The sequence below is a fragment of the Cellulosimicrobium sp. KWT-B genome (assembly GCF_002127155.1).
Lineage (GTDB): Bacteria > Actinomycetota > Actinomycetes > Actinomycetales > Cellulomonadaceae > Cellulosimicrobium > Cellulosimicrobium funkei.
The window spans coordinates 1-56914 of sequence record NZ_NEDO01000002.1 but is presented as its reverse complement, the minus strand read 5'-3'; the positions used below and the strand labels follow the sequence as shown (position 1 = coordinate 56914).

Here is a 56914-nt window from a genome sequence, read left to right as displayed (position 1 = left end):
TGGATCGAGCGGGCCAGGGACGGTGAGGAGGTCGTCATCACCGAGCGCGGCGTCCCCGTCGCCCGGCTGACCGGCGTCGCGACGGCGGACCTCGTCACCGAGCTCGTGCGCGACGGCGTCCTGGTGCCTCCCGCGGGGGAGCGCCCCGTGCACGCGGTGCCCGCGCCGGCGCTCGTCGCGGCGACGGACGGGGCACGTCCGGCGGGCCCCGACGGCCCGCGCCCGTCCGACGGCGCCCGGGCCGCCCGCGGCGGCGGGGTCGCGGCGCTCGTGCGCCGGATCCGGCGCTGAGGGGCCCGCGGTGGCCCTCGTCTACTTCGACGCGAGCGCGCTCGTGAAGCTGTGCGTCCCCGAGGCCGGCTCCGCGCTCGCGAGCCGCCTGTGGAACCGTGCGGACGTCGTCGTCACGAGCCGTCTCGCCGACGTCGAGGTCCGCGCCGCGCTCGCCGCGGGGGCCCGTGGCGGGGTCATCGACGGCCCGGCGCACGCCCGCGCGCTCGGCACGTGGGACACGCTGCGACCCGCGCTGCACGTGGTCGAGGTGTCCGGTGCCGTCACCGACCGCGCGTCGCGGCTCGTCGCCGCGGGGTCGCTGCGCAGCAACGACGCGGTGCACGTGGCGAGCGCGCTCGCCGTCGCGCACGACGACACGGTCGTGGCCGCGTGGGACCCGCACGTCGTGACCGCGGCGCGCGCCGCCGGGCTGCGCGTGGTGCCGTGGCCGCTCGCCAGACCGTAGGCTCGTGCCCGTGGGAATCTTCGGGTCGCTGCAGTGGATCGTCTACCTCCTCCTGTCGCTGGTCGTGTTCGGGACGCAGCTCTTCGCGCTCGTCGACGCGATCCGGCGGCCCGCGAGCGCGTTCACGGCCGAGGGCAAGCTGAGCAAGCCGATCTGGCTCGCGATCCTCGGCGTCGCCGCGGCGCTCGGCTTCCTCTCCATCCCGCTCGGCGGCGGGATCAACCTCGGCTTCATCGGGATCATCGCGGTCGTCGCGGCGATCGTGTACCTCGTCGACGTGCGTCCCCGCCTCCAGCCGTACGGGAACGGGCGCGGCAACGGGTCGTCCGGCCGGCCCGGCGGCTGGTGAGCGCCGCGGTGACCGACGGCGTCCGCACCGGGGTCGCGCGCGCCGCCGTCCCGCTGGCGGAGGTCGTGCGCGGCGACCTCGTGGAGTCCGTCCACACGGGGCACCTCGTGCTGCTGGAGCCCGACGGCGGCACGCTCCTCGAGCGCGGCGACGCCGGTACGGTCGTCTGGCCGCGCTCGAGCGTCAAGCCGTTCCAGGCCGTCGCGATGCTGCGGCACGGCCTGCGCCTGCCGCCGCGCCTCCTGGCCCTCGCGGCCGCGAGCCACAACGGCGAGCCCGAGCACCTCGCGGGGGTGCGCGAGATCCTCGCGGGCGCCGGGCTCGACGAGTCCGCGCTGCGCAACACCCCGGACCTCCCGCTGCACCCGCCGGCCGCGCTCGCGTGGCAGGAGGCGGGGAACGGCCCGTCGTCGATCACCCAGAACTGCTCCGGCAAGCACGCGGCGATGCTCGCGACGTGCGTCGTCGCGGGCTGGGACCCGCGCACGTACCTGGAGCACGACCATCCGCTGCAGGTCGCGGTGCGCGAGACCGTCGCGGAGGCGACGGGCGTCGCCGTCGAGCACGTGACGGTCGACGGCTGCGGGGCGCCGCTCTTCTCGACGACCGTGCGCGGGCTCGCGCGCGCGTTCGGGCGCCTCGCCGCGGCCCCGCAGCACGACCCGGGTTCGGCCGAGGCGGAGGTCGCGCGCGCCATGGCGGCGTTCCCCGAGATGGTGGGCGGCACGGGACGCGACGCGACCCTCGCGATGCGCGCCGTCCCGGGCCTGGTCGCCAAGGACGGGGCCGACGGGGTGTACGGGGCCGGGCTGCCCGACGGCCGTGCCCTCGCCCTCAAGGTGCTCGACGGCGCATCCCGGCCCCGCCCGGCGGTGCTCGCCGCGGCGCTGCGCCGTCTCGGGGCGCTCGACGTCGCGGGCGCGGACGCGTCGGCGCTCGACGCGCTCGGCGACGTGCCCGTGCTCGGCGCCGGGCAGCCGGTGGGCACCGTGCGCGCGGTGCTCGACGAGCCTGGGACGGACGCGGCGCACGACGCCTCGCAGGGCCTCTCGTCCGCCGCCGCGCGGCACGTCGACGGGGGACGGCCGTGAGGGCCGTCGTGCAGCGCGTGACGCGCGCGAGCGTGCGCGTCGTGGCCGAGGACGGGACGGCGAAGGTCGTCGGCGCGATCGACCGACCGGGCCTGCTCGCGCTCGTCGGCGTCACGCACGACGACGGCGACGCGCAGGTGGAGACGATCGCGCGCAAGATCGCCGAGCTGCGGATCCTCGCGGGGGAGCGGTCCGTGCTCGACGAGGGCGCGCCCGTGCTCGTCGTCTCCCAGTTCACGCTCTACGCGGACACGCGCAAGGGCCGTCGGCCGTCGTGGAACGGCGCGGCGCCCGGTCCCGTCGCGGAGCCGCTCGTCGACGCGGTCGTCGAGGCGCTGCGCGCCCGCGGGGTCGAGGTCGCGACCGGGCGGTTCGGCGCGCACATGGCGGTCGACCTCGTCAACGACGGCCCGGTCACGCTGATCCTCGAGGCCTGACGCGTCGTCGTACGGGCTGTCCCGTACGGGGCCTGCGTACGGAGGACCGCGTATCCCGCGCGGCGCGCGTGACGCGAAGAGTGTGGGAAGCACGTAGCCCCGCGGGCCCCGCCCACGGCTACGGTCGCTCACGTCAGCCGGTCGCTCAGGCCCCGCAGGAGGCCGCACCGCCGCGCGTCCGCGCGGGTCGGCGACCGACCTCGTCGACGAGAGGTCCTCTCGATGCACCGTCCTCGCCCGTCCGCCCCGCGCCGCGCCCGCGCCACGCGCGCGGCCGCCGGCCTCACCGCCCTCGCGCTCGCCGCGAGCGGGGCCGTCGCCGCCGCGACGACCGCCGCCGCCGCGCCGACCGCCCACCTGACCGCCACGACGGCGGCCACCGCCCCGACGCCCGACTCCCCGAACGGCGACGCCGCCCTCAACGGGTACCGCAACGTCGGCTACTTCATGTCCTGGGCCCCGGAGAACTACGGCTACACCGTGCGCGACTTCGTCGAGTCGGGCCAGGCCGAGCAGATCACCCACGTGAACTACGCGTTCGGCAACATCCACCCGACCGACCTCACGTGCTTCCTCGCGGACGCCCCGGGCACGCCCGAGCCGGGCGGCAACGACGGCGCCGGCGACGCGCAGGCCGACTTCGTGCGGGCCGTCTCCGCCGAGGACTCGGTGGACGGGGTCGCCGACACGCCGGGCCAGGCGCTCGCGGGGAACTTCAACCAGCTCCGCAAGCTCAAGGAGGAGCACCCCGACACCAAGGTCCTCATGTCGCTCGGCGGCTGGACCTGGTCCAAGTTCTTCTCGAAGGCCGCGGCGACGCCCGAGAGCCGCGAGAAGTTCGTCGCGTCGTGCATCGACCTCTACATCGACGGCAACCTGCCCGTGATCGACGGCCGCGGCGGCCCCGGCGCGGCCGCGGGCCTGTTCGACGGCATCGACGTCGACTGGGAGTGGCCCGGGGCCCCCGACTGGTCGCAGCACCCCGAGAACCACGTCGACCCGGTCAACGACAAGGCGAACTTCACCGCCCTGCTCGCCGAGTTCCGCAAGCAGCTCGACGAGCGCGGCGCCGCGCAGGGCAAGGACTACCTGCTCTCCGCCTACATCCCGGTGAGCCCCACCGTGGTGAACGCCGGCTGGGACGCCCCGACGATCTTCGACTACCTCGACTACGGCAACATGCAGGGCTACGACCTGCACGGGGGCTGGTCGCCGAACCTCGCCGGGCACCAGGCGAACCTGCACGACACCACGCAGCCCGGCACGATCTCGCTCGAGGACGGCATCGACCTCTACCTGTCGCGCGGCGTCGACCCCGCCCAGCTCACGCTCGGCATCCCGGCGTTCGGCCGCGGCTGGTCCGGCGTCGAGGCCGGCGACTCGAACGGCGCCTGGCAGCCCGCCGCGGGCGTCGCCCCCGGCACCTACGAGGCCGGGAACAAGCAGTACTTCGAGCTGCGCGACCACGGGATCGAGTACTTCGACGAGGTCAGCGGGGCCTCGTGGCGCTACGACGGCGACCAGTGGTGGAGCGTCGACACGCCGCGCGCCGTCGCGTTCAAGGCGTCGTGGATCACGGAGAAGGGCCTCGGCGGCTCGATGTTCTGGGACCTCGCGGGCGACTACGAGGACGAGCTCGTCGGCACGGCGGCCGACGTCTACCGCGCGGCCCCGGCCGGTCCGGTCGACCCGACCGCGCCCGGCTCGTGCTTCCCGGGCTGGGACCGCAGCACCTCGTACGTCGGGGGGCGCGTCGTCTCGCACGAGGGCGTGAACTACCGCGCCGCGTGGTGGGTCCGCACGAACGTCCCGGGCACGGAGAAGTGGTACCCGGCCTGGCGCGTCGTCGGCACCTGCGCCTGACCTGACGGTGCGGTGCGCGGCCTCGGCCGCGCACCGCACCGTCCGTCGCTCAGCGCAGCCAGCCGCGGCGCTTGATGTACGCGAGCGGGATGACGGCGGCGACGAGCGTCACGAGGACCGTGAGCGTGAACCCGTACGGCCGGTCGAGCTCGGGCATGTGCGTGAAGTTCATGCCGTAGAACGACGCGATGAGCGTCGGGGGCAGGAACACCGCCGTGATGATGGTGAAGACCTTGACGATCTGCGCCTGCTTGACGTCGAGCGACGTCATGATCGCCTGCTGCAGGTAGCGCACCTTGTCGTGCTCGAACCCGGCGTGCTGCTTCACGCCGTCGACGTCCGCGACGAGCGTCTCGACGAGCCCCGCGAGCACGGGGTCCGAGTCCGCGATCTCGCTGCGCAGGTGCCGCGCGGCGCGCGCGAGCGAGAGCTGGGACTCCTGGGCGCGCGACACGATCTCCTCGGCGCGGTTCATGCGCGTGATCGTGTCCTGCATGTCGCTCACCCCGATCTCCCGGCCGCGCGAGTCGACTCCGCGCGTGGCCTCGTCGATCTCGTCGGACATGTCCTCGAGCAGGTCGCTCGCGTAGGACACGACGCGGTCGGCCGCCTCGTTGAGCGCGTAGAGCAGCGCGTACGCGACGCCGTACGACGAGCCGATGAGCCACGGCGTGCGGCGCATGCGGGCGATCGCCTTGTCGAAGACGGCGTAGTGCCGCTGCGGCTGGGCCGTCACCACGACGTCGGCGGACAGGGCGAGCACGATGCGCTCGTCCACCACCCGGTCGCCGTCGCGCCGGGTCGCCGTCACCGGCAGGTAGACGTGCGCGTCCGTCTCCCAGACGCGCCCTCCGGCGGCCGCGAAGTCGACGCCGTGCTCGGCCGCGCGGGCCGCGGAGTCCGGGTCACCGACCGCGACCTGCACCCAGCGCGAGCGCAGGACGCGCGGGTCGAACCGGGGCGAGCCGTCGCCGTGCGCGCGGGCGTGCAGGTCGAGCCCGCCGCGCGCCGGGGCGGGCAGGCGGGTCTCCGCCCCGGGGGCGAGGCCCGGGGTCTCGGGCAGCATCGTCGTCATCACGCACCGCCGGCCGTGAAGTGCGCGGTGAGGAGCGCGGCGCAGATGAACAGGTAGAGCCCCACGGTGAAGGAGATCGACTGCCGTTCGAGGTTCGGCCGGCGCGTGCGGCGCCGCTCCTCGCGCGGGGCGCGCAGGGGCGTCCGGGCGGGGCGGGTCCGCACCGGGGTGGCAGGGGTGGTGGTCGGCGTGGTCGCAGGGGAACGCTGCGTCATGGTGGTCGTCCTTTCCGGCGGGCGGACGGCACGGGCGCGGCCACGGGTGGGCGGCGCGGGTGCGTCGGCGGGGGAGGTCCGGCGGCGCGCGCGGGGCGCGCGCGGAGCGCACTGGCGACCTCCCCGCGCGGGACGGACGACGGCCGGGGACGCAGGGACCTGCGTCGGCCGGGTTCAGGCGTCGGGTCGCGAGCCACGGGGGGTGAGCGCGCAGTGCACGGATCTATGACTGCTGCCGTCAGGCATGGGGCTCACCTCGCTCTCGTGGCGGCGGCGCCGGGGGCGCCGCACCCGGGTCGGGGCGCACGAGGGTCGTGGCCGCGACGGGGATCGAGGCCAGGCTAGCCCTCCGGGCAGCAGGCAGCAACCGTCGAGGTGCGGGCGTCGGCCCAGGTGGCGGCCGTGTGACGAGCGGGAAACGATGAGGTGATCCCTTGTTTACGGAGGGTTGTTAACATTTCATCCGGTCGACGGGCGACGAAGCCCCCGGACGGAGGGTCCCGACATGTCAGAACAGCAGGACTACATGGTTCCCGAGCCGGTCCGTCGCGCGGACTCGCGGTTCGCGCGACGGCTCGAGCGGCTCTCGTCCCGCGCGCAGGAGGTCGACCGCGCGCTCGCCGCCGTGAGCGAGGGCAAGGGCGGTCTCGTGTGGACCGCCGAGCACGGCATGGGCGCGAGCGCGACGCTCGAGCTCGTGTGCGAGGCCGTCGCGACGCACGAGTTCGCGCAGCCGACCGTCACGCTCCGCTGTCGCCCGCCCGCGGGCGTCCCCGCTCCCGGGTCGGCCGTCGTCTCCGTCGTGTCGCAGGTGTCGCAGCTCGCGGGCGGCGTGGTCCCCGAGCGGCTCACGCGGGTCCTCGAGCCGGTCGACCCGGGCTTCGGCTACCTCCCCGAGGTGGCGGCGGTCGCGCTCGCCGAGCTCCTCGTCGCGACGTTCGACGGCGCGACCGTCGTCCTCGTCGCCGACGACCTGCACCTCCAGGACGAGCTGAGCCGGTCGGTCCTCGCGAGCCTCGTGGCGCAGCGGCACGCGCCCGTCGTCCTGCTGGGGACGGCGCCCGCGGGCGCGCTCGACCCGTCCGCCGGCCCGTTCGAGCTGCGCGCCGTCCCGCCGCTCGCGCCGGCCGACGCGCTCCACCTCCTGCTCGTCGAGCGGCGGCTCGCCGTCGCCCCGCACGTCGCGGCGCGGCTCGCGCACCTCCTCGGCGGCAACGCCGCGGCCATCACGCAGACGGCGGCGCTCCTCACCCCCGAGCAGCTCTCGGGCGGGTCGATCCTGCCCGACCCGCTGCCCGCCGTCCCCGCCGTCCGGTCGCTCTTCGCCGGCCGGCTCGCCGCGCTCAGCGAGGCGGAGCGCCAGGCGCTGCTCGTCGCGGCGGTCGCCGTCGTCGACCGCACGGAGCTCGTGCTGTCCGCGACGGGGCTCGCGATGGAGCAGGTCCTCGACGGCCCGCTCGCGGAGCACCTCGTCCTCGCGGGCGGCCGCTTCGCGTTCGTCGACCCGCGCATGCGCTCGCTCGTCCACGCCGACGCGCGCCTCGCCGAGCGCACGGCGGCGCACGTCGCGCTCGCCGAGGCGCACCGGCGGGCGGGGGAGGAGGACGTCGCGGTGTGGCACTCGGCGCTCGCGACCCTCGTGGGCGACCCGGCGCTCGTCCCGGGCCTCCTGCGCATCGCGCGCCGGCACCTCGACCGCGGCGACGTCGTCTGGGCGCACGAGGTCGCGCGCGAGGCGGCGAGCCAGGCGGGTGCCGAGCACCGCGCCGAGGCGTTCGCGATCGCCGGGGTCGCGGCCCTGCGCTCGGGCCACGTGCAGGACGCCGCCGACTGGCTGCGCAAGGCCTCGCGGAGCGGGGACGACGCGCTGCGCGCGTGCACGCTCGGCCCGCTCGTCGCGGCGCTCACGCTCGCCGAGGGCCAGGTGCCCGACGACGTCCTGTCGCCCTACCTGCGCGGGGGCCGGCCGGACGGCCTCCCCCCGGACGCCGTCGCCGGAGTCGTGACGGGCGTGCTCACGGCGGCGCGGCTGCACGCCGAGCGGGGCGACGGCGTGAGCACCTCCCAGCTCCTCGACACCGCGACGTTCCTCGCGTCGTGGTGCGAGGACGACGCGACCCCGGCCCGTCTCGCGCTCGCCCGCTCCTGGGCCGCGGTGTTCGGGGTGGGGGAGCGCGGCGTCGTGCCCGACGTCGACCTGGGCCCGGACCACGAGGCCGCGCTCCAGGTGAGCCGGGCGCTCGGGCTCGCCGCCGACGACCGGCTGGACGACGCCGCGCAGACGCTCGCGAGCGTCGTCGCCTCCCTGGCCCCGGTGCGCGACGGCGGCCGGTGGTTCGACGGCCCGGACGCCGCCCTCACGCCGCTCGCCGAGGCGCACGTCCGGCTCGCGCAGGCGCTCGTGCACCTGTGGCGCGGCACCCTCACGCGCGCCGCGGACGAGCTCGCGGAGGCCGCGTTCCGGCTGCCGCTCGGCCTGCCGTTCGCGGGGATGGGCGTGGCCGCCGCGCGCCGCCTCGACATGATGACCCGGGGCGTCGTCGGGCCCGTCGCGACGGCGCTCGAGGAGACGTGCGCGAGCCCGACGTCGCGGCCCGTGCGCCTCGGCCTGCTCGTGGACCGCGCCATGGGCGCCGCGTTCGCCCACCACGTGACCCAGGCCGCGACGCTGCTCGAGCTCGCCGCGGAGCGCGAGCGTCCCGACAGCGCACGCATGCTGCCGCTGCCCGGGCTGGACGACGTCGAGGCGTGGGTCGTCGCCGGGCGGCACGACGCGGCGCAGCGCGCGCTCGCACGGCGCCGGGTCGACGCCAAGGAGCTCCCGCCGTCGCTGCGGTCGGCGACCCTTGTGCGGGCCGACGTCTCGCTCGCCGCGCCCGAGGACCTCACGGCGCCGCTCGAGCGGGCCACGCGCGTGAACCGCACGACCGCGTCGCCCTACGAGCACGCGCGGACGGACCTGTGCGCCGCGCGCGCCCTCGTGCGCGCGGGCGAGCTGCAGCGCGCCCACGGCCTGTTCCTGTCCGCGATCGAGCTGTTCGACGACGCGGGCGCGGACGCCTGGACGACGATCGCGCTCGACGAGCACGCCGAGGTGGTCCGCCTCCTCGGGGGCCCGGTGCCCGAGGACCTGACCGCGGCCGTGCCGGGGGTGCCCGGCGTCCTCGGCGGCGGGGCCGTCGTCCCGGGCGGCACGTGGCCCGCGGCCCCGCGGGCCGGGAGCATGCACGCCGCCCTCGGGGTCGCGCGCGCCGGCGTCGAGGCGCAGGCTGCGCTGCGGCCCGCCCCGCCGGACGCGTGCCGGCTCGCGGTGCGCGAGAGCGACGTGACGGACGAGGCGCTCGCGGAGCTGCGGGGACGGTGGGCGGACGAGCTCACGGAGCGCGAGCTCGACGTCGCGCTCCTCGTGGTCCAGGGGGCCTCGAACCGGGAGGCGGCGGACCAGCTCTACCTGTCGGTCCGCACCGTGGAGGTCCACCTCGGGCGCGTGTTCCGCAAGCTCGGGGTGCGCTCGCGCGTCGAGCTCACGGTCCTGGCGCACCGCGTGGGCCGCTGAGGCGGGGTCGATTCGGGGTCTCTCGTCGTCTTATGTCCCCTTTTGTCCTACGGGTCTTCCCCTACGCCGACCGCGCGGAGGAGCCGCGAACACTGCGGGAAGCGCGGATCACGCGCGGGTCCCCGCGTGGCTACGTTCGGGGTGACCTGAGGGCAGGGCGGCCCGGAGCACGGAGCCGCCGCAGCTCCCCGCACGAGCACGAGGCAGGACCCATGGACGTGTCCCTCTCCACCCGACCACCGCGCCCGGCCCGGCGGCGCGGCGCGCGCCTCGCGGCGCTCGCGACGGCGGCCGCCCTCGTCGGCGGCCTCCTCGCGGGCGTCGCGCCGGCGCAGGCGGCGCCGACCGCCACGGCGGCGGTCGGCAACCCCGGCGACAGCGACGTCAACGGCTACCGCAACGTCGGCTACTTCACCCAGTGGGGCGTGTACGGCCGCGCCTTCCCGCTGAAGACGGTGCAGGACTCCGGCGCCGCCGCCGACCTCACCCACATCAACTACTCGTTCGGCAACATCCACCACCAGAACCTCACGTGCTTCATCGCGAACAAGGCGCAGGGCACCGGGCCCAACGGCTCCGACGGCGCGGGCGACGCGTGGGCCGACTTCGGCATGGGCTACACGGCCGCGAACTCCGTCGGCGGCGTCGCCGACGCGTGGGACCAGCCGCTCGCGGGCTCGTTCAACCAGCTCAAGCAGCTCAAGGCGAAGAACCCGCAGCTGCGCGCCCTCATCTCGATCGGCGGCTGGACCTGGTCGAAGAACTTCTCCCGCGCGGCGGCGACGCAGGCGTCCCGCGAGAAGCTCGTGTCGTCGTGCATCGACCTCTACATCAAGGGCAACCTGCCCGTGATCGACGGCCGCGGCGGGCCGGGTGCGGCCGCCGGCGTGTTCGACGGCATCGACATCGACTGGGAGTGGCCGGGCTCGAACAACGGCGAGGTCGGCAACTCCGTCGACCCCGTGAACGACCGCGAGAACTTCCGGCTCCTGCTCGCCGAGTTTCGCAAGCAGCTCGACGCGTACGGCGCGCAGACCGGCAAGCACTACCTGCTCTCGGCGTTCCTGCCCGCCAACCCGGCCGACATCGCGGCCGGTGGCTGGAACGACCCGCGCATCTTCCAGTCGCTCGACTACGGCAACGTGCAGGGCTACGACCTCCACGGCGCCTGGGACCCGGCGCTGGCCGGCCACCAGGGCAACCTGTACGACGACCCGGCCGACCCGCGGGCCGCGAGCCGCCAGTTCAGCGCGGACAAGGCCGTCCAGGAGTACCTCCGCGCCGGCGTCGCCCCGAGCCAGCTCGGCCTCGGCCTCGCCATGTACGGCCGCGGCTGGAAGGGCGTCACGTCGTCGCAGCCGTGGTCGGCCGCGAACGGGGCGGCCCCCGGCACGTGGGAGGCGGGCAACGAGGACTACGACAAGCTCCGCACGCGGGGCCAGGACTACTACGACCCGACGACCGTCTCCGCCTGGCGGTACGACGGCGACCAGTGGTGGAGCTACGACAACGCCCGGTCGGTGGCGGCCAAGGCCGAGTACATCGACCGGCTGAACCTGGGAGGCGCCATGTGGTGGGACCTGTCCGGCAACCACGACGGCACGCTGCTCGGCGGCTTCACGGACAAGGTCCGCACGCTGCCGGCCGGTCCCGTCGACGGCACGAGCGGCCCGACGAACCCGCCCACCAACCCGCCCACCAACCCGCCGACGAACCCCCCGACCACCCCGCCGACGGACCCGACGGCCTGCGTGGCCGCGTGGTCGGCCGCGACGGTCTACACGGGCGGGGCGACGGCGTCGTTCGAGGGCAAGAACTACCGCGCGAAGTGGTGGACCCAGGGCGACCGGCCGAGCGCGGGCGGCCCCTGGGAGGCGACGGGCGCGTGCGGCGGGACCACCCCGACGACCCCGCCGACGACGCCGCCCACGAACCCCCCGACCACGCCGCCCACGACGCCGGGCACGTGCACCGCGCCGGCGTGGTCCGCGACGGTCGCCTACACCGGGGGTGCGACGGTCTCCTACCAGGGCCAGTCGTACCGCGCGAAGTGGTGGACGCAGAACAACGTCCCGGGTGCGGAGCAGTACGGCCCGTGGCAGGCCCTCGGCGCGTGCTGACGCCCTGCCGCCCCTCCTGACGGGGCATCACCGGGGCGGCCCGCGGGTACGGGGAATCCCGTACCCGCGGGCCGCCATCGTGTGGTTCTCCCGCATCTCGACCAGCCCTCGCGCTCGTTAGCGTGAAGGGGCCGACGAGGACCTCCGCAGCCCTCCCCAGTGGGTTGCGGGGCTCCTCCGACCGTGAAAGGCGGTCAGCGTGCCCGTGCGTCACCGAACGACCCGACCCCGCACCTCCCGTCCCCTCCCGCCCTCCGCCCTGCCCGTGGCCCTGACGGCCGTGCTCGGCGCCGCGCTCCTCGCGGGCTGCACGAGCGGCTCCGACGACGCCGGGGCGGCCGTCGACGGCGGGTCGGGACCCGCCCAGGCCGAGGACCACGGCTCGCACGGCGACCACGCCGACGCGGGCAAGGTGCCCGTCGGCCCCCTCCAGCTCCCCGGCGCCGACTACTGGTCGGTGCTCCAGCCGGCCGACGGCGTCACGCAGGTCCGGGCGGGCGGGTGCCCCGAGGACGCCGCGTGCCCCAGCTTCGAGGTGCTGACCGGTGCGGCGCTCGACGGCGTCGACCCCGCGACGGCGCTCCTGCCCGACGGCGCCACGTGCCCCGGGACGGACGCGCTCGCGGCCCGCGCGGTCGGCGACCCCGCCGAGTCGGACGTCGAGGTCGCCGGCACGCCCGCGACGCTCGCGCGCTGGACGCTCTCGTGCGTCGACGAGGCCGGGGCCGAGGTGCGGACCGTCGAGCAGCTCCAGTGGTACGTGCCCGACGCCCCCGGCGGTGCCGTGCTCGTCGTCGACCGCTGGGCGTTCGAGGGGCTCGAGTCGCGCCTCGCCGCGGGAGGCTGGGCGTCCGCCTGACGGACCCCGGCCCGCACCGACGACGGCCTCGCACCCGGGAGGGTGCGAGGCCGTCGTCGTGCACCCGGCCGTGCCGGCGGCCGGGTCAGCCCTTGCGCGTGCGGCGCGTCAGCAGCACGACCGCGGCGCCCACGGCGGCGAGCCCCGCGGCGACGGCGGCGTACAGGCCCACGGTCGCGCCCGTCGTCGCGAGCGACGAGGACGACGAGCCGGTCGCGACGGTGCGCGAGACCTGGGAGGCCGTCGTGGTCGTCGTGGGGTTCCCCTGTCCCGGCGGGTTCGTCGCGCAGTTCGGCGACGACGGCGGGTAGTCCACGCTGACGACCGTCTCGGGGTTGACCTGGAAGAGCACCTGGACGCTGGGGCGCACCCAGTCGAACTCGTCGCCCTCGACCCACTGCCCGTCGACGAGGCTCCAGCCGGGCCAGTCGGCGCCGCGGCCGTCCGCCCCGACGACGGCGCCGGGCCACAGGACGCGGCCCTGCAGGGGGAGACCGGACTGGACGACGTCCGCGCCGCCCGGGTTGAGCCACGTGATGGTCGCGGTGTCGTTGTCCGTGCCGGTGACGGCGATGGCGTACTCGAGGTACGGGACGTCCCCGTCGCAGACGGGGGACAGGGTGGTGAGCTCGATCGTCGGCTCCGGCACGTACGTGTCGTCCTCGGCGGCTCCCGCGACCGGTGCGGTGAGCAGCACCGCCGTCGCGGCTGTAGCGGTGACGGCCAGCGCGCGGCTCCCGGCGCGGCGTCCTCCCGACGTCTTCATGGTGATTCCTGTCCGTGGGCGGGAAAGGCTGTTCGTGGAGAGGGAGCCGTGCCCCGAGGTCCCTGATACGTGCAGGTGCCACACGTGCGCGAGGTGTTTCCGTCCTGCCAGGCTAGCGAGGCGGGCGCCCGAGTTGGACGCTTGTCCAGGGTGAAAAAAGGGCGGTGCGCGGAATCGTGACCGCGCCGTGACGCGACCCGCCGCGGCTCAGCCGCAGGGCGCGACGTCGACCGTGCGCAGGCCCGGCTGGGTGGTCGTGGGCGTGCTCCACACGTCGAGCGAGGTCGCGGCGGCGGTCCCTGCGTCCCGCGGCGTCGTCGTCGTGAACGACAGGGTCGTCGACTGCCCGGGCGCGAGGTCGAACATCGCGGAGAGCGCGCCGCGGCCCGCGACGTCGCCGGGCTGCGCCGGGAGCGGGGCGTCGTCGCGGCGCAGGCCCGACACCTGCCCGTCGCGCGGCGGGTAGAGCACGACGAACGTGCGCGTGACGCCCGGCTCGACGCCCGCCGTGCCGCCGGCGGTGACGTACCAGGGCAGGCTCGTCGCGGCGTCGGCCGGGGCGGACGACGCGAGGTCGACCTCGAACGTGTCCACGCGGCCCGCGGCCGTGCACGTGCTGCCCGCGAGCCGCACGTCGCTGCCGAGGTAGACGCCCATCTTGCCGCCGGTGCCGTCGTTGAGGAACACGCCGACCGAGCCCGCGGCCTGGTCGGCGGTGTCGATGTCGCCCGCCACGACCGTGCCCGCGAGACGCTCCTGCTCCGCCTCGTGCGCCGACCACAGCAGCACGCGGTGCTCGTCCGCGCCGCGCACGAGCGCGTCCCGCGCGACGGCCGGGTCGGCCCCGCCCGCGAGGAACTCCTCCAGGACCCGGGCCGCGACCGCCGCGAAGAACGTGTCCGTCTGCTCGCCGGGCTCGAGGCCGGCGTACGCGTCGGAGAGGAGGGTCTGCACGACGTTGCCCGCGTCGAGGTGGACCGCGCCGCCGTCGACGTCGACGGTCACCGGGCCCGTGGCCTCGAGCAGGTAGGAGAGCGCGACGGGGTCGGTCGCGACCACGCCGTCGACCTGCTCGCCCTGCGCGCGCTCCCACATCGTCGACGCGAGCGCCGCGGTCGTGGGGAAGTCCGGCGTCAGCGGGGTGTCCTGGAGGTAGCGGCCCACGCGGTCCGTGAAGAGCTCCTCGACCCCGGGGTCGAGGGGCAGCACCGGCTCGTCGAAGGACGGGAAGCCGACCGTCGAGGCCTGCTGCTCCAGCGTCACCCTGCCCTGGTCCGCCGAGATCACCGCGAGCGCGCCGGGGATCCCGCCGGCGGCGCGCAGCTCGGCGTTGTTCAGCGCGAGGACGAGGTAGCGGCGCGGGCCGTCGGCGCCGAGCATCGCGGGCGCGAGCGCCGTGAGCCGGTCGGCGGTGCGGACCACCGGGCGCAGGTCGTCGGTGCGCGCGACGAGCGCGGCGTAGGGGCCGGCGACCTCCGCGTGCAGCGCGTCGCGGTCGACGGTGGCGAGGCGCGCGTCGATCGCGTCGAACGCGTCGGCGGCGCGCGCCACGGTCGGCGCCGCGGCGACGAGCGGTGCGAGGTCGACGCCGTCGCCCGTGAGCGCGAGCCCGTCGCCCTCGACGCTGCCGAGGGTCTGCGTGAGGGACGGCAGCACGACGGCCGCGAGGTCGTCGGCCGTCGCGGCGGCCACGGAGAAGGCCCGCACGTCCTGCCCGTAGACCGGCAGGTGCGCGGCCAGGGACCACAGGGGGCCGTCGGTGTGCGCCCGTGCGGACGCGGTGAGGGGCTGGACCCGCTCGAGCGCGGCGTCGGCGGCCGCGACGTCGCCGTCCCGGAGCGCCTCCTCGGCGGCGGGGACCTCGTCCAGCGCGCGCGTCAGGGCGTCCCGCGCGGCGAGCGCGTCCCGGGCGAGGAGCCCGGCGCACACGACGAGCGCGACCGCGAGCAGGATGAGAACCCAGCCCAGCCAGGCCGCCCGGCTCCGCCGACGGCGGGGGTGGCGCGGCGGGGCGGCCCGCTCCGTCGTCGTCATGCCTCTCAGCGTAGGGGCCGGGGATGGCAGGATCGGGGCCGTCGCGGGTGAGGTTCGGGTGAACCGCGGGGCGTGCAAGGAACGCGCGTCCCGGGACACAGAGCGGTTGACAGCCCGCCCCGCCGACGAGGAGCCGCCGTGACGACCGACGAGGGCAGTGACGAGACCACCGAGGCCGCCGTCCACGACGAGGCCTGGTTCGCCGCGCTCTTCGCCGCGCACGCGACACCGCTGTACCGCTACTTCCGCCGGCGCCTGCCGAGCGCCGTCGGGGGCGTCGCCCCCGACGCCGACGACCTGACGGCCGAGGTCCTCGCGACCGCGTGGCGGCGTCGCGACGACGTGCCCGACGGCGCCGAGCTGCCCTGGCTGTACCGCACGGCGGGGTTCCTCCTCGCCAACCACCGCCGCAAGGCACGGGCCCTGCCCGTGGCCGAGGTGCCCGAGCGCCCGGACGACGGCGCCGACGTCGAGCACGTCGTCGTGCAGGACGACGAGGTGCGCCGCGCGCTCTCCGCGCTGTCCGACCGCGACCGGCGCATCCTGCTCCTGCACGCGTGGGAGGGGCTCGGCGGGGCGGACCTGGCCGCCGTCCTCGGCACGTCGCGCGGGGGCGCGGACGCTGCGCTGTCGCGGGCCCGCGCGCGCCTGCGCACGGCGTGGGCGGAGCAGTCGGCGCTCGCGCAAGAGACCGGCGCCTGAGGACACATCACGGGTAGACCCGACCGGCCGCACCTGCGCGGTACGGCCCCTGCGGCACCTGGAGGGCGACATGACCACCCGAACCCCCGAGCAGCCCGACGAAGCGGACCTGGAGCGCCTGCGCGCGGCCGACCCGGCCGCGGACGCGACCCCGGACGCCACGGCCCTGGAGGCCGCGGTGCGCGACCGCGTCCCCGAGGCGTTCGCCCGCCCCGCGACGACCGGCCCGGGCGCCGCTCCCGCGGAGCTCCCGGCCGCGGCCGGCCTCGCCGGGGCGGACGGCCCGACGGCCGCGCTCGTCGACGAGCTCGCCGAGCGCCGCGCGCGCCGGCTGCGCCGTCGGGCGCCGCTCCAGGTGGCGGCGGCCGTGGTGGGCGCGCTCGTCATCGGGACGGGCGGCTACGCGCTCGGCGCCGGCGAGTGGGGGACCGCGGCGGGCGACTCCGCCGCGGAGAGCACGGCGCTCGCGCCGATCCGGCTCAGCAGCGCGGACGCGCCCGCGTCGGCCGACGCGCCGGCGGGGGCGGACGCCTTCGCGGGCGGTGCCGCCACCGAGGAGGGCCTCGCCGCGAGCTCCCGCGCGACCGCCGACATGGCCTATCCCGGGGGCTGGGGCGGGCGCACCGTCTTCCACGCCGAGGGGCTGTCGTCGGACGGTGCGCGCGCGGACGCGTGGGCCTACGACGCGGCGGGCGTGTTCTCGCAGGAGACGGCGCGCCGCGTCGCCGACGTCCTCGGGGTCACGGGCGAGGTGCGCGAGGAGTACGGGTCGTACGCGGTCGGCTCGGCCGACTGGACGGGGCCCACGGTCTCGCTCCAGCCGGACGGCCTCGCGAGCGTGAGCTTCAACGACCCGGCCAAGGACCCGTGGGGCTGCGTCGTCGTGACGCCGATGCCCGCCGAGGAGGGTGACGCGGTCAGTCCGTCCGCCGAGCCGGGCACGTGCGAGGAGGCCGACCACGGCGCCCCGCCGAGCGGCGCCGAGGCCGGCGACCGGCTGCGCGAGGTCCTGGGGTCCCTCGGCCTCGACGCCGACGGCTACGAGATCGCCGCGGAGGAGCAGCCCGTGGACCAGGGCGTCCCGCGCGCGACGACGGTGACGGCGGCCGAGGTGGTCGACGGGCAGCGCACCGGGACGCAGTGGAGCGCGACGTACTCGGGTGCGGGGCTCGCGTCGCTGTACGGGAGCCTCGCGCCGCGCGTCGCGATCGGCGCGTACGACGTCGTCAGCCCGGCCGAGGCGGTCGAGCGGCTCGGCGACCCGCGGTTCGGCGGGGGCGGGATGATCGCGTGGGCCCGCGAGGACGTGCAGTCCCTCCCGGAGGCCGCGTCCGAGCCCGAGGCCCCGACGGTCCCGCCCACCGTGGGGGAGGGGGCGCGGTTCGCCTGGCCCGTCACGGACGTGACGATCACCGACGCGCGCCTGGGCCTGGCGGTGCAGTACCAGCCGGACGGCGCGGCCGTGCTGCTGCCCGCGTACGAGCTGTCCGACGCGGACGGGAACGTCTGGTCGGTCGTGGCCGTGGTGGACGACCAGCTCGACTTCGCGCCCGCTGCCGGGTGACGGAGCACGACCCGGCGGTCGGTATCGTGATACCGACCGCCAGGTCGGCTTCGCCTGCGCGCTTTTGCACGTTGCAAGCATCCGAGGTCGCGAAAGTGGCCACGCTTTTGATTGACCACCGACAAAAGTGTGGTTAGGGTCGCAGCAGACCGAGCGCCACCGGGTCGGAGAGCGAGCAGAGCGACCCTCTCCCGGGGTGTGCGGTCCGACGGTGGCAGGGAGGCCATCGTCGTCGTGATCGGCGGCGCCGCGGCGTCCGCCGTCGGAACGGGAGCAACGATGCACCACTTCGCCCCTGACGGATCGTCGGACCGCCCCGCCCCGGACGCGCGCACCGGGCTGTGGCTCGTCGGCGCCCGCGGCTCGGTCGCCACCACCGCCGCCCTCGGCCTCGCGGTGATCGCCGACGGGCGCGCGGAGCCGACCGGGTGCGTCACCGCGGGCGAGCCCTTCGCCTCCGCCCCGCTGCCTGCGTTCGGCGACCTCGTCGTGGGCGGCCACGACATCTCCGACGTGTCGATGGTCAAGCGCGCCGAGCTGCTCGTCGAGGCCGGGATGATCGCGCCGCGCCTGCTCACCGCCGCGCACGCCGCGCTCGAGCGGGCCGACGCCGAGGTGCGTCCCGGCTACTCGGCCCACCCCGCCGAGGGCGCCGCGCGCGAGTCCCAGCAGGCCGCCGCGGAGCGCCTCGCCGCGGACATCGTGGACTTTCGCGAGCGCCACGGCCTCGCGCGCGTCGTCGTCGTCGACCTCGTGTCGACCGAGCCGCTGCCCGAGCCCGCGCCCGAGCTCTCCGACCGCGACCTGCTGCGCGCGGCGCTCGCGGACCCGGAGCGCGCGGTGCTGCCGCCGAGCTCGGTCACCGCGTACGCCGCGCTGCTCGCGGGCGCCCCGTTCGCCGAGTTCACGCCGTCGGCGAGCATGCACCTGCCGGTGCTGCTCGAGCTCGCGGAGGAGCGCGGCGTGCCCGTCGCGGGCCAGGACGGCAAGACCGGCCAGACGTGGCTGCGCACGATCCTCGCCCCCGCGTTCGGGGCCCGCGGGCTGCGCGTCCTGTCGTGGGCGGGGGCCAACCTGCTCGGCGGCGGGGACGGCGCCACGCTCGCCGACCCGCAGGCGGTGCAGAGCAAGCTCGTGTCCAAGTCGCGCGGGCTCCAGGACCTTACGGGCAGCGACGTCACGCCGCTGCACATCGACAACGTGCCCGACCTCGGGGACATCAAGGTCGCGTGGGACCACGTGCACGTCGAGGGCTTCCTCGGCTCGCGGCTCACGCTGCAGACCACGTGGTCGGCGTACGACTCGATGCTCGCTGCGCCGCTCGTGCTCGACCTGGCGCGCCTGCTCGCGCTCGCGGACGCGGCCGGGTACGCGGGCCCCGTCCCGGAGCTCGGGTTCTTCTTCAAGGACCCCTGGGGCAGCGGCATGCACGACTTCGCCGCGCAGACCGTCGCGCTGTCCGACTGGGTCCGCGAGGCGACCGCCCGGGTGGGCGGCGACGCGACCGCCGCGGCCGACCGGTCGTGACGGGCTCCCTCCACGACCACCTGGACCTCGTCCGCGCCCCCGCGGTCCTCTCGGTGGTCGGTGACACGCTCGCGGGCGCGGCGGCGGCCGGGCACGCGCTCACGCCGCGCCGCGCGCTCCTGCCCCTCGCCTCGGCGTGCCTGTACGCGGGCGGCATGGCGCTCAACGACTACGCGGACCGGCACCTCGACGCGGTTGAGCGGCCCGAGCGGCCGATCCCGTCGGGCCGTGTGACGGAGCGCCGCGCCCTCCAGGTCGCCGTCGGCCTCACGGCCGCGGGCGTCGGTCTCGCCGCCGCGGGCGGGGGAGCGCGCGCGCTCGCCGTCGCCGTCCCGCTCGCCGCGAGCGTGTGGACGTACGACACGGTCGCCAAGGAGCGCGCGGCCGGTCCGCTCGTCATGGCCGCGTGCCGCGGGCTCGACGTGCTGCTCGGGGCCGGTGTCGGGCACCTGCGCGCCGCGCTGCCGACCGCCGCGGGGATGGCCGTGCACACCGCGGGCGTCACGTACCTGTCGCGCGGCGAGGTGCACGGCACGACGTCGTCCCTCGCCGCGGGCGTGGCCGCCGCCACCGCGGTGGGCGGGGCGGTCGTCGGCGCCGGCGCGGTGCGCCGCGCACGGCCGGCCGACGGCGGCGCGAGCGGCCGGGCGCGCGTCGCGACGGCGGTCGCCGGGGTCGTGGCCGCGGGCGCCTACCTCGCGACGTGCCTGCCCCGGCAGGTCGACGCCGCGATCACGCCGTCCGCGCAGAACGCGTTCGCCGCGACCAAGGCCGGGATCCGCGCGATGCTGCCGCTGCAGGCGGCGTGGTCCGCGCGCGGGGGGAGCCTGGCGTCGGTGGGGGTGCTCGCGGGCGTCGAGGTCGCGGGCCGGCTGCTGCGCCGCGCGGGGCGGGCCCCGGGCCGTGCCGAGATGAGCGAGACGTGAGCGCGCCCGGCACCGCCGGGGGCGCGATGCCCTTCACGCTCGGGTACGGCACCAACGGCTTCACCGACCACCCGCTCGACGTCGCGCTCGACGTCCTCGCCCACGAGGGGTACGGCGCCGTCGCGCTCACGCTCGGCTTCCCGCACCTCGACCCTTTCGCGGACGGCTGGGAGGACGAGGCCGCGGCGCTGCGCGCACGGCTCGCCGCGGCGCGCGACGGTGCGGGGATGCGCGCCGTCGTCGAGACGGGCACGCGCTTCCTCCTGGACCCGTTCCGCAAGCACCGCCCCACGCTCGTGGACGTCGAGGCCGACGCGCGGCTGCGGTTCCTGCGCCGCGCGGTGGAGATCGCCGCCGTCCTGGACGCGGAGTGCGTGTCCTTCTTCTCGGGGGTCCTGCCCGACGACGTGACCCCCGCCGAGGGCTGGACGCTCCTGCGCGAGCGCCTGCCCGCGCTCGTCGACCACGCGCGCGACCACGGCGTGCGGCTCTCGCTCGAGCCCGAGCCCGGGATGCTCGTGGAGACGGTGGGCGACGCGCTGCGGCTGCGCGACGAGCTGGGCGGCGACGGCGGCGACCTCGCGGACCTCGGGGTCACGGTCGACGTCGGGCACTGCCTCGTCGTCGAGCCCGACGGCGTGGTGGGCGCGCTGCGCGCGGCCGCTCCCTATCTCGCGAACGTGCAGCTCGACGACATGCCGCGCACCCACCACGAGCACCGCCCGTTCGGCGAGGGCGAGATCGACCTCCCGCTCGTGCTCGGCACGCTCGCCGACGTCGGGTACGCGGGCGTCGCGGCGGTCGAGCTGCCCCGCCACTCGTACGACGCCCCCGGCCTCGCGCACCGCAGCATGACAGCGCTGCACCGCGCGTGGGACGACCGCCCCCACCACCCCCAGGAGGTGCCATGACCGAGACCACCCGCCCCGACGCCCGCACGGCGGACGGGACCGCCCCGGGCGAGCGCTGGCTCGCCGAGGCGCGCGCCGCCGTCGTGCAGGACCCCGCGGCCGCGACGCGCGCGTTCGCGCTCGCGGGCCGCCAGGTCGGCCGCGCGCCCGTCCGCCCGGACACCGACCCCGCGGGGGTCGTGCACGGGACGGTCGACGACGCCGCCCGCGCCGACCTCGTGGTCGCGCTCGCCGAGGGGGCGGGTCGTGGCGGGGCCGACGGCGAGGCCGCCCTCGCGGCGCGGCTCGCGGACCTCTACCAGCACGGCGACACCGCCGAGCGGCGGGGCGTCCTGCGCGGTCTCGACGCCCTCACGGAGCGCGGTGCGCTCGCGGAGGACGCCGCGCCGTCGGTCGTCGCGGTGGGCCGGGACCTCGCCGCGGACGCGCTCCGCACGAACGACCAGAGCCTCGTCGCGGCGGCCGTCGGGCCGTTCGCGGCCGCGCACCTCGACCCGCACGCGTGGCGCCACGCCGTGCTCAAGCTCGTGTTCATGGGCGTGAGCCTCGACGCCGTCGCCGGTCTCGACGACCGCGCGGACGACGAGCTCGCCCGCATGGCCCGCGACTTCGCCGCCGAGCGTCGCGCCGCGGGCCGCGTCGTGCCCGACGACGTCGCCCGCCTCGCCCCTGACGTCACCACCGGGAGGACCGCCTGATGCGCATCTTCGACCCCCACATCCACATGACCAGCCGCACGACCGACGACTACGAGGCCCTGTACGCCGCGGGCGTGCGCGCGCTCGTCGAGCCGGCGTTCTGGCTGGGCCAGCCGCGCACGAACGTGGGGTCGTTCCTCGACTACTTCGACGCGCTCCTGGGCTGGGAGCGGTTCCGGGCCGCGCAGTTCGGCATCCGCCACCACGCGACGATCGCCCTCAACCCCAAGGAGGCGAACGACGCGCGGTGCCGCGAGGTGCTCGACGAGATCCCGCGCTACCTGCTCAAGGACGGCGTCGTCGCCGTCGGCGAGGTCGGGTACGACTCGATGACGCCCGAGGAGGACGAGGTCTTCTCGCGCCAGCTCCAGATGGCCCGCGACGCGGCGCTGCCCGTGCTCGTGCACACGCCGCACCGCGACAAGCTGTCGGGGACGCGCCGCACGCTGGACGTCGTGCGCGAGTCGGGGATCGCGCCCGAGCACGTGCTCGTGGACCACCTCAACGAGACCAACGTCGCGCTCGTGCTCGACGCGGGCGCGTGGGCCGGGTTCTCGATCTACCCGGACACGAAGATGGACGAGGACCGCATGGTCGCGATCCTCCAGGAGCACAGCACCGAGCGGATGATCGTGAACTCCGCCGCCGACTGGGGCCGCTCCGACCCGCTGAAGACGCTCAAGACGGGGCAGGCGATGCTCGCCGCGGGCTTCACCGAGGACGACGTCGACCGGGTGCTGTGGCGCAACCCGGTCGAGTTCTACGGGCAGTCGGGCAACCTCGTGCTGGACCCGGTCCCCGGGTTCGTCGAGGGCGACCTCCCCACCCCGGGCGTGGAGTTCGAGGGCTCCTCCGTGCTGCGCGGCGCGCGAGCGTAGCGCGGGAGGGCACGACCATGCTGCTGTCGTACTGCACCAACGTCCACCCGGCCGAGCACCTCGACGGGGTGCTCGACCAGCTCGTGCGCTACGCCGCGCCCGTGCGCGAGGCCGCGGGGCTCGACGTGCTCGGCGTCGGGCTGTGGATGCCGGCCGTGCTCGCGCACCGTCTCGCGGGCTCGCCCGACGACCGCGTGCGCCTGCGGTCCGTGCTCGACGAGCACGGCCTCCAGGTCCACACGCTCAACGCGTTCCCGTACGGCGGCTTCCACGCCGACGTCGTCAAGCTCGACGTCTACACGCCCACGTGGGCCGACCCGGAGCGGCTCGCGTACACGCTCGAGTGCGCCGAGGTGCTGGCCGAGCTCCTGCCCGACGGCGTCGCCGGGTCGATCTCGACCCTCCCGCTCGCCTGGCGCGAGCCGTGGACGGACGCCGACGACGACGCCGCGACGCGCGCGTTCGCCGCGCTCGGGGAGGGCCTGCGCGACCTGCGCGAGCGCACGGGCACGGTCGTGCGCGTCGCGGTCGAGCCCGAGCCGGGCTGCGTGCTCGACACGGTGGACGACGTCGTGGCCTGGCTCGCGGCGCGCACGGGGCCGGACGTGCCGGCGGACCGGCGCATCGACCCCGAGCACGTGGGCGTGTGCCTCGACACGTGCCACCTCGCGGTGTCCTTCGCGGACCGCCGCGCGGGGACGGCCGCGACGGTGCGCCGCATCACCGACGCGGGCCTGCGGGTCGTCAAGGTCCAGGCGTCGGCCGCGCTGCACGTCGCGGACCCGGCCGGCGACGCGGCGCGCGCCGCCGTCGGTGCGTTCGCCGAGCAGCGGTACATCCACCAGGTGCGCGAGCTCACCGCGGCGGGCGACGTCCTCGCCGCCGACGACCTGCCCGACGCCCTGGGCGGCGCGCTGCCCGCGGAGGGACCGTGGCGCGTGCACTTCCACGTGCCCCTGCACCACGAGCCCGCCGCGCCGCTCGCCGCGACGACGGACGTGCTGCGCGCGGCGGTCGACGCCGTCCGCGCGGCGCCGCACGGCGACGAGGCCCACCTCGACGTCGAGACGTACACGTGGGCCGTGCTGCCCGAGGGGGCCGCGACCGACTCGCTCGTCGCCGGCATCGCGGCCGAGCTGCGCTGGGCGACGACCCACCTCGCCGCGACCCACCTCGTCGCGGCGCACGACGTCGCTGCCGCCGGGACGGCGCGCACCGAACCGCCCTCGGGGCCGACCGCGGACGATGCCGCGGCCGACCCGGGAATGACCAGGAGGACCGCATGAAGCCCGTGCTGCTGCTCGACGTCGTCGGGCTCACCTCGACCGCGCTCGCGCACATGCCGCGACTGCGCCAGCTCGCCGCGAGCGGCTGGCAGTCCGAGCTCGCGACGGTGCTGCCCGCCGTGACGTGCAGCGTCCAGTCGACCATGCTCACGGGGCTCAGCCCCGCCGAGCACGGGATCGTGGGCAACGGCTGGTACTTCCGCGAGCTCGGCGACGTCTACCTGTGGCGCCAGCACAACCGCCTCGTCGAGGGGGAGAAGCTCTGGGAGGCCGCGCGCCGGGCGCACGGCGAGTACTCGTCGGCGAACGTCTGCTGGTGGTACGCGATGGGCATGACGACGGACGTCACCGTCACGCCGCGCCCGATCTACCACGCGGACGGCCGCAAGTCCCCGGACGCCTACGTGCGCCCGGCGGCGCTCCACGACGACCTCGTCGGCCGGTTCGGCGAGTTCCCGTTGTTCACCTACTGGGGCCCGACGGCGGACATCACCTCGTCGCGGTGGATCGTGGACGCGACGCGGCACGTGCTGCGCACGCACGCGCCCGACCTCACGATGGCGTACGTCCCGCACCTCGACTACGACCTGCAGCGGTTCGGGCCCACGTCGCCGCAGGCCGACGCCGCGGCGGCCGAGCTCGACGCGACGCTCGCGCCGCTGCTCGACGACGCCGCGAACCAGGGCGTCACCGTGCTCGTGGTCTCCGAGTACGGCATCGCGGACGCCGACCGGCCCGTGCACCTCAACCGCATCCTGCGCCGGGAGGGCCTCCTCGAGGTCTACGTGCAGGACGGCAAGGAGCAGCTCGATCCCTGGACCTCGCGCGCGTTCGCGGTCGCGGACCACCAGGTCGCGCACGTGTACCTCGGCGACCAGCAGGACCCGGCGCTCCGGCGGCGCGTCACGGACCTGCTGCGCGGCGTGCCCGGCGTCGACGAGGTGCTCGACCGCGAGGCGCAGGCGCGGTACGGGCTCGACCACGAGCGGTCGGGCGACCTCGTCGTCGTCGCGGAGCCCGGCGCGTGGTTCACGTACTACTTCTGGCTCGACGACGCCCGCGCGCCCGAGTACGCGCGCGGCGTCGACATCCACCGCAAGCCCGGCTACGACCCCGCCGAGCTGTTCTTCGACCCGGCGGACCGGCTCGCGAAGGCGAAGGCCGGCCTCAACCTCGTGAAGAAGAAGGTGGGCCTGCGGTACGCGATGAGCACCGTGCCGCTCGACGCGTCGTACGTGAAGGGCTCGCACGGGCGGCTCCCCGACTCCTCCGCCGACACGCCGCTCGTGATCTGCTCGGACGCGGAGGTGCCGGCGTCGGTCGCGGGCGTGGTGGAGAGCGGGTCCGGGCAGGTCCCGGCCGCCGCGATCAAGGGCCTGGTGCTCGAGCTGCAGGGTCTCGGCGTCCGGGTCTGACGAGCGATCGCTACCGGGCGAGGCGCTCGTCGAGCCAGTCGAGCACGCGCTGCTCGACGAGCGCCCGTCCGAGGGGTTCGCAGTGCCCGCTCGCGCCCTCGTCGTCGCTGAAGGTGACGAGCGCCGCGCCGGGGACGAGCCCGGCCAGCCGCTCCGGCTGGCCGGGCCAGAACTGCTCGTCCTCCGGGCTCGTGACGAGCAGCGGCGTCGTGACCTGCGCGGCGACGTCGGAGGCGTCGTACCGGCGGACCTCGCGCAGCGTCGCGGCGAACCCCTCGACGCCGTACGGGCGAGCGCGGAACCGCCACGTGCGGGCGGCGCCCTTCGACAGGCGCAGGCCGAGCGCCATGTCGCGGTCGAACGCGTGGTCGTCGCCCTTGTCCAGGAACTTGAGGAGGCTCTTCGGCACCTCGCGCTCCCACGAGGTGGCCACGTCGACGACCCCCGGGTCGACGACGGCCGCGGCCGGGCGGTGCTCGAACGCGAGCGCGCGCGTGACCCAGTAGCCGGCCTGGCTGATCCCGTAGACCGCGACGCGGTCGGGATCGACGTCGGCCCGCCCGGCGACCGCGTCGAGCACGGGCGTGAGGACCGCCTCGAAGTCGGGACGGAACGGCACCCCGTGCTCGAAGAGCATCGACTGCTGGCCCGGGCCGTCGAACACGAGCGCGTGGTACCCGCGGCTCACCGCCCCGGACACGACGGCCGACCACAGCGCCGGCAGCGAGCCGTCCGAGCCGTTCACCGCGAGGACGACGGGCCCCCGGGCCCCGGGGTCGACGCCCGGGGCGCGGAAGAAGTACCCCGGGAGCGTTGTGCTCTCGTAGGGGATCGGGAAGCGCTCGACCTCGAGGTCCACGAGGTCGACCCAGCGGTCCCACGCCGCCCGGTGCTTGCGGAACGTCGGCAGCAGCGCCGCGTCGTCCTCGAGCCCGGACACCGCGTTCACCGCGACGCCGAGGTAGGTCGCCGCGCGCAGGTACGCGGAGGCGGCGCTCACGCCGTGCCCGCGCGCCGCGCACGACTCGCCGGTCGCGGCCAGGCGGTCGCCGAGCGCGTCCCAGGCGCGGAACCACGCGCGGTGGTCCGTGCCGACGTCGGCCACGGCCGCGAGCACCTCGCCGACGTCGGCGGCGCCGCTGAACGCGGCGCCGAGGACCGTGCGGATCTCGAAGTCGAGGTCGGGGTCGTGGGAGAAGCGTCCGGAAAGGCTGCTCCGGTGTGTGCCGTGCCCGGTCATGGGGTGCCCCTGCCGTCCTGGGAGGTACGGAACCCCACCCAGGCTAGGAGCGGTCGGGCGCTGGCGCGCGGCGAGGGACGGACGCGCGTGGTCGTGCGCGGTCGCTGCGGGGGTGCAGGACGGCGGGTCAGGCGCGGGTGACGGCACCCACGACGAGCGTCGCGACGACGCCCAGCACGAAGACCGCGGAGCACAACCCGCCCACGACCCGCGCTGCGCGCAGCCCTGCGGGGGCCGGCGCGTCGCCCGGGTCGAGGAACCCGACGAACGCCGACCCGGCGTACGAGGGCCGGATCGGCACGTGGAACTGGCGGACGTCGTGGTCGGTCAGCGCCGGCGGCGGCTGGTGCGCGAGCGCCGCCTCGACGCGACGGCGGCGCAGGCGACCGACCTGCAGCACGTACCCGGCGAGGACGCCGTACTGGCTGAGGTAGAACAGGCCCAGCGCGAGCACCGTCGTCCCGAGGCAGACCCCCGTCGCGGACCGCATCGACACCAGCAGGGCCACCCCGCCGGCGGTGAGCGCGGCGCCGAGGAGCAGCCACAGGGGCAGGACGGCCCAGGAGCCCGAGCGGTCGTCGGCGTACGGCGAGGCGGGCTGCGCCGGACGGCTCGAGTCCGCGAGCTGGTCCGCGAGCCGGCTCGCGGACGGCTTCTCGTCTTCCCACCAGGCCATCGGGCCCCTCCCTCGTCGCGGGTCGTCACCTGCCCCGGAACGCTAGCCGCCCGCGCGCCGCCGCTCCATGGGGAGCGGTGCCCGCCTAGTCGTCGTCCTCGTCGTCGGGCAGCGCGACGAGCAGGTCCAGGTGCAGCCCGAGCACCGTGCCGTCCGCGGCGACGGTCCGCACGAGCGGGTAGAAGCCGTCGCCCCAGCCGGAGTGCGCGAGCACGACGTTCTCGCCGTCCTGCGCGCCGGGCAGCAGGATGTTCGCCGCCCCCTCGCGCAGGTGGTCGGGGGAGTCCGTGAGCGCGAACCAGCTCGTGTCGGTGCCGTCGTCGAACACCTCGTCGTACCAGTCGCCCTCCGGCATGAGCCGGGCGACGGCGTCGGCGTCGGCGAACGCGACCGTCCCGGCGTCCACCGGCACGCCGTAGGCGGCGCCCGCCTCCGGCGGGCCGTCCGCGCCCTCGGGGACCACGGGCTCGACGGCGGCCACCTCGCCCTCGGCGAGCACGACGCTCAGGTACGCCTCGCGCAGGTGGGAGCCGTCCTGCTCGTCGGAGACGTCGGCGACGGTGACGCGCACCGGGTACCGCCCCGGCTCGACCGGCACGACGAGCCCGTGGCCGAGCAGCGTGAACGGGTCGGACGCCTCCAGGCGCCCGCTGGGGAGCACGAGCTCGCCCAGGTCGTGGACCGTGAGGGTGTAGTCGGGGCCGTCGGCCGCGCCCGTGCCGGCGGCGGGGCCGGGGCGCAGGGCGAAGAACGTGTCGGGGGAGGGGAAGTCGCTCACGCCCGCGAGCGTAGCGGGCCGCGCCCACGCGGGCGGCGGGGCCACCGCGCGACGTGCGGCGGAGTCGGGCAGGAGGGCGGTACGGCTGCAGCCGTCACATGACAGCGACGAGCACGCCGGTCAGTCACGCGTGCTGACGTCGTGCAGGACGAAGGTGGCGAACCCCAGCTCGCCTCGTGCGCCGCTCAGCCAGGCGTCGCGATTCCCGCGTGCGGTGGCAAGCGCCTGGTCGCGATCCTCGGTCGTCGGGGCCTCCCGCACGGCCCAGTCGACGAGCGAGCCGGTCCAGCTGAAGTGGTAGTCGTCCCACTCGGCCACCGTGCTGACGTGCCCGTACGACGGCTCGAAGCCGTGCTCGCGGACGGCCTGCACGAAGCCGACGAGGTCGGGATAGGCGTCGGCGGAGAGCTCGAGCGCTGCCAGCGCAGAAGCCGACGGGGAGCCTTCCCAGATGCTGTCGCCGACCAGCGCCTGGCCACCGGGGCGCAGGCGCCGCCGGACAGCGGCCAGCATGTCCTCCAGCCTGCCGAAGGCGTGGCTCGCACCGACGCACAGCACCACGTCGAAGACCCCGTCGTCCCAGGTGGCGGCATCCGTCTCGATCCAGCGCACCCGGTCGCTCAGCGTCCGCTCCTCGGCACGCCGGGCGGCAGAGGCCGGGAGCATGTGGTCGATCCCCACGCCGGTGGTCCCGGGGTAGGCGAGCAGCAGCTCCTGCAGCCACTCGCCCTCGCCGCACCCGAGGTCGACGGCGCGGGCGCCGTCGCTCGGGCTCAGCCAGCCGACCAGCTCGCGCAGCCGCTCGGGCGCCACCGGCGCTCCGATCGGATGGCGCCGGTGGGCGATGTCGAAGATCTCGGAGCGTTCCACCTCGGCGACGCTACAGGCCACCGCCTGCCCGCGCCGACGCCGTCCGACGAGCCGTCACCCGTGGCTCACGCAGCCCTGGACACGCCGACGGCGCCCGGTCCGTGGGGACCGGGCGCCGTCGGGCGGTGTCGCTCGAGCGTCCGCGAGGGGCGCTCAGGCGGCGGGCGTCACGAGCAGCTCAGCGCCTCGTAGTCGGCGTCGTAGGTCGTGGTGACCTCCTCGCCGTCGATCTCGGCGGTGAGCGTGGCCGTCACCGAGCCCGCGTCGAACGACGCGGCGCGCGACGAGAACGACCGGTAGGCGTTCTTGCCGTCCTTGACGTTCGGGAACGTCTTCTCGCCGTACGGCGTGGTCACGACGACGTCGGCCGTCGCGCCCGACTCGTTGAGCACGCGCACCGCGACGTGGGCCTTCCCGCCGAGGCAGCGGGCCTCGGCCGTGACGGTCGCGTCGACGACGGCGGACGTCGTGACGTCCACGGTCTGCCAGCGCGAGGTCGGCGTCGCGTTGTGCAGGTGCAGCAGCAGGAGCTTCCCGCTGCCGACCTCGACCGCCGACTCCGAGCGGTGCACGGTGATCGGCGCGTCGTCGGCCCCGACGTACACGAGCTCGCCCTCGCCCCCGAACCAGTAGGCCGGGTCGTACGGGTCGGCGGTGAACGTCTCGCTCGCGTCGACGAGCTGGTCGGCGGCCTGCGAGTACGGCGAGTACGTGAGGACCTGGAAGGTCGGCACGTCTCCCTCCTCGATGCCGAGCGACCCGATGCCGACCGGGATGACGACGACGTTGTTGTCGAACACGGAGGTGTCGACGTCGCCCCAGACGGTGTTGACCGGCTGCTGGTCGATGACGTCGCCGGCGTCGTGCTCCGTGCCGTCGGGGTCGGTCCAGTCCTTGAGCGTGTACGTCACGGCCAGCGTGACGTCGATCTCGGTGTCGAACTTCACCGCCGCGACCTCGAAGTCGGCCGAGCCGTCGGAGTCGACGTCGACCTCGACCGCGGGGATCGAGACGGAGCCGAGGCTCGCCCACTCCCCGTCCATCGCGACGCCGATGCCCATGAAGCCGTCGGCCGGGTCGCCCCCGGCCGCGGCCTCCTGCGGCGCCGTGGACGCGAAGCCGACCGCGCGCACGTCGGCCGCCGCGATGGCCGACGCCGAGGCGCCCACCGCCGCGTCCGCCTCGAGGCGGGGGCTCGTCGTCTTGAGCTCGAACGGTGCGACGAGCGACGTCCAGCCGCCGGAGTCGACGCCGCGGCCGTCGAGGTCGAGCTCGGCGGTCGTCGCGGTGCCCGGGAAGGCGACGGGCTTGCCGGACAGGTCGCTCACGAGCCGCGGCGAGGCCTGCACGGGGACGCGCAGCTCGCTGCCGCCGTCCGTCGGGGTGAGGACCACGCGGCCGCTCACCGAGGACACGAAGTCGCGCGGCACGCCGACCCCGGAGTCGGCCGACGACGTCGGGTCGAGCTCCTTGGCGAGCGTCGCCGGGTCCGCCGTGAGGGTCACGGTGACGACGGTGCGCTGGCCGGCGGGGACGGTGATCGACGCGGGCGCGACGGAGACGGTGGCGCCGCCGGCCGTGCTCGACTGCGTGAAGCCGGTCGAGTACGTCTTCGGGGTGTCGCCGGTGTTCTGCACCGTCACGGTCTTGCGGACCGTCACGGGGTCCGCGCCCACGGGCACGACGCCGAACGCGACGGACACCTGGTCCGAGTCCTGCGACGCGTAGGCGAGGGTCGTGTTCGTGGCGGCGTCGACGGCGTCGACCCGGCCGGAGCCCACGCGCTCGGGGCCGTACGCGGTGCCCGTGCCCGAGGGGCCGGTGAAGACGTCGTGCGTCGCGGTGTTCATGACCGACGCCTTGACCTCGGCCGGCGCCCAGCCCGGGTGGGCCTGCTTGACGAGGGCCGCGATGCCCGCGACGTGCGGGGTGGCCATCGAGGTGCCGGACTTGATGCTCGCGCCGACCAGGCGGCCGGACGCGACGGACGCGATGCCGGTGCCGGGCGCCGCGACGTCGGGCTTGGCGACGCCGAGCGAGCCGTGCACGCCGCGCGACGAGCCGCTGTTCAGCGTGTCGCCGATCTCCGGGATCGAGACGAACGACGACAGCGCGAGCGACGGGCCGACGGTCACCGTGACCTCGCCCGCCTCGATCGCCGGGCGCAGCGCGGCGTGGCTCGGGCCCGTGAGCTGGGCGCCGGGGATGCCGGGGTTGCCCGCGATGCCCGCGACGAACGACGACAGCTCGGAGGACAGCAGCACGCCGACGGCGCCCGCGGCCTCCGCGTTGTTGAAGCGCGCGGCGCTGCCGCAGGCGCGGGTCGCGTCGTCGTCGTCCCAGTAGAGGAACGCGATCTTGCCCGCGACGGCCGCCGCCTGCTCGGGCGTGAACGGGTCGCAGCCGGAGAAGTCGTCCGCGACGAACGCGACCGGGGCCGTGACGTCCGCCGTGCCCGCGTACGCCTGGGAGTTCTGCGCCGGGTACGTACCGGCGAGCGACTCCGGCGCCTCGACGCGGACCGCGTCGAACGTCTGCGTGTCGCCGACCGAGTTCGCGACCGTCAGCGCGGTGCGCGCGTTGCCGGGCGAGCCGCCGACGTCGGTCACGTCGCCCGCGTTGCCCGACGCGATGACGGACAGCGTGCCCAGGCGCGAGAGCTGGTCGATGAAGAGGTTCTCCGGGTCGTCCGCGGGCGAGCCGTCGGAGCCGAGGGAGAGGTTGACGATGTCGAGGCGGTCGGACAGGTCGCCGTCGCCGTTCGGGTCGGCCGCCCACTCGAGCGCGTCGACGACGACGCCCGTCGAGCCGCCGAGGTCGCCGAACACCTTGAGCGCGTAGATGCCCGCCTCGGGCGCGGAGCCCGGGCCGACCTGCCAGTCGGAGATGTCCGTGAGCGTCGAGTAGTCGCCGTCGAACGTCTCGCCGTCCGCGGTGACGCCGTACGCCGCCGTCGTGCCGGCCACGTGGGAGCCGTGGCCCGAGCCGACCGAGTCGAGCGAGTCGATGGGGTTCTCGTCGGGCGTCGGCACGAGGGTCGTGCCGGGGACGGTGCCGCTCGCGTCGTAGTCGTACCCGGCGAAGTCGTGGCCGCCGAGGAACTTCAGCTCGTCGTACGTGCCCTCGGGGACCGGGCCGGTGCCGCGGTCGCCGTAGGCCTCGTCGAACGCCTCCTGCGTGCCGGGGCCGCCGAACGCCTTGTGGGTGTAGTCGACGCCGGTGTCGATGATGCCGATGCGCACGCCCTCGCCGGTGAGGCCGGTGCTCTGCCACGTCTCGAGCGCGCGAGTGAACACGTCCGTGCCCTTGTTCGCGGGCTTCTTGGGGATGATCCGGTAGACCGTGCGGACCGAGGCGTCGCGCGCGAGGTCGCGCACGCGGGCCGCGTCGCCCGTGACGACGACGCCCGCGACGAGCGTGCTCGTCACCGACACCTGCTGCGGGTTGCGCGCGCCCGCGCTGCGGGCGGTCGCCTGCTGCGGGACGACGTCGTCCGCGAGCTGTGCGACCTCCTGCGCGTTGGCCTCGACCTCGTCGGGGCTCGCGCCCTGCGCCGTGAGGTCGACCGCCGACGGCGCGTCGAGCTCGACGAACGCGGTGACCGTGCCGGTCGCCTTGGCGAGCGACGGCGCGACCTTCTCGGTCGGCTCGAGGGACGCGCCCGACTGCACGCCGAAGGCGTTGCCGGGGTCGGGCGGCGGGTCCGCGGCGGCAGGTGCGGCGGCGGCCGCGACGACCGCGAGGCTCGCGGCGGCGGCGGTCAGTGACACGGGTAGAGAACGGTGCTTCATCGACACTCATCTCCCCGGCAGTGCCGGTTCGGCGAAGGGTTCGTGGATGGGTCCTTCCCAGCGGTCTCGCCCGGGTGGGACCGAGGCCACCCGAGCACGGTAACCAACGACCGCCCGACCTGCCCAGCGGCGGGGGACCTCCGCCGGGCCCCGGGGGACCGTCCGCCCTACGATGCGGGCGGGGTCACGGGACGTGGCCGTCCTGTGGGAGTCCCCTTCCCGCGTCAGGTCCACGGGGTGCGAACCCGGGGGCGTGGCCCACGCAGAAGGAGAACCATGACCAGCACTCCGCTCCGCGCCCTGTCCGCCGGCCTCGTGGCCGGTCTCGCGCTGGTGGGCGCCGTCGCCGCCCCGGCGCTCGCCTCGCCGTCGGGCGTCCGGGCCGCCCCGGAGGACGACCTCGCGGCGGTCCGGCTCGCCGACCAGCCCGTCGCGACCGGCGAGAGCTGCGCCGTCGAGGCCCAGCCTCTCCTCCCCGGCGAGGACCCTGCCGCGCTGCTCGCCGCACCCGAGGTGTGCTTCGGCTCGTTGGAGGAGGCGCTGGAGTTCGTGTCCGGGGACGAGGTGGCGCCGTCGCGCCTCGCGCGCGCCACGCGGGCCGACGTCGACGGCCTCGTCGGCGAGCTCAACGCGACCACGACGGCGGGCCCGCGGGCCGCGGCGGAGCGGGCGACGACGGCCGCGGCCGGCTCGATCGTGCTCGGCGTGCTGTGGCGGGACCCGAGCTACAAGGGCGCGTCGAAGGTGCTCTACGGGTCGGGCACCAACGGGTGCCACACCGGCTCGACGTACGGGTTCCCGAACCTCGCGAACCTCCTCATGAACAACGTCGTCTCCTCGGCGTCGACGTACGCCGGGTGCTGGGTGACGCTCTACGACTCGTACTCCTACGCGGGGACGAAGAAGAACTGCACGCCGCACTGCGCGAGCCTCGGCTCGTTCGACGACCGCGCGTCGTCGGTCGTCTACCGCCCCGCGGGCAGGCTCGGCTGAGCACGCCGCGTGACGCAGACCTCACGCACCCCGTCCCGGCGGGGCGCGGCGCGGCGGGTTACGGTCGGGGCACCGGGTCCTGCCCGGGACCCACGACGTCGAAGGAGATCTCGCATGCCCACCCGTATCGCACGCACCGCCTGGAACGGCGGCCTCCAGGACGGCCAGGGCCAGGTCGAGCTCACGAGCTCGAAGGTCGGGACGTACGACGTGTCCTTCCCGCGTCGCGCCGCCGACGACGCGGGCGGGGTCACGAGCCCCGAGGAGCTCATCGCCGCCGCGCACTCGTCCTGCTACGCGATGCAGTTCTCCGCGCTGCTCGGTGAGGCCGGCGCGACGCCCGTCTCGCTCGAGGTCACGGCGGAGGTCACCCTCGCGCCGGACCCGGCGGGCGGCTTCCAGATCCCGGAGATCGCGCTGACCGTCCGCGGCGAGGTCGAGGGCATCGACGCCGCCGGCTTCCAGCAGGCGGCGGAGGCGGCCAAGGCCTCGTGCCCCGTCTCGAAGGCGCTCGCGGGCGTCCCGACGATCACGCTGGACGCCACGCTCGAGAGCTGACCCCGGCACCGACGACGGACCCCGGGCCGCGCACCGCTGGACGGTGCACGACCCGGGGTCCGTCGTGTCAGGGGCGTGGTGCCGCGAGCGGGTCCGGTCAGCGAGGGAGGAGCGGGGGCGAGGACGTCCCGGCGCCCGCCCGGATGCCGTCGACGAGCTCGGCGAGCGTGTCCTTCGCGCCGTGCACGGGGCGCCAGCGCAGCAGCTCCGTCGCGAGCTCGGTGTCGAGCACGGGCACGCGCATCGCCATGTCGAGCCAGCCCTCGCCGACGGGCGCGAGGCGCGCGCGCCACGCGACGGCGACGGCGGTCCGGGCCGTCGCGTAGGGCACGGTGCGCAGCGAGCCGTCCGCGACGACGTCGGCCACGTCCTGCGCCGTGAGCACCGTGGGGTGGGCGACGTTGAACGGCCCGGGGTGCCGGCCCACGACGATCCGCGCGTACGCGTCCGCGAGGTCGTCGGCGTGCACGACCTGGAGCCGCAGGCCGTCGGGCAGCGGGACCGCCGGGAGCGGGTCGCGACGCAGCACGCGCGTGCCGAGCGGGCCGAGGAAGTACCGCGCGATCTCGGAGCCCGCGTCGCGCTGGAACACGAGCGCCGAGCGGACGCGCGAGACGACGATCCCCGTCTCCCGGTCGAGGTCGTCGAGCAGCGTCTCGACGGCGGCCTTGTCCTCCGAGTACGACGAGCCCGGGACGCCCTCGACGGGCCAGCCCTCGTTCACCGGGGTGTCGCGCGCGTCCCCCGCGTACGGGGCGGGGGAGTAGGCGCCGACGGACGACGCCACGACGACGTGCGCGACGCCCGCCCGCTGCGCCGCCTCGACGACGCGGCGCGTGCCCTCGACGTTGACGCGCCGCAGCCGCTTGCGGTCGTGGCTCGGCTGGATCGCCCACGCGAGGTGCACGACGACGTCCGCCCCCGCGAACGCGGCGTCGAGCCGCTGGTCCGCGTCGGAGGCCGCGACGTCGGCGTACCGCCAGGTCGCGACGTCGTGCGGGAAGCGCACGGTGCTCGACCCGTCGGCGCGCGGCACGCGCCGAGCGACCGCCACGACGGACGTCACGACCGGCTCCTCCGCGAGCCGGCGCAGGACCGCCGTGCCGACGTTCCCGCTCGCTCCGACGACCACCACGCGCATGCGCTGCCTCCCGACCTCGTCCGCTGCCCGTCGCCCCGACGCTAGCCCGCCGCGGGCGAGTTCGCCCGGGCGATGGCCAGGACGGCGCCGCGCGCGGGCTCGGGGAGCTCGGGCACGAGCACGACGGCGCTCGCGAGCACGAGGCTCTCGATGTCCGCGCGGCTCAGGTCCCCGCCGCCGAGCCACGCGGCCGTGACGTTCTCCACGAGCGCGACCCAGCCCGCGGCGAGCAGCCGGAGACGGGGCGTCGTGGGCAGCGCGTCCGTCGTGGTGGCGCTCACGGTCGAGGTCAGGCGCGCGACGAGGCTGTCGCGGACGCGCGCGAGCGCCTCCTGGGTGGCGTCGTCCTCGGCGAGCACCCCGCGCCACAGGTCCTGCCAGACGAGCCGGCGCGCCTCGACGGCGTCGAGGTAGGAGGCGACGGCGAGCGCCGGGCGCTCGACGAGGGGACGATCGTCCGGTGCGACCGTCGCCGCCTCGAGCTCCGCCACGGCCTCCAGCGCGACGGCCCGGCGCAGCCCGGCCGTGGACGCGAAGTAGTGGAAGACGAGCGCCTTCGACGCCCCCGAGCGGGCCGCGACGGCCGCCGGGGTCAGGGCGTCGAGGCCGTGCTCGTCGGCGTGGCGCGCGGCCGCGTCGAGCAGCTCGCGCCGTCGGTCGGCGGGCTCGCGCCGTCGGCGGGCGCCGCCCGGCCGGGCGCGCACGGAGCCGTCGGCGCCGGAGGGGCCGGCGGGGGTGGGCGTGCGAGGCATGACACCGTTCTACGCTGTTGTTGACCGCGAGTCAACAAGAGGCGTAGCGTTGTTGACCGTGAGTCAACGGCGCCCCGGGGCAGGCCCGGGACGCCTCGGAGGGGAAGAACCGGATGCAGATCACGCTGACGGACGTGCGCGTCGACGGGCGGCGCGAGCCCATGCTCGAGCCGATGGACCTCGCCTGGTCCACGGGCGAGTGCGTGCTCGTCGCCGGGGAGCCCGGGCACGGGCACACCGCGCTCGCCCTCGTCGCGACAGGCCGCTTCGACCCCTCCGCGGGGGAGGTCCGCCTCACCCCGGCGAGCACGCCGTCGCACCGCTCCGGTCGCCCCGCGCGCGGCGCCGCCGCGACCCTGCGCGACGTGACCGCCGTCGTCGACGTGCCCGGCATCAGCGAGCCCGACGACGCCCTCACCGTGGCCGACGTCGTCGCCGAGGGCCTCGCGCTCGCCGGCCGCCGCTCGCTGCCCACCGACGTGACCCGCTGGCTCGCCGACCACTCCCTCACCACCGACCGTGCGCGACGCCTCGACCAGGTGCCGGGGGTCGTGCGCACCGCCCTGCTCGCGGCGCTCGCGGCCGAGGACCCGGACGTCCGGTTCCTCGTGCTCACGCTCCCCGACCGGCACGGGGGAGAGCCGTCGGGCTGGTGGGAGGTCGCGCAGAGCCTCGCGGGCGCCGGGTACGGCGTGCTCGTGCAGTGCACGCGCGCCTCGGCCCGCGACCTCGGCGTGGACCTCCCGCCCGCGCGCGGTGCGTCGATCCACCAGCCGCCGGCCGTCGTGCTGCGCACGCGCCCCGAGCCGCCGCGCGACCCGGACCCCGCGCCGGACCCGGACCTCGCGCCGGACCCAGACCCTGCGCCGGACCCCGACCCCGCGCCGGGGCCGGACCCCGCGCCCGAGCCGGACCCGGCTCCCGAGCAGCCCGTCCCCGCCGCCGCCCCCACCACGACCGACGAGCCCGCCGCCCCGCACGACCCCGAGGAGGACCGATGACCGCGATCCGCCTCGGGCTGTCCGAGCTGCGCCGCCTCGCCGCGGGCACGCTGCCCCGCCTCGCGATCCTCGCGATGGCGCTCATCCCCACGCTCTACGCGGGCCTCTACCTGTTCGCGAACCACGACCCGTACGACAAGCTCGACGAGATCCCCGCCGCGCTCGTCGTGCTCGACGAGGGCACGACGACCACCGACGCCCAGACGGGCGCGACGACGCGGCGCGACTTCGGGCGCGACGTCGCCGACCAGCTGCTCGACGACGGCGGCTTCGGCTGGGTCGAGACCAGCCAGGTCGACGCCGAATACGGGGTCCGGTCCGGCCGGTACGACGCCGCGCTCGTCATCGGCCCGACCTTCTCGGCGGACCTCGCGTCCGCGGGCGAGTTCGAGCCGCAGCAGGCGAGCCTCACGCTCATCACCAACGACGCGAACAACTACCTCGCGCGCACGATCGCGGACCAGATCGTCGGCAAGGTGCGCGACTCGATCGCCGAGCAGGTGGGCACGGAGGCGGCCGACACGTTCCTGCGCGGCTTCGCGTCCATCCACACCAACCTCGCCGACGCCGTGGACGGCGCGGACCAGCTCCTCGACGGGTCGACGCAGCTCCGCGACGGCCTCGTCACCGCGGACGACGGCGCGCACACCCTCGCCGACGGCGCGGGGCAGGCCGCCGACGGCGCCGAGCGTCTCGACGCGAGCACCGGGACGCTCGCGGACGCCGTCGGGCAGCTCGACGACGGCGCGGAGGCGCTCGCGTCCGGGCTCGGCACGCTCCGGGGCGCGACGTCGTCCCTGCCCGCCCAGACCCAGCAGCTCGCCGACGGCGCCGCGCAGGTCGCGGACGGGAACGCGCAGGTCGCGCAGTACGGGCAGCAGGCGGCCGCGGCCGCGGGCGAGGTGCTCCCGACGCTCGACACGATCCGCGGCGACGTCGACGCCCGGCTCGACCAGCTCGTCGCCGACGGCGTCATCGACCGGGCGACCGCGGACCAGGTGCGGGCGCAGGTCGGGCCCGTGCTCGACCAGCAGCGCGAGCAGGTGCAGGGCGCCGTCGACCAGGTGACCGCCGCGTCCGAGAAGCTCGACCAGCTCGCCGACGGGTCGCGCCAGGTGTCCGACGGCGCGGCCCGGCTCGCGGGCGCGACGCCGCAGCTGACCTCCGGCATCGCGAGCGCCGCCGACGGCGCGGACCGCCTCGCCGACGGCACCGGACAGCTCGCCGCCGCGACCCCGCAGCTCGTGGACGGCGTCTCGCAGCTCGCCGACGGCACGCGCCAGGTGTCCGACGGCGCGACCTCGCTCGCGGACGGTACGTCGCAGCTGCGCGACGGCTCGGGCGAGCTCGTCGACGGCGTCACGCAGCTCCGCGACGGGCTCGCCGAGGGTCTCGGCCAGGTGCCGGACCTCGACGAGCAGACCCGCCAGGACACCGCCGAGACCATCGGCAACCCCGTGTCCGTGCAGACCGACGCGCTGTCGTCCGCGGGCACGTACGGCGGCGGCCTCGCGCCGTTCTTCCTGTCGCTCGCGACGTGGATCGGCGCCTACGTGCTCTTCCTGCTCGTGCGCCCGCTGTCGTCGCGGGCCCTCGCCGCCGGGAGGTCGGGCCTGGCCACCGCCCTGGGCGGGTGGCTCACCCCGGCCGCGATCGGCGTCGTGCAGGTCGCCGCGATGTTCACCGTGACGAAGTTCGCGCTCGACATCGACCCGGTCCACGGGGTCGGGACCGCGCTGTTCCTCGTGCTGGTGTCGGCGACGTTCGTCGCGATCCTCCAGGCGCTCAACGTCTGGCTCGGCGCCGCGGGCCAGTTCCTCGGGCTCGTGCTCATGCTCGTCCAGCTCGTCACCGCGGGCGGCACGTTCCCCTGGCAGACGATCCCCGAGCCGCTGCGCTCCATGCACCGGTTCCTGCCCATGACGTACGCGGTCGAGGGCCTGCGCCAGCTCCTCTACGGCGGGAACATGGCGACGGTCACGCGCGACGTCACGGTGCTCGTCGTCGTGCTGGTCGCGGCCCTGGCCCTGACGACGGTCGCCGCCCGCAAGCAGCGCGTCTGGACGATCAAGAAGCTCCAGCCGGAGCTGGTCCTCTGACCTCGACGCCGCGTGGTCCTGCGCCGAGCAGGCGGTCTGGGCTGGTCCGCGGTGTCTGACCAGCCATGACCGCCTGTTCGGCCAGCCGGGAACGCCTGGTCGGCGGGTCACGGGGCGGACAGGCCGGAAGGTGCGGGCGCGGGGGGTGCGACAATCGCGACGTGTCCGCTGAGATCGACGCCACCCCGACCCCCGCCCCGCAGCACCACGGGAACGGCTCGCGGCGGTCCGGCTCCCGCGCGACGACGTCGCCGGAGGCGGAGCACGCCGCTGCCGTCCGCGAGGCCGAAAGGGCGGCAGACGCCGCGCGCACGGCGCTCGCGGACGCGCTGCGGACGGTCGTGCGCGGCACGGTCGACACCGCGACACGCCGCCGCGCGGAGTACTCGACCGACGCGTCGAACTACCGCGTCGTGCCCGAGGCCGTGGTCTACCCGCAGGACGCGGACGACGTCGTCGCCGCGCTGGACGTGCTGCGCGAGCTCGAGGTGCCGGTCACGGCGCGCGGGGCGGGGACGTCGGTCGCGGGGAACTCGATCGGGCCGGGCGTGGTCCTGGACTTCACGCGGCACGTGAACCGCGTGCTCGACGTCGACCCGGAGGCGCGCACGGCGCGCATCGAGCCGGGCGTCGTCATGTCGACGCTCCAGCAGGAGGCGGCGCCGCACGGGCTGCGGTTCGGCCCGGACCCCTCGACGCAGAACCGCGCGACGCTCGGCGGCATGATCGGCAACAACGCGTGCGGGCCGCACGCCGTCGCGTACGGGCGCACGGTCGACAACGTGCTCGCGCTCGACGTCGTCGACGGCCGCGGGCGCCGCTTCACGGCCGGCAAGGGCGACCCGACGTTCGCGGCGGTCCCCGGCCTGGCGGAGCTCGTCCGCGAGAACCTCGCGCTGATCCGCACGGAGTTCGGGCGGTTCGGGCGCCAGGTGTCGGGCTACTCGCTCGAGCACCTGCTGCCGGAGAACGGCTCGGACCTCGCGAAGGCGCTCGTCGGCACCGAGGGCACGCTCGTGACGATCCTCGAGGCCACGGTGCGCCTGGTGCCGGTGCCGTCCAAGCCGACGCTCGTCGTGCTGGGCTATCCGGACATGCCGTCCGCGGCCGACGACGTCCCGACCTTCCTCGGCCTCAGCCCCCTCGCGGTCGAGGGCCTCGACGCGCGGCTCGTCGACGTCGTGCGCCGCGCCAAGGGCGACGCGTCTGTGCCGCCGCTGCCCCCGGGCGCCGGCTGGCTCATGGTCGAGGTCGGCGGCGCGACCCCCGAGGAGGCGATGGCGAACGCGGAGGCGATCGTCGCGGCGTCGGGCAGCGAGGCCACGATGATCCTGCCCGCGGGCCCCGAGGCGACCAAGATGTGGCAGATCCGGGCCGACGGCGCGGGGCTCGCCGGGCGCACGCCCGCGGGCGAGCAGGCGTGGCCGGGCTGGGAGGACTCCGCCGTCCCGCCGGAGAAGCTGGGCGACTACCTGCGCGACCTCGACGCGCTCATGGCGCGCTACGGCGTCGACGGCCTGCCGTACGGGCACTTCGGGGACGGGTGCGTGCACCTGCGCATCGACATCCCGCTCGAGGCGTCGGGCTCGGTGCTGCGCACGTTCATGCTGGAGGCGGCCGAGCTCGTCGCGAAGTACGGCGGCTCGCTCTCGGGAGAGCACGGCGACGGCCGCGCGCGCTCGGAGCTGCTGCCGGTCATGTACAGCCCCGAGGCGATCGCGCTCATGGAGCGGTTCAAGGCGCTGTTCGACCCGCAGGACGTCATGAACCCGGGCGTCGTGGTGCGCCCGAGCGCCGTCGACGACGACCTGCGCCGCCCGCACGCGCACCCGCTGCTGTCGAAGGTCGGCGCGCCGGGGACGCCCGGGACGAGCACGGCCGCGCCCGCGAAGGTCACGAAGATCTCGCGTCGCGCCGGCTACCAGGGCTTCTCGTTCGCGCACGACCACGGCGACATGACCCAGGCCGTGCACCGGTGCGTCGGCGTCGGCAAGTGCCGCGCCGACACCAGCGCCGCGGGCGGCTTCATGTGCCCGTCGTACCAGGCGACGAAGGACGAGAAGGACGTCACGCGCGCCCGCGCCCGCGTGCTCCAGGAGGCGGTGAACGGCACGCTCGTCGGCGGTCTCGCGGCGCCCGAGGTGCGCGAGTCGCTTGACCTGTGCCTGTCCTGCAAGGCGTGCTCGAGCGACTGCCCCGCGGGCGTCGACATGGCGCAGTACAAGTCCGAGGTGCTGTACCGGACGTACCGCGGCAGGCTGCGCCCCGTCGACCACTACTCGCTCGGCTGGCTCCCGGTCTGGGCGCGCCTCGCGACGGGCATGCCGCGCCTGGCCAACAAGCTGCTCGGGTTCCGGCCGCTCGCGAAGGCGGTCCTGTGGGCGGGCGGCATGGACACGCGCCGCTCCATGACGGAGTTCGCCGAGGTGCCGTTCCGCACGTGGTGGAGGCGCGGCGGCGCGACCCAGGGCGTGCCCGGCCTGCGCATCGGGCAGCAGCCCGGCCGCCCCGTGCGCGACGAGCGCCCGAAGGTCGTCCTGTGGACCGACTCGTTCAGCGACAACATGTCGCCGGGCGTGCCGCAGGCCGCCGTCAAGGTGCTCACCGCGGCGGGGTACGACGTCGTCGTGCCCGACGAGCAGGCGTGCTGCGGCCTCACGTGGATCAGCACGGGCCAGCTCGACGGCGCGCGCAAGCGCCTGGAGAACCTGCTGTCCGTGCTCGGCCCGTACGCCGTGAACGGCATCCCGATCATGGGGCTCGAGCCGTCGTGCACGGCCGTGCTGCGCTCCGACCTCGTGGACCTGTTCCCCGACGACCCGCGCGCCCAGGCGGTCTCCGCCGCGACGCGCACGCTCGCCGAGCTGCTCACCTCGGTCGACACCGCGCCCGGGCGCGAGTCCGGGTGGCGCGTGCCGGACCTCTCGGACGTGACCGCCGTCGTGCAGCCGCACTGCCACCAGCACTCGGTGATGGGCTTCGCCGCGGACGAGCGGCTGCTGCGCGACGCGGGCGCGACCATCAAGGTCCTCGCCGGCTGCTGCGGTCTCGCGGGCAACTTCGGCATGCAGAAGGGCCACTACGAGACGTCGGTCGCCGTCGCGGAGAACGCGCTCCTGCCCGCGCTGCGCGACGCCGCCCCCGGCGACGTGTACCTCGCGGACGGGTTCTCGTGCCGCACGCAGGCCGACGACCTCGCCGGCGTGCAGGGCAAGGCCCTCGTCGAGCTGCTCGCCGAGCGGCTCTGATCGTCGCGGGCGGCCGGGGTGCCCGACGGCGCGCGATCGCCCGGGGCGGCCGTCAGCCGCGCGCGGGGTGCACGTCCGTGATCGCGTAGCACTCCTCGTCGTCGATCGCGCGCGGCACCGGGTCGAGCGTGAGCGACGTCGGGTAGCCCAGCTCGTCGTCGAACGCGACGTCGGTGACGTCGTCGTGGCGCTCGTCCACGAGGTCGAGGAACCCGTCGATCGTGCGGCCACCGCTCTCGACGTAGGACTCGGGGGTCGTCTCCAGGTGCGCGAGGCTCGCGGAGACCGCGACCACCTCGCCGCCCGCGACCTCGACGTCGAAGTCCCCGACGAGGTGCCGCTCCCCGCACGACGACGTGAGCGTGAACGCGTAGTCGTCGTACCCCGCCGCAGCCCACCGGTCCCGTGCGTCCGCGAGCCCGGCGACCGGCCCCTCGGCGCTCGCGGGCGCGCACCCGGTCACGAGCGGCGCGACGACGAGCGCGCCCAGGGCGAGCACCGCCGTCGTCCAGGACGGCCGAGCGCGGCGGTGCGACGTCTTCTCCATGCCCTGCTCGTGTGCCGGCTCGGCCCGGTCTTGCCGTGCCTCGCACGTCCGGGCACCGAGGTGCGGTCCGTCGACCCCGGCGCGAGCATGGCAGGGGAGCACCACCGCGGGCGGTGCTCCGTCCACGTCGTCGGCGGTGAGGGGCAGGCCATGTACTACTCCAGCGGCAACTACGAGGCGTTCGCGCGGCCGCGCAGGCCGGAGCGGACGGACCGGCTCGGGTCCGTCCACCTGGTGGGAGCGGGCCTCGCGTCGCTCTCCGCGGCGGGCTTCCTCGTCCGCGACGGCCAGGTGCCGGGGGAGAAGATCACCGTCTACGAGCGGCTCCGGCTCCCCGGCGGCGCGCTCGACGGCATCAAGGAGCCGCGGCGCGGGTTCGTGATCCGTGGCGGGCGCGAGCTCGAGGACCACATGGAGTGCCTGTGGGACCTGTTCCGCTCCGTCCCGTCGATCGAGACCGAGGGCGTCTCGGTCCTCGACGAGTTCTACTGGCTCAACAAGGACGACCCGAACTTCTCGCTCCAGCGCGTCACCGAGGACCGCGGGAAGGACGCGCACTTCGACAACCTGTTCCGCCTCGACGAGAAGGCGCAGAAGGAGATCACGAAGATCTTCCTCGCGCGCCGCGAGGACATGGAGGGGAAGTCGATCGAGGACGTCATGTCGCGGCACTTCCTCGACAGCCAGTTCTGGCTCTACTGGCGCACGATGTTCGCGTTCCAGGAATGGCACAGCGCGCTCGAGTTCAAGCTCTACCTGCACCGGTTCATCCACCACGTCGGCGGACTGCCCGACCTCTCGGCGCTCAAGTTCACCAAGTACAACCAGTACGAGTCGATGGTGCTGCCGCTCACGCGCTGGCTCATGGACCAGGGCGTGACGTTCCGGTTCCACGTCGAGGTCACCGACGTCGACTTCGACCTCGCCCCGGACCGCAAGGTCGCCACGCGGCTGCACCTGCTGGACCACGCGGCGGCCCACGAGTCCGGCGGGGCCGCCGTCGAGCGGACGATCGACCTCGGCGAGGACGACCTCGTCATCGCGACCATCGGCTCGCTCACCGAGAACTCCGACAACGGCGACCAGCACACGCCCGCGCGCCTCGACACGGGGCCCGCGCCCGCGTGGGACCTGTGGCGGCGCGTCGCGGCCAAGGACCCGTCGTTCGGCCGGCCCGACGTCTTCAGCACCGACATCCCGCTCACCAAGTGGCAGTCCGCGACCGTCACGACGCTCGACCGGCGCATCCCCGAGCACATCGAGCGCATCTGTCGGCGTGACCCGTTCAGCGGGAAGGTCGTCACGGGCGGCATCGTCACCGCGCGCGACTCGGCGTGGCTGATGAGCTGGACCGTCAACCGGCAGCCGCACTTCAAGGCGCAGTCGCCCGACGAGATCGTCGTGTGGGTCTACGGCCTGTTCGTGGACACCCCGGGCGACTACGTGAAGAAGTCGCTCCAGGAGTGCACGGGCGAGGAGATCACGCAGGAGTGGCTCTACCACCTCGGGGTGCCGGAGGCCGACATCCCGACCCTCGCCGCCGAGGCCGCGAGCTGCGTGCCCGTGATGATGCCGTACGTCACGGCGTTCTTCATGCCCCGGCACGCGGGCGACCGGCCCCAGGTCGTGCCCGACGGCGCCCGCAACTTCGCGTTCATCGGCCAGTTCGCCGAGACCACCCGGGACACGATCTTCACCACCGAGTACTCCGTGCGCACCGGCATGGAGGCGGCCTACCAGCTGCTCGACCTGGAGCGCGGCGTGCCCGAGGTCTTCAACAGCACGTACGACGTCCGCAAGCTGCTCGCCGCGGTGAGCGCCCTGCGCGACGGCGAGGAGCTCGACATCCCCGGGCCGCGGGTCCTGCGCGACCGGCTCCAGAAGAAGGTGGACGCCACCGAGATCGGCGAGCTCCTCGCCGAGTTCAGCCTCCTGTCCCACGACGAGTAGCGGCACGCACCGCGTCGGCGAGCCGGGCGACGGCGTCGTCGACCCGGGCGTCGGCGAGGTTGCCGTACCCGAGCACGAGGGTCGTCGACCGCTCGGCGGGGCGCACCTGGTAGCGGCGCAGGTCGACGACGGTCACCTCGCGCCGCGCGGCCTCGCGCACGACGTGCGCGGCGTCGGGCGCGGGGTCGTCCGGCGAGCCCGGCAGGGACAGCAGCGCGTGCATCCCCGCCGCGATGCCGCGCACCGCGGCGCCGGGCAGCTCGCGGGCGAGGGCGTCGAGCACGGCGTCGCGACGGCGGCGGTAGCGCCCGCGCGCGGCGCGCAGGTGCCGGTCGTAGCCGCCGGACGCGACGAGCCGCGCGAACGTGAGCTGGTCGACGGTGGACGGGGCCGCCGTCGGGCCGTGCGGTGCGGCAGCGCGCGCGACGGACTCGCGCCAGCGCGCGGGCACGACCATCCACCCGACGCCGAACGCGGGGCTCATCGTCTTGCTCACCGAGCCGAGCAGCACGACCCGGTCGGGGTCGAGCTGCTGGAGCGCGGCGACGGGCCGGCGGTCGTACCGGAACTCGGCGTCGTAGTCGTCCTCGACGACGACGCCGTCGACGTCCCGCGCCCAGGCGAGGACGGCCTCGCGCCGCTCGGGTGCGAGCGCGGAGCCGGTGGGGAACTGGTGCGCGGGCGTGAGGAGCGCGGCCCGCGCGCCCGTCCGTCGGGACGCGTCGACGAGCGCGCCGACGTCCGCGCCCCCGGCGTCCACGGGGACCGGGACGGGGGTGAGACCGGCGCGCGCCGCGACGTCCCGCAGCACCGACCAGCTCGGGTCCTCGACGAGCAGGTGCGTGTGGCCCGCCTCGACGAGCGCGGCGGCGACGCGCGCCATGCCGTCCGTCGCGCCGCGCGTCAGCACGACGGCGTCGTCCGGCCCCGTGACGACGCGCGCCCGGCGCAGGTGGCCGGCGACGACGGCGCGCGCGTGCGGGTGCCCGGCGGGGGAGGGCTGCCCGAGGTCGTCGTTCGACGCCGTCCCGCCGGACGTGCCGAGCGCCTCGCGCGCCGCGCGGAGCCACGCGTCGCGCGGGACGTGCCGGAGATCGGGGACACCCGGCGCGAGGTCGAACCGGGCGCGCGCGGCGTGGGTCCTGCCGGTGTCGGTCCGCCCGGCGTCCACGACGGCGCGCGCGGGTCTACCGTCCGCCGCTCGTTCCTCGCGGCTCCCGTCAGGCCCGCCACGACCCGCGCGCACCGTCGTTCCCGCCGGGCTCGTGGGCCGCTCGCCCAGCGCACTCGTTCCCCTCGGGCTCGTCGATCGGGCGCCGGCTGCGGCGGAGACGCGGGTCGCGGAGCCGGTGCGCGCCTCGAGGAAGCCCTCCGCGACGAGCTGGCCGTACGCCTCGGTGACGACCCACCGCGACACCCCGAGCGACTCGGCGAGCTGTCGGCTCGGCGGCAGCGCTGCGCCGACGGGGACGCGGCCGGCGTGCACGGCGTCGCGGACCGCGCGCTCGAGCCGCTCGACGCGCGACCCCGGCCCCGCGCCCAGGTCGAGCAGGGCCTCCCAGGCGAGCGCCGCCGTCGTCCCCGGAGGCGCCGCTCGGGAGGAATTGGTCTGGTCCACGGCCATGGCATCGGACCGTACACCCGTGCCGATGCCTCCCTAGCGTGGAGCACGTCACCGAGACCACGGGTCCACCACGGACCGCTCGGACCGCCGACAGACCCAGGGAGACCACCATGCGGTACCGCACCATCGGCGACGGGCGCACCTCCTTCGAGGTGTCGACCCTGTGCCTCGGCACGATGAACATGGGCACGCTCGTCGACGAAGAGACGTCGTTCGCGATCCTCGACCGCTACCGCGAGGCGGGCGGCACGTTCCTCGACACCGCGAACAACTACAGCTTCTGGGCCGACGGCCACGGCCGCGACAGCGAGGACCTGCTCGGCCGCTGGCTCGCGAGCCGGGGCGCGCGCGACGAGGTCCGGATCGCGACGAAGCTCGGCGCGGCCAAGAAGGACCCGGCCCTGCCGCTGCAGAACGTCGAGCCGACGAACTTCCAGGGGCTCGGCGCTGATGTCGTCGCGGACGAGGCGCACGAGAGCCTGCGTCACCTCGGGGTCGACCACCTGGACGTCCTGTACGGGCACGTCGACGACCACGGGACGCCGCTCGCCGAGACCGTCGGCGCGTTCGGCAAGCTCCAGGCGGAGGGCGTCGTCGGCATCACGGGCATCTCGAACGTCGCGCTGTGGCGCGTCGTCGAGGCGCGCGAGGAGGCGATGCGCCAGGGCGTCGCGCCCTACGGGCTCGTCCAGCAGAACTACACCTACGCCTACCCGACGCCCGAGACGGGCCGGCACAACTGGGCGTCGTACGAGCTGCTCGACTACGCGGCGTCCACGGGCGTCGAGGGCCGCCCGCCGCTCGCCGTCACGGCCTACTCGCCGATCCTCCAGGGCGCGTACGTGCGCCGGGACAAGCCGCTCTGGGACGGGTTCGACCACCCGACCACGCGCGAGCGCATCCGCCTCCTGCACGAGGTCGCGGGCGAGCTCGGCGCGACGCCGAACCAGGTCGCGCTCGCGTGGCTCCTCGGCGGCGAGCACCCGGTGGTCCCGGTCGTCGGGCCCAGCACGGTCGAGCAGCTCGACGACCTGCTCGGCGCGGCCGACCTCGAGCTCGACCCCGAGCTGCGCGCGCGCCTCGACGCGGCGTGAGCCGGCCGAGCGGCCCGGTCCGGCGCACCGACGTCGGGCCGGGCTGCCACGATGGGCCGATGCCCACCACGACCGTCGCGCGCATCCGGCCCGACGACTGGCGCGAGCTGCGGGACGTCCGCCTGCGCGCGCTCGCCGACGCCCCGTCCGCGTTCGGCTCGACGCTCGCGCGCGAGGCCGCCTTCCCCGACGGCGTGTGGCGCGAGCGCGCGGCGCAGGGCCGCACGCTCCTCGCGCGGACGGCCCTCGACGACGGCCGTCTGGCCGACGGCGACCCGGCCGGGGGCGACCGGTCGCCGGGTCCCGTGGTCGGGATCGCCGCGGTCGTCCCGTCGTCCGACGACGCGACCGTCGCCGAGCTCGTGTCGGTGTGGGTCGAGCCCGGCGCGCGGGGGAGCGGCGTGGCGGCGTCGCTCCTGGCGCGCGCCGACGACCTCGCGGCCGGGCTCGGCGCGCGCACGCTCGCGCTCTGGGTCACCGCGACCAACGCCCCCGCGCTCCGGCTCTACGAGCGCGCGGGCTTCGCGCCGACCGGCGACACCCAGCCCCTCCCGAGCGACCCCCGCCTCGTCGAGCTGCGGATGACGCGGCGCGTCGCCGGGTAGGGTGCGGGGACCTGATCCCGGACCGTGCCGAGGGGGCCACGTGGAGTTCCAGGACGTCGTCCGACGCCGGCGCATGGTGCGCCGGTTCACCGACGAGCCGGTCGACCCGGACGCCGTCGACCGCCTGGTGCGCAACGCCGTCCGCGCGCCGAGCGCGGGGTTCGCGCAGGGGTGGTCGTTCCTCGTGCTCACGGAGCCCGACGACGTCGCGCGCTTCTGGTCCGCGACCTCGCCGGAGCAGCCCGAGCGGAGCATGAGCGCGTGGCTCGCCGGGATGCGCACCGCGCCCGTGCTCGTCGTGGTCCTCACGTCGAAGGACGTCTACCTCGACCGGTACGCCGAGGACGACAAGGGCTGGGCGGACCGCGACGAGAACCGCTGGGCCGTGCCGTACTGGCACGTCGACGCCGGGATGGCGGCGCTGCTCATGCTCCAGACCGTCGTCGACGAGGGGCTCGGCGCGTGCTTCTTCGGCGTCGCGCCGGGCGAGGTCGGGCGCCTGCGCGCGGCGTTCGGCATCCCGGACGCGTACGCGCCGACGGGGGTCGTCGCCGTCGGGCACCCCGCCGACCGGGCGGCCACGGGCTCGCCGCGCCGTCGCGCGCGCAAGCCGCTCGACGACGTCGTGCACCGCGGCCGCTGGGGAGGCCGGTCGTGACGGGCTCGCGGGCGGGGGCGCTCGCCGTCGGGCTCGCGCTCGCCGTCCTCGGCGCGGGAGCGTGCACGGGGAGCGCGACGCCCGAGGACCCGACGGGCGTGGCGTCCGCGACGCGGACGGACCGGCCGCCCGCCGAGGTCCCGGCCGACGACCCGACCGCCTCGGGCGACCCGGAGCGGCCTCCGGGTGGCTCCGACGAGCCGACGGCGGGCGCCTCCGCCGGGCCGGGGGAGGCGCCCACGGCCGCTCCGCCCGAGGTCACGATCCTCGGCGGCGCGGCGGGCGCGACACCGCTCGTCGCGCGGTCCGGGTGGCAGGTCGTCGGTGCGAGCGGCGCGTGCGTGCTGTCGTCACGTGCCGCGGCGGACCCGGTGGCACCGACGGCGGGCCCGCGCGACGCGTCCGCCGCCCTCCTCGCGGAGACGGTCGCCGCGGACGGCGGTGACCTCACGGCTCCCCGCGACGTCCTGCTGCCCCTCCTCGCCGACGGCGTGACCCGCCAGGGGGTGAACGCCGCGGCCCAGGACTGGACGGTGGCGACCCCGCGCGGCGAGGTGCGGGTGCGCGGGGCGGCGCGCGTCGTGAGCGTGCCGACGTTCGAGGGCGACGCGTCGACGCAGTCCGTGGTGCTCGCGCTGGACTGCGCCGGGCCGCTCGACGAGGGCGCGTGGCAGCGCCTCCTCGCCGACGTGCGGGCCGGCCTCGCGGCGCCCGCCGAGGAGCTCGCTACCTGGCCGTCGTAGCGGGGCGGCGGGTGCCGGGTCAGGCGTCGTGGTCGCGCAGCGCCGGGACGTGCAGCCCGACCGCGGCCCGCACGGGCGGGGCCAGCTCGCCCCAGTCCTCCAGCGTGTCCAGGTCCACGGCGGTCCCGGGTCGCTGCACGACGACGGCCCGCAGCCCGAGCCGCTCGGCCTCCGCGACGTGCGCCGCGCGGCTGCCCGTCCCGAACTGAAGACGGAACCCCTCGCCCCGGGCACCGTCGTCGGGCCGAGCACGAGGTTCCCGGCGTTCTGCGCCGCTTCCCGACAGCAAGGTCGTGCTCGACGGCGCGGAAGCCGGGTGGTCGAGGACGAGCAGGTTCGTGCCCGCGCCGACCCGGTCCGTCGCGACGACGACGGGGGCCTCCTCGGCGAGCAGCGCCGCGACGTCCGCGGTCGTGAGCGCCGGGAGGTCGGCGTGCGCCACGAGGAGCCGCACCGGGCCCCGGGCCGCCGCGCCCTCCGCCGCTAGCTCCCGGCCCAGCTCCACCGCCGCGTCCAGACCGGGCCGGTCCGCGGGCTGGAGCACGATGCGCAGGCGGTCGGCGTCGGCGGTCAGCAGGGGCAGGTCGTCGGACCCGGCGTGCGCCGCGTCGGCGGACTCGTCCACCACGACGTCCCGCAGCGCCCGCCACGTGAACCGCGGGTCGGACGTCACGACGACCACGCGCTCGACGCCGTCGCTCGCGAGCAGCGTCCCCACGACGTGCCGCGCGAGCACGCCGATCAGCCTGCTGCGCGACGCGGGGTCGAGCACGTGCGCGAGCCGCGACTTCCCCGACGACCCGTCGCGCAGCGGCACGACCGCCACGACGCGCGCCGGGCCCGGGGCACCCGGGCGAGGGCCGCCGTCGGGCAGCACGAGGTCACCCACGCGCGATCCCCGCCGTCCGCAGCAGCGTGCGCGCCAGGCGCTCGCGGCCCTCGGCGCCGCCCATGACCGTGTCCGTCACGACGACGTCCATCCCGAGCTCGCGGACGGCGTCGGCGAGGTGCGCGTCGTGGTCGTCGATGACCATGACGTCGACCAGGCCCACGTAGAGGCGCGCGACGCCGAGCGCGGAGACCTCGTGCCCGAGCGTCGTGAGGATCTGCGCCGCCGGGCCCTTGAGCGCGCGACCGCCCACGATCGGGCTCACCGCGACGCGCCGCGCCGACGTCCCGGCGAGCGCCTCCCGCACGCCCGCGACGCCCAGCACCGGCTCCACCGACAGGAACGGGTTCGACGGCGCGACCACGACGACGTCGGCGCCGGTCACCGCGTCGAGCACGCCGGGCGCCGGGCGCGCGGCGTCGATGCCGTCGTAGACGAGACCGAGCACGTCGTCCGCGTGCCGACGGCCCACGAAGTACTCCTGGAACCCGAGGCGCCCGGCGGGCGTGTCGACGAGCGTCGCGACGCGGTCGTCGGTGACGGGCAGCACGCGCGCCCGGACGCCGAGCGCGGACGTGAGCTGCGCGGTGACGTCGGACAGCGGCGCGCCCGCGCGCAGCCGGGCCGTCCGCACGACGTGCGTCGCGAGGTCGCGGTCGCCGAGCGTGAACCACGTGTCCTCGCCGAGCCGGCCCATCGCCTCCAGAGCCGCGTACGTCTCCCCGACGACGCCCCAGCCGCGCTCCTCATCCGCGAGCCCGGCGAGCGTGTACGTCACGGTGTCGAGGTCGGGCGAGATCCACAGCCCGTGCAGCTCGACGTCGTCCGCGACGTTGACGACGACCGTGAGGTCCGTCCCCGCGAGGTCCAGACCGTGCGCGAGGCGGGCCCCGCCGACCCCGCCCGCGAGCACGGTGACGCGGTCGGTGCGGTGTTCTGCTGTCACGACGACGAGCCTACGTCGGAGCACGGTCCCCTCGGGGAGCGCCCGGTGCCCCGGCCCGTGACGCGGCGCCGTGCCACGATGGACCCATGGCCGTCTTCGCCTTCTCCGTCGCCCCGCTCGGTGCCGGCGAGTCCGTCGCGGACTCCGTCGCCGAGGCCGTCCGCATCGTCCGCGAGTCGGGCCTGCCGAACCGCACCACGTCGATGTTCACCGAGATCGAGGGTGACTGGGACGTCGTCATGCCCGTGATCCAGCGCGCGACCGAGGCCGTCGGCGCGGGCGGTCACCGCGTGTCGCTGGTCCTCAAGGCCGACATCCGCCCGGGTCGCACGGGCGAGCTCACGGGCAAGGTCGAGCGCGTCGAGGAGCGGCTCGCGGCCGAGTCGGAGGACACCGGGCACGCCTGACCAGGCGGGTGACGCCCGGGCCGGAGGGCGGGGCCGGACGGCCCTTGCGCACCGGTTCGCCCGCTTCGAGGGACTTGACCCGCCCCCGTAGGCTATGGCGCATACGCCCCCGCCCAGGTCGCGTTTCCGCAGCTGCAGGAGAACCCCCGATGCCCCTCTTCGAGGTGGACGCCGAGCGTCCCGTACTGGTCCAGCCGCCCCAGCAGGCAGGAGCATTCGGGACGGACGCGCAGCGGGTGGTGGACGGCAACCTCGAGGGACTGCTGGGCGAGCAGATCTTCCCGGTCGCGCACGGCACGTCCGACGACGAGCCGCACCTCCTCGCGCTCGACGCGGCGGGGCTCCCGGTCGTCATCGAGGTCACGGCCGAGCTCACCGAGGAGGCCCTGACCGCGGCGCTCAACCACGCGGGCCGCGCCGGTCGCCTCACGCGCGCCGAGCTCGCCGCGCGCTACACGGGCGGCGCGTCGCGCTTCCAGCAGGACGTCGCCGCGTTCTACGACAACGTGCCCCTCACGCGCTCGCAGGCGACCGCGCGCGCCACGGGCGCGCGCCTCATCGTCATCTGCTCGAGCGCCGCGCCCGCCATCCAGGACGCGCTCGACTTCCTGCGCCAGCCGGGCTCGCCGGTCGCGGTGCTGCGCCTCGGCGTGGTCCACGGGGCCGACGGCCGCCGCTTCGTCGACGTGTCCCCGCTCGCGATGTCGCGCGACAACCCCGCGCCACCCGCGGCACCCGAGCCCCCACGGGGCCGTGCCGTCGCCCCCGGCTCCGACTTCGCGGACGGCGTCGCCGTGGGCCGAGCCCTGACCGGCAAGTTTCCCGTGGTGACGCGTCAGGCCGCGAAGTCCCGGGCGGAACGTCGCCGGGCCGCCGAGCTGGAGCCCCGCACCACCTACGGCGTCGCGCCGTCGTCGGCCGACGAGACGGGCCAGCTCGCCCCGCTCACCGCGTCGGGCGAGCCGCGCCGCGCCGAGCCGCCCGTGCTCGACTTCGTGCCCCTGGACGACCCGCTCACCGCGCGCACGGCGCCCGAGCCCGCGCCGACGGCCTGGGCCGACCGCCGCCCGGTCGAGAGCGCCGACGAGGCACCGGCCCCGCGCACCTCGATCCTCACGCGCGAGTCGATCCGTACCCGGGAGTCGATCCGGACGCGCGAGTCGTACCTCACGCACGAGTACGGCGACCAGCGCAGCCCGGCGCAGGAGCGCCCGTACGACCCGCTGTCGTACCACCCGCCCGTCGACCTCGGCACGGGGCCGGACCTCCCGTCGCCGAGCCGCGACGTCGCGCCGGTGCCGTCCCCGCCCGCGGCCGACCTGCCGCTCGGCCCCGAGGACGACCCGGACCTCGTCGCGCTCGCCCGCGCGTTCGGCGCCCCGCGCCAGCTCGTGTGGTCGCGGCCCCGGCGCGGGCAGCGCTTCGAGGCGGTGCTCCAGCCCGACGGCTTCATCGAGCTGTCCGACGGCGCCCGGTTCCGCCACCCGGACCTCGCCGCGGTCGCGGTCTCCGGCACCCACACCGCCGACGGCTGGAGCGTCTGGCGCCTGGGCACCGACGACGGCCCCACGCTCACCGACGCCTTCCGCGAGCACACCGCCTGAGCCCGCCGGCCGGGACCGCGCCCGGCGTGAGACGGGAGAAGTGGCCCCTGGCGGACTCGCCGCGGGGGCCACTTCTCGCATCTCGTGCTGGCGACGAGACCGTCCGCCGGGTGACCCGGGGCTGGAGGGCCGGGCCGAAGCGCTCCCGTGCTCAGTCGGTCGTCCGCACCATGGTCCGGATCCCGACGGCGAGCCCGACGGCGGCCGTCACGACGGCGGCGACCCACCCCCACGCGACGGTGGAGGCCGTGAGGTCGCCCGCGAAGAGCGCCCGCTCGGCGTCGACCACGTAGCGCAGCGGGTTGACGTCGGACGCGACCTGCATCCAGCGGGGTCCGGTCTCGAGCGGCAGGAGCATGCCGGACAGGATCATGAGCGGGAAGACGAGCGTCTGCTGCACGACCCAGAACATCCAGTCCTGCTTGCGGACGGCGAGCGCGAGCGCGTAGCTGAGGGAGCCGATCCCCACGCCGAAGACGGCGAGCAGCACCAGCCCCACGACGGCGCCGGCGGGGTGCAGCTCGAAGCCGAACGGCAGCATGACGAGCACCACGACGACGGACTGCGCGACGATCGGGACCATCTCCTTGAGCGCGCGCCCGACGAGGAGCGACGCGCGCGACAGCGGCGCGACGAGCATCCGCTCGTGCGCCCCCGTCTGCAGCTCGACGAGGAGGTTCGCACCCGTCGTGGACGTCCCGAACAGCGTCGTCATGACGAGGATCGACGGCACGAACCACTGCCAGACGTTGCCGCCCAGGACCTCCTGGCCGGTCGTCGTGCCGCCGAGCGACCCGACGAGGAGCGGTCCGAACAGCGCGAGGAAGACGATCGGCTGGACGAGCCCGAAGAGCACGGAGAACGGGTCGTGCAGCACGGGCCGCAGCTCGCGCACGAGCACGATGCCGGTGTCGCGGGCGAACGCGGCGAGGCCGCGGCGTGGGGCGTGCGCGCGGCTCGGTGCCGTGCGCGGCGTGGTCGGGGTCGTGGTGACGGTGCTCATGCTGCGGTCCTCTCGGTGGGGTGGGCGTCGGCGCCCGTGGTGGCGCCCGCCTCGCGCAGGCTGCGCCCGGTGAGGGCGAGGAAGACGTCGTCGAGCGTGGGCCGGCGCACCTGGGCGGTGTCGACGGCGATACCGGCGGCGTCCGCCGCGCGCAGCAGCCGGGGCAGGTAGGCGTCGCCCCGCTCGGCGCGGACCTCGAGCGCGGGTGCACTGCCGGGCCGGGCTTCCGGCCCGGTGTCGGGCCCGGCATCGGGCCCGACGGCGCCCGCGTCCTCGGGCGTGCGGGCCACCTCGCGGAAGCCCTCGACGCGGCGGGCCAGCGCGGTGAGGTGGGTGACTTCGTCGTGCGCGCGCCCGCCCGACGGCGCGAGCGTCACGAGGACGCGGTCCCCGGCGAGCTCGGCCTTGAGGTTGGCGGCCGTGTCGTCGGCGATGACGCGCCCGTGGTCGACGACGACGACGCGCTCGGCCATGGTGTCGGCCTCGTCGAGGTAGTGCGTCGTGAGGACGATCGTCATGGGCTCGCCCGTCGTCGCGCGGGAGTCGTCGCGCATCCGCAGGACGTGCTCCCACAGGTTCGCGCGGTTGTGCGGGTCGAGACCCGTGGACGGCTCGTCGAGGAAGAGGAGCGACGGCGCGTGCACCAGACCCATCGCGACGTCGAGCCGACGGCGCTGCCCGCCGGAGAGGTCGGACACCTTGCGCGTGCGGTGCGCCGTGAGCTCGAGGGAGTCGAGCAGCTCGTCGGCGCGTCGCCGGGCGGACCGGCGGTCCAGCCCGTGGATGCGGCCCTGGCTCGCGAGCTCGTCGACGGCCCGCTGCGCGTGCCCGGCCCCGTTGCCCTGCCCGACGTACCCGATGCGGTGGCGGACGGCGTCGGGCGCGGCGACGACGTCGTGTCCCGCGACGGTGGCGGTGCCCGACGTCGGCCGGGTCAGCGTGGTGAGCATGCGCAGGGTGGTCGTCTTGCCGGCCCCGTTGGGGCCGAGGACGGCGACGAGCTCGCCCGGCGCGACGTCGAGGTCGATGCCCCGCACGGCGTGCACGGTGCGGCTCTCGTCCCGCCCGACGGCGAAGTCCTTGGTCAGTGCTCTGGTCCGGATCACGGTGCTCCTCCTGGGGTGCGGTGCGTGCGTCGGGAACGACTCTGCTCCGGGTAGCGGACAGGTCCGGTCCTCTACCTTGTGCGACGCTGGAGCCATGCTCGAGACCTCGGGACGACTGCTGCGGCTGCTCTCGCTGCTCCAGGCGCGCCGCGACTGGCCGGGGGCCACGCTCGCGGAGCGCCTGGAGGTCAGCCCGCGCACCGTGCGGCGCGACGTCGACCGGCTGCGCACGCTGGGCTACCCGGTGCGCGCGACCAAGGGCCCCGACGGCGGGTACCGGCTCGACGCCGGGGCGGACGTGCCGCCGCTCCTGTTCGACGACGAGCAGGCCGTCGCCGTCGCGGTCGCCCTCCGCACGGGCGCGCTGCCCGGGGTCGAGGACGCCGCGGCCCGGGCGCTCGCGACCATCCGGCAGGTGATGCCCGCGCGGCTGCGGACGCGCATCGACGCACTGGAGGTGACCGCCGTGCCGGGGCGCCGGGAGCAGGAGCTCCCCACCGTGCGTCCCGACGTGCTCGTCGCCGTCGGGACGGCGGCGACCGAACGGCGCTTGCTCCGGTTCGACTACGACGGCGGCACCGGTGAGGTGCTGCGCGCGCCGGGGGCTCCGGAGGGCGCGGGGTTCCGCGCCCCGCGGCGCGCGGAGCCGCACCACCTCGCGACATGGGGTGGGCGGTGGTACGTCGTGGCGTGGGACCTCGATCGGGAGGACTGGCGCACGTTCCGGGTCGACCGGATGGTCCCGCGCGAGGGCACGGGGGCACGGTTCGCGCCGCGCGCGCTGCCGGCGCCCGACGTCGCGACGTTCGTCGTGGAGCGGTTCGCCACCACCAGCTACCCGGTGCGCGGCACCGTCGAGCTCCACGCGGACGCCGCGACGGTGGCGCGCTGGGCGGGCGCGGACGCGGTCGTCGAGCCGGCGGGGGAGGGGCGGTGCCGCCTGACGACGGGCTCCTGGTCCTGGGGCGGGCTCGCGGCCCGGTGCGCGATGTTCGACGTGCCGTTCGACGTCGTCGGGCCGCCCGAGCTGCGCGACGCCGTGCGCGTGCTGGGGGAGCGCGCGCGAGCGGCGGCGAGGGGTGAGACGGGTCACGAGGGAGCGAGTTGACCTCCTGGCCCGCGACCCCGTAATGTTCTCGAGGTCGCCCGGCAGGGAGGAACAGACACCACGGCACAGCTCTTCGGAGCAGATGCGAAGTGGCTGGTCCCCCGGGCGAAACTCCCACCAGATTTCTCGGAGCACAGTGCTGCGCCGTGAGTGCGGTGGGGGTGTCTGGATCAGGTACATTTCTGAACGGAAATCCGGTTTTCACCGGTCCGGGACGAACGGCCGGGTCTGGTAGGATTCAGAACGAAGGAAGCGCCCCGCGCAAGGGCCTCGGGAACGAGGTCGGAGGCGGTGTGTGTCGGTTGTTTGAGAACTCAACAGTGTGCTTGTTAGTCAATGCCAAATTTTTTGTCCCTGTGGCATGGCTGGCCTGGTTGCCCGTCGGGTGGTTGGGTTGGTTGTGTCTGGGATTCCTTTGGTTGATTTCGGAAGATGATGTCATCTTTCGTGTTGATGCCAGTTTTGTGAACCC

The 56914-nt window shown here is 75.7% G+C and carries 48 protein-coding genes (1 of these 48 cut by a window edge); 31 read left to right on the top strand and 17 right to left on the bottom strand.

Going from position 1 to position 56914, the window contains the following annotated elements; genetic code table 11:
- The 6 genes from B9L22_RS06430 to B9L22_RS06405 form a co-directional block, all read left to right on the top strand.
- A protein-coding gene (locus B9L22_RS06430) for a type II toxin-antitoxin system prevent-host-death family antitoxin (RefSeq protein ID WP_061267982.1) crosses the window boundary here: on the top strand, nucleotides 1–291 show its 3' portion. It extends 42 nt beyond the left edge of the window; the window shows 291 of its 333 coding nt (coding positions 43–333); the start codon falls outside the window, past its left edge; it ends in the stop codon at nucleotides 289–291.
- Between the two features lie 10 nt (nucleotides 292–301).
- The gene (locus B9L22_RS06425; RefSeq protein ID WP_043660314.1) at nucleotides 302–739 is read left to right on the top strand and encodes a type II toxin-antitoxin system VapC family toxin; all 438 of its coding nucleotides are present in this window, start codon (nucleotides 302–304) and stop codon (nucleotides 737–739) included.
- Between the two features lie 10 nt (nucleotides 740–749).
- Nucleotides 750–1088, top strand: coding sequence for a DUF2516 family protein (locus B9L22_RS06420; protein ID WP_308200541.1), 339 nt, complete (start codon nucleotides 750–752; stop codon nucleotides 1086–1088).
- An 8-nt stretch (nucleotides 1089–1096) separates the two neighbouring features.
- A complete protein-coding gene (locus B9L22_RS06415) occupies nucleotides 1097–2179 on the top strand; it encodes an asparaginase (protein ID WP_086150177.1) in 1083 nt (360 codons plus the stop codon).
- A complete protein-coding gene (dtd, locus tag B9L22_RS06410) occupies nucleotides 2176–2616 on the top strand; it encodes a D-aminoacyl-tRNA deacylase (protein ID WP_086149743.1) in 441 nt (146 codons plus the stop codon). The genes B9L22_RS06415 and dtd overlap by 4 nt, the downstream gene beginning before the upstream one ends.
- 222 nt (nucleotides 2617–2838) lie before the next feature.
- The gene (locus tag B9L22_RS06405) at nucleotides 2839–4479 is read left to right on the top strand and encodes a glycosyl hydrolase family 18 protein (protein ID WP_086149742.1); all 1641 of its coding nucleotides are present in this window, start codon (nucleotides 2839–2841) and stop codon (nucleotides 4477–4479) included.
- A gap of 49 nt (nucleotides 4480–4528) precedes the next feature.
- Here B9L22_RS06405 and B9L22_RS06400 read toward each other — a convergent pair whose 3' ends face one another.
- Nucleotides 4529–5554 (bottom strand): CorA family divalent cation transporter, encoded by a 1026-nt coding sequence (locus B9L22_RS06400; protein WP_086149741.1) that lies wholly within the window; start codon nucleotides 5552–5554, stop codon nucleotides 4529–4531.
- Nucleotides 5554–5769, bottom strand: coding sequence for a hypothetical protein (locus tag B9L22_RS19615; RefSeq protein ID WP_143317130.1), 216 nt, complete (start codon nucleotides 5767–5769; stop codon nucleotides 5554–5556). Before B9L22_RS19615 ends, B9L22_RS06400 begins: the two co-directional genes overlap by 1 nt.
- 505 nt (nucleotides 5770–6274) lie before the next feature.
- Between B9L22_RS19615 and B9L22_RS06395 the strand changes: the two genes are divergently transcribed.
- The 3 genes from B9L22_RS06395 (at nucleotide 6275) to B9L22_RS06385 (ending at nucleotide 12304) form a co-directional block, all read left to right on the top strand.
- Nucleotides 6275–9325 carry a LuxR C-terminal-related transcriptional regulator gene (locus B9L22_RS06395; RefSeq protein ID WP_143317128.1) on the top strand — a complete coding sequence of 1017 codons (3051 nt, stop codon included), beginning with the start codon at nucleotides 6275–6277 and terminating at the stop codon, nucleotides 9323–9325.
- A 212-nt stretch (nucleotides 9326–9537) separates the two neighbouring features.
- Entirely contained in the window at nucleotides 9538–11445 is a 1908-nt protein-coding gene (locus tag B9L22_RS06390; protein WP_143317223.1) for a glycosyl hydrolase family 18 protein, read from the top strand.
- A 265-nt stretch (nucleotides 11446–11710) separates the two neighbouring features.
- Entirely contained in the window at nucleotides 11711–12304 is a 594-nt protein-coding gene (locus B9L22_RS06385; protein WP_086149738.1) for a hypothetical protein, read from the top strand.
- An 85-nt stretch (nucleotides 12305–12389) separates the two neighbouring features.
- On the opposite strand, the gene B9L22_RS06380 is transcribed toward B9L22_RS06385, so the two are convergent.
- Both B9L22_RS06380 and B9L22_RS06375 read right to left on the bottom strand, forming a co-directional pair.
- Nucleotides 12390–13070: a hypothetical protein gene (locus B9L22_RS06380; protein WP_086149737.1), complete on the bottom strand. Its 681-nt coding sequence runs from the start codon at nucleotides 13068–13070 to the stop codon at nucleotides 12390–12392.
- Between the two features lie 207 nt (nucleotides 13071–13277).
- Entirely contained in the window at nucleotides 13278–15104 is a 1827-nt protein-coding gene (locus B9L22_RS06375; RefSeq protein WP_086149736.1) for a DUF4012 domain-containing protein, read from the bottom strand.
- A 138-nt stretch (nucleotides 15105–15242) separates the two neighbouring features.
- Here B9L22_RS06375 and B9L22_RS06370 point away from each other — a divergent pair, with 138 nt between their 5' ends.
- The 9 genes from B9L22_RS06370 to B9L22_RS06335 all read left to right on the top strand — a co-directional run bounded on the left by B9L22_RS06370 (nucleotide 15243) and on the right by B9L22_RS06335 (nucleotide 25011).
- Entirely contained in the window at nucleotides 15243–15806 is a 564-nt protein-coding gene (locus B9L22_RS06370; RefSeq protein WP_051028536.1) for an RNA polymerase sigma factor, read from the top strand.
- 70 nt (nucleotides 15807–15876) lie between these two features.
- Nucleotides 15877–17370, top strand: coding sequence for a hypothetical protein (locus B9L22_RS06365; RefSeq protein ID WP_086149735.1), 1494 nt, complete (start codon nucleotides 15877–15879; stop codon nucleotides 17368–17370).
- Nucleotides 17371–17649: 279 nt separating this feature from the next.
- On the top strand, nucleotides 17650–18897 hold the full coding sequence (locus B9L22_RS06360; protein WP_086150176.1) for an inositol-3-phosphate synthase: 1248 nt from the start codon (nucleotides 17650–17652) through the stop codon (nucleotides 18895–18897).
- On the top strand, nucleotides 18894–19823 hold the full coding sequence (locus B9L22_RS06355; RefSeq protein ID WP_086149734.1) for an SCO3242 family prenyltransferase: 930 nt from the start codon (nucleotides 18894–18896) through the stop codon (nucleotides 19821–19823). The genes B9L22_RS06360 and B9L22_RS06355 overlap by 4 nt, the downstream gene beginning before the upstream one ends.
- Entirely contained in the window at nucleotides 19820–20734 is a 915-nt protein-coding gene (locus B9L22_RS20185) for a sugar phosphate isomerase/epimerase (protein ID WP_198947241.1), read from the top strand. Before B9L22_RS06355 ends, B9L22_RS20185 begins: the two co-directional genes overlap by 4 nt.
- The gene (locus B9L22_RS20180) at nucleotides 20731–21432 is read left to right on the top strand and encodes an EboA domain-containing protein (RefSeq protein WP_198947240.1); all 702 of its coding nucleotides are present in this window, start codon (nucleotides 20731–20733) and stop codon (nucleotides 21430–21432) included. Before B9L22_RS20185 ends, B9L22_RS20180 begins: the two co-directional genes overlap by 4 nt.
- Nucleotides 21432–22310, top strand: coding sequence for a TatD family hydrolase (locus B9L22_RS06345; protein ID WP_086149733.1), 879 nt, complete (start codon nucleotides 21432–21434; stop codon nucleotides 22308–22310). The genes B9L22_RS20180 and B9L22_RS06345 overlap by 1 nt, the downstream gene beginning before the upstream one ends.
- A gap of 17 nt (nucleotides 22311–22327) precedes the next feature.
- The gene (eboE, locus tag B9L22_RS06340; RefSeq protein ID WP_198947239.1) at nucleotides 22328–23596 is read left to right on the top strand and encodes a metabolite traffic protein EboE; all 1269 of its coding nucleotides are present in this window, start codon (nucleotides 22328–22330) and stop codon (nucleotides 23594–23596) included.
- Nucleotides 23593–25011, top strand: a complete 1419-nt coding sequence (locus tag B9L22_RS06335) for an alkaline phosphatase family protein (RefSeq protein ID WP_085387332.1) — start codon at nucleotides 23593–23595, stop codon at nucleotides 25009–25011. Before eboE ends, B9L22_RS06335 begins: the two co-directional genes overlap by 4 nt.
- Nucleotides 25012–25021: 10 nt before the next feature.
- On the opposite strand, the gene B9L22_RS06330 is transcribed toward B9L22_RS06335, so the two are convergent.
- The 5 genes from B9L22_RS06330 to B9L22_RS06310 all read right to left on the bottom strand — a co-directional run bounded on the left by B9L22_RS06330 (nucleotide 25022) and on the right by B9L22_RS06310 (nucleotide 32345).
- Nucleotides 25022–26251 (bottom strand): S9 family peptidase, encoded by a 1230-nt coding sequence (locus B9L22_RS06330; protein WP_086149732.1) that lies wholly within the window; start codon nucleotides 26249–26251, stop codon nucleotides 25022–25024.
- 127 nt (nucleotides 26252–26378) lie between these two features.
- The gene (locus B9L22_RS06325) at nucleotides 26379–26927 is read right to left on the bottom strand and encodes a hypothetical protein (RefSeq protein ID WP_021483700.1); all 549 of its coding nucleotides are present in this window, start codon (nucleotides 26925–26927) and stop codon (nucleotides 26379–26381) included.
- An 85-nt stretch (nucleotides 26928–27012) separates the two neighbouring features.
- Entirely contained in the window at nucleotides 27013–27705 is a 693-nt protein-coding gene (locus tag B9L22_RS06320) for a DUF4241 domain-containing protein (protein WP_158097160.1), read from the bottom strand.
- A gap of 120 nt (nucleotides 27706–27825) precedes the next feature.
- A complete protein-coding gene (locus tag B9L22_RS06315) occupies nucleotides 27826–28575 on the bottom strand; it encodes a cyclopropane-fatty-acyl-phospholipid synthase family protein (RefSeq protein WP_158097159.1) in 750 nt (249 codons plus the stop codon).
- Between the two features lie 167 nt (nucleotides 28576–28742).
- Nucleotides 28743–32345 (bottom strand): S8 family serine peptidase, encoded by a 3603-nt coding sequence (locus tag B9L22_RS06310; RefSeq protein ID WP_158097158.1) that lies wholly within the window; start codon nucleotides 32343–32345, stop codon nucleotides 28743–28745.
- Between the two features lie 297 nt (nucleotides 32346–32642).
- Here B9L22_RS06310 and B9L22_RS06305 point away from each other — a divergent pair, with 297 nt between their 5' ends.
- Together B9L22_RS06305 and B9L22_RS06300 are read left to right on the top strand one after the other, a co-directional pair.
- The gene (locus tag B9L22_RS06305; RefSeq protein WP_086149728.1) at nucleotides 32643–33359 is read left to right on the top strand and encodes a hypothetical protein; all 717 of its coding nucleotides are present in this window, start codon (nucleotides 32643–32645) and stop codon (nucleotides 33357–33359) included.
- 114 nt (nucleotides 33360–33473) lie between these two features.
- The gene (locus tag B9L22_RS06300) at nucleotides 33474–33917 is read left to right on the top strand and encodes an OsmC family peroxiredoxin (protein WP_043658839.1); all 444 of its coding nucleotides are present in this window, start codon (nucleotides 33474–33476) and stop codon (nucleotides 33915–33917) included.
- A 97-nt stretch (nucleotides 33918–34014) separates the two neighbouring features.
- Here B9L22_RS06300 and B9L22_RS06295 read toward each other — a convergent pair whose 3' ends face one another.
- Both B9L22_RS06295 and B9L22_RS06290 read right to left on the bottom strand, forming a co-directional pair.
- Nucleotides 34015–35058 carry an NAD-dependent epimerase/dehydratase family protein gene (locus B9L22_RS06295; RefSeq protein ID WP_076404548.1) on the bottom strand — a complete coding sequence of 348 codons (1044 nt, stop codon included), beginning with the start codon at nucleotides 35056–35058 and terminating at the stop codon, nucleotides 34015–34017.
- A 41-nt stretch (nucleotides 35059–35099) separates the two neighbouring features.
- Nucleotides 35100–35810 carry a TetR/AcrR family transcriptional regulator gene (locus tag B9L22_RS06290; RefSeq protein ID WP_086149727.1) on the bottom strand — a complete coding sequence of 237 codons (711 nt, stop codon included), beginning with the start codon at nucleotides 35808–35810 and terminating at the stop codon, nucleotides 35100–35102.
- A 113-nt stretch (nucleotides 35811–35923) separates the two neighbouring features.
- Here B9L22_RS06290 and B9L22_RS20175 point away from each other — a divergent pair, with 113 nt between their 5' ends.
- The 3 genes from B9L22_RS20175 (at nucleotide 35924) to B9L22_RS06275 (ending at nucleotide 42158) form a co-directional block, all read left to right on the top strand.
- The gene (locus B9L22_RS20175; protein ID WP_198947238.1) at nucleotides 35924–36811 is read left to right on the top strand and encodes a hypothetical protein; all 888 of its coding nucleotides are present in this window, start codon (nucleotides 35924–35926) and stop codon (nucleotides 36809–36811) included.
- Nucleotides 36808–38910, top strand: a complete 2103-nt coding sequence (locus tag B9L22_RS06280) for a YhgE/Pip domain-containing protein (protein ID WP_086149726.1) — start codon at nucleotides 36808–36810, stop codon at nucleotides 38908–38910. The genes B9L22_RS20175 and B9L22_RS06280 overlap by 4 nt, the downstream gene beginning before the upstream one ends.
- Before the next feature lie 329 nt (nucleotides 38911–39239).
- Entirely contained in the window at nucleotides 39240–42158 is a 2919-nt protein-coding gene (locus B9L22_RS06275; RefSeq protein WP_233139934.1) for an FAD-binding and (Fe-S)-binding domain-containing protein, read from the top strand.
- Nucleotides 42159–42210: 52 nt separating this feature from the next.
- Here B9L22_RS06275 and B9L22_RS06270 read toward each other — a convergent pair whose 3' ends face one another.
- Nucleotides 42211–42705 carry a DUF6174 domain-containing protein gene (locus B9L22_RS06270; protein WP_086149725.1) on the bottom strand — a complete coding sequence of 165 codons (495 nt, stop codon included), beginning with the start codon at nucleotides 42703–42705 and terminating at the stop codon, nucleotides 42211–42213.
- A 150-nt stretch (nucleotides 42706–42855) separates the two neighbouring features.
- Here B9L22_RS06270 and B9L22_RS06265 point away from each other — a divergent pair, with 150 nt between their 5' ends.
- The gene (locus B9L22_RS06265; protein ID WP_021481608.1) at nucleotides 42856–44655 is read left to right on the top strand and encodes an oleate hydratase; all 1800 of its coding nucleotides are present in this window, start codon (nucleotides 42856–42858) and stop codon (nucleotides 44653–44655) included.
- Here B9L22_RS06265 and B9L22_RS06260 read toward each other — a convergent pair.
- Complete coding sequence (locus tag B9L22_RS06260) at nucleotides 44630–46279, bottom strand: PLP-dependent aminotransferase family protein (RefSeq protein ID WP_086149724.1); 1650 nt, start codon at nucleotides 46277–46279, stop codon at nucleotides 44630–44632. The two genes, B9L22_RS06265 and B9L22_RS06260, sit on opposite strands and share 26 nt — an antisense overlap.
- A gap of 110 nt (nucleotides 46280–46389) precedes the next feature.
- Between B9L22_RS06260 and B9L22_RS06255 the strand changes: the two genes are divergently transcribed.
- The 4 genes from B9L22_RS06255 to B9L22_RS06240 are packed head-to-tail and all read left to right on the top strand — an operon-like array spanning nucleotide 46390 to nucleotide 49379.
- Complete coding sequence (locus B9L22_RS06255) at nucleotides 46390–47373, top strand: aldo/keto reductase (RefSeq protein WP_086149723.1); 984 nt, start codon at nucleotides 46390–46392, stop codon at nucleotides 47371–47373.
- 59 nt (nucleotides 47374–47432) lie between these two features.
- Entirely contained in the window at nucleotides 47433–47978 is a 546-nt protein-coding gene (locus B9L22_RS06250; protein WP_086149722.1) for a GNAT family N-acetyltransferase, read from the top strand.
- Between the two features lie 40 nt (nucleotides 47979–48018).
- Nucleotides 48019–48636 carry a nitroreductase family protein gene (locus B9L22_RS06245; RefSeq protein ID WP_086149721.1) on the top strand — a complete coding sequence of 206 codons (618 nt, stop codon included), beginning with the start codon at nucleotides 48019–48021 and terminating at the stop codon, nucleotides 48634–48636.
- Nucleotides 48633–49379, top strand: a complete 747-nt coding sequence (locus B9L22_RS06240) for a hypothetical protein (RefSeq protein WP_086149720.1) — start codon at nucleotides 48633–48635, stop codon at nucleotides 49377–49379. The genes B9L22_RS06245 and B9L22_RS06240 overlap by 4 nt, the downstream gene beginning before the upstream one ends.
- A gap of 19 nt (nucleotides 49380–49398) precedes the next feature.
- Here B9L22_RS06240 and B9L22_RS06235 read toward each other — a convergent pair whose 3' ends face one another.
- Nucleotides 49399–50268, bottom strand: a complete 870-nt coding sequence (locus B9L22_RS06235) for a 2-phospho-L-lactate guanylyltransferase (protein WP_233139830.1) — start codon at nucleotides 50266–50268, stop codon at nucleotides 49399–49401.
- Nucleotides 50261–51214, bottom strand: coding sequence for a 2-phospho-L-lactate transferase (gene cofD, locus B9L22_RS06230; RefSeq protein WP_086149719.1), 954 nt, complete (start codon nucleotides 51212–51214; stop codon nucleotides 50261–50263). Before cofD ends, B9L22_RS06235 begins: the two co-directional genes overlap by 8 nt.
- An 86-nt stretch (nucleotides 51215–51300) precedes the next feature.
- Here cofD and B9L22_RS06225 point away from each other — a divergent pair, with 86 nt between their 5' ends.
- Both B9L22_RS06225 and B9L22_RS06220 read left to right on the top strand, forming a co-directional pair.
- On the top strand, nucleotides 51301–51621 hold the full coding sequence (locus B9L22_RS06225; RefSeq protein ID WP_021483491.1) for an MTH1187 family thiamine-binding protein: 321 nt from the start codon (nucleotides 51301–51303) through the stop codon (nucleotides 51619–51621).
- Nucleotides 51622–51770: 149 nt separating this feature from the next.
- Nucleotides 51771–53225 carry a hypothetical protein gene (locus B9L22_RS06220; RefSeq protein WP_143317124.1) on the top strand — a complete coding sequence of 485 codons (1455 nt, stop codon included), beginning with the start codon at nucleotides 51771–51773 and terminating at the stop codon, nucleotides 53223–53225.
- Between the two features lie 151 nt (nucleotides 53226–53376).
- Here the strand turns inward: B9L22_RS06220 and B9L22_RS06215 are convergent, their stop codons facing one another.
- Both B9L22_RS06215 and B9L22_RS06210 read right to left on the bottom strand, forming a co-directional pair.
- On the bottom strand, nucleotides 53377–54228 hold the full coding sequence (locus B9L22_RS06215) for an ABC transporter permease (protein ID WP_086149717.1): 852 nt from the start codon (nucleotides 54226–54228) through the stop codon (nucleotides 53377–53379).
- Complete coding sequence (locus B9L22_RS06210) at nucleotides 54225–55334, bottom strand: ATP-binding cassette domain-containing protein (RefSeq protein ID WP_086149716.1); 1110 nt, start codon at nucleotides 55332–55334, stop codon at nucleotides 54225–54227. The genes B9L22_RS06215 and B9L22_RS06210 overlap by 4 nt, the downstream gene beginning before the upstream one ends.
- 94 nt (nucleotides 55335–55428) lie before the next feature.
- On the opposite strand from B9L22_RS06210, the gene B9L22_RS06205 reads away from it, so the two are divergent.
- Nucleotides 55429–56442, top strand: a complete 1014-nt coding sequence (locus B9L22_RS06205; RefSeq protein WP_086149715.1) for a YafY family protein — start codon at nucleotides 55429–55431, stop codon at nucleotides 56440–56442.
- The last annotated feature ends 472 nt before the right edge of the window (nucleotides 56443–56914 follow it).

Excerpts from the sequence above, each read along its gene's own strand:
- B9L22_RS06260 (WP_086149724.1), bottom strand. The coding sequence starts at position 46,279 with ATGGCCGTGGACCAGACCAATTCCTCCCGAGCGGCGCCTCCGGGGACG.
- B9L22_RS20180 (WP_198947240.1), top strand. The coding sequence starts at position 20,731 with ATGACCGAGACCACCCGCCCCGACGCCCGCACGGCGGACGGGACCGCC.
- B9L22_RS06330 (WP_086149732.1), bottom strand. The coding sequence starts at position 26,251 with ATGACCGGGCACGGCACACACCGGAGCAGCCTTTCCGGACGCTTCTCC.
- B9L22_RS19615 (WP_143317130.1), bottom strand. The coding sequence starts at position 5,769 with ATGACGCAGCGTTCCCCTGCGACCACGCCGACCACCACCCCTGCCACC.
- B9L22_RS06395 (WP_143317128.1), top strand. The coding sequence starts at position 6,275 with ATGTCAGAACAGCAGGACTACATGGTTCCCGAGCCGGTCCGTCGCGCG.
- B9L22_RS06365 (WP_086149735.1), top strand. The coding sequence starts at position 15,877 with ATGACCACCCGAACCCCCGAGCAGCCCGACGAAGCGGACCTGGAGCGC.
- B9L22_RS06250 (WP_086149722.1), top strand. The coding sequence starts at position 47,433 with ATGCCCACCACGACCGTCGCGCGCATCCGGCCCGACGACTGGCGCGAG.
- B9L22_RS06290 (WP_086149727.1), bottom strand. The coding sequence starts at position 35,810 with ATGCCTCGCACGCCCACCCCCGCCGGCCCCTCCGGCGCCGACGGCTCC.
- B9L22_RS06325 (WP_021483700.1), bottom strand. The coding sequence starts at position 26,927 with ATGGCCTGGTGGGAAGACGAGAAGCCGTCCGCGAGCCGGCTCGCGGAC.
- B9L22_RS06360 (WP_086150176.1), top strand. The coding sequence starts at position 17,650 with ATGCACCACTTCGCCCCTGACGGATCGTCGGACCGCCCCGCCCCGGAC.
- B9L22_RS06335 (WP_085387332.1), top strand. The coding sequence starts at position 23,593 with ATGAAGCCCGTGCTGCTGCTCGACGTCGTCGGGCTCACCTCGACCGCG.
- B9L22_RS06305 (WP_086149728.1), top strand. The coding sequence starts at position 32,643 with ATGACCAGCACTCCGCTCCGCGCCCTGTCCGCCGGCCTCGTGGCCGGT.
- B9L22_RS06220 (WP_143317124.1), top strand. The coding sequence starts at position 51,771 with ATGCCCCTCTTCGAGGTGGACGCCGAGCGTCCCGTACTGGTCCAGCCG.
- B9L22_RS06215 (WP_086149717.1), bottom strand. The coding sequence starts at position 54,228 with ATGAGCACCGTCACCACGACCCCGACCACGCCGCGCACGGCACCGAGC.
- B9L22_RS06345 (WP_086149733.1), top strand. The coding sequence starts at position 21,432 with ATGCGCATCTTCGACCCCCACATCCACATGACCAGCCGCACGACCGAC.
- B9L22_RS06400 (WP_086149741.1), bottom strand. The coding sequence starts at position 5,554 with ATGACGACGATGCTGCCCGAGACCCCGGGCCTCGCCCCCGGGGCGGAG.
- B9L22_RS06265 (WP_021481608.1), top strand. The coding sequence starts at position 42,856 with ATGTACTACTCCAGCGGCAACTACGAGGCGTTCGCGCGGCCGCGCAGG.
- B9L22_RS06375 (WP_086149736.1), bottom strand. The coding sequence starts at position 15,104 with ATGACGACGACGGAGCGGGCCGCCCCGCCGCGCCACCCCCGCCGTCGG.
- B9L22_RS06255 (WP_086149723.1), top strand. The coding sequence starts at position 46,390 with ATGCGGTACCGCACCATCGGCGACGGGCGCACCTCCTTCGAGGTGTCG.
- B9L22_RS06225 (WP_021483491.1), top strand. The coding sequence starts at position 51,301 with ATGGCCGTCTTCGCCTTCTCCGTCGCCCCGCTCGGTGCCGGCGAGTCC.
- B9L22_RS06300 (WP_043658839.1), top strand. The coding sequence starts at position 33,474 with ATGCCCACCCGTATCGCACGCACCGCCTGGAACGGCGGCCTCCAGGAC.
- eboE (WP_198947239.1), top strand. The coding sequence starts at position 22,328 with ATGCTGCTGTCGTACTGCACCAACGTCCACCCGGCCGAGCACCTCGAC.
- B9L22_RS06405 (WP_086149742.1), top strand. The coding sequence starts at position 2,839 with ATGCACCGTCCTCGCCCGTCCGCCCCGCGCCGCGCCCGCGCCACGCGC.
- B9L22_RS06205 (WP_086149715.1), top strand. The coding sequence starts at position 55,429 with ATGCTCGAGACCTCGGGACGACTGCTGCGGCTGCTCTCGCTGCTCCAG.
- B9L22_RS06390 (WP_143317223.1), top strand. The coding sequence starts at position 9,538 with ATGGACGTGTCCCTCTCCACCCGACCACCGCGCCCGGCCCGGCGGCGC.
- B9L22_RS06380 (WP_086149737.1), bottom strand. The coding sequence starts at position 13,070 with ATGAAGACGTCGGGAGGACGCCGCGCCGGGAGCCGCGCGCTGGCCGTC.
- B9L22_RS06295 (WP_076404548.1), bottom strand. The coding sequence starts at position 35,058 with ATGCGCGTGGTGGTCGTCGGAGCGAGCGGGAACGTCGGCACGGCGGTC.
- B9L22_RS06280 (WP_086149726.1), top strand. The coding sequence starts at position 36,808 with ATGACCGCGATCCGCCTCGGGCTGTCCGAGCTGCGCCGCCTCGCCGCG.
- B9L22_RS20175 (WP_198947238.1), top strand. The coding sequence starts at position 35,924 with ATGCAGATCACGCTGACGGACGTGCGCGTCGACGGGCGGCGCGAGCCC.
- B9L22_RS06270 (WP_086149725.1), bottom strand. The coding sequence starts at position 42,705 with ATGGAGAAGACGTCGCACCGCCGCGCTCGGCCGTCCTGGACGACGGCG.